This window comes from Microbacterium sp. NPDC058342 (assembly GCF_042723935.1).
Lineage (GTDB): Bacteria > Actinomycetota > Actinomycetes > Actinomycetales > Microbacteriaceae > Microbacterium.
Genome location: NZ_JBHXID010000002.1, coordinates 244,261 through 300,361, shown reverse-complemented (window position 1 = coordinate 300,361; position 56,101 = coordinate 244,261). Strand labels below are relative to the sequence as shown.

The 56,101-nt window shown below is 70.7% G+C and carries 53 protein-coding genes and 1 riboswitch (2 of these 54 running past the window's edge); of the genes, 20 read left to right on the top strand and 33 right to left on the bottom strand.

Translation table 11 applies throughout. The features are described from left to right. Positions 1-292: the end of a LacI family DNA-binding transcriptional regulator gene (locus tag ACFWHT_RS11345; RefSeq protein ID WP_378828503.1), read on the top strand. It extends 614 nt beyond the left edge of the window; the window shows 292 of its 906 coding nt (coding positions 615-906); its start codon lies beyond the left edge, outside the window; it ends in the stop codon at positions 290-292. A gap of 26 nt (positions 293-318) precedes the next feature. Here ACFWHT_RS11345 and ACFWHT_RS11340 read toward each other — a convergent pair whose 3' ends face one another. After that, positions 319-1,149, bottom strand: coding sequence for a DeoR/GlpR family DNA-binding transcription regulator (locus ACFWHT_RS11340; RefSeq protein WP_378828501.1), 831 nt, complete (start codon positions 1,147-1,149; stop codon positions 319-321). A 47-nt stretch (positions 1,150-1,196) separates the two neighbouring features. Here ACFWHT_RS11340 and ACFWHT_RS11335 point away from each other — a divergent pair, with 47 nt between their 5' ends. Next, positions 1,197-2,168 carry an acetylxylan esterase gene (locus ACFWHT_RS11335; protein WP_378828499.1) on the top strand — a complete coding sequence of 324 codons (972 nt, stop codon included), beginning with the start codon at positions 1,197-1,199 and terminating at the stop codon, positions 2,166-2,168. Positions 2,169-2,216: 48 nt separating this feature from the next. Here the strand turns inward: ACFWHT_RS11335 and ACFWHT_RS11330 are convergent, their stop codons facing one another. The 3 genes from ACFWHT_RS11330 to ACFWHT_RS11320 form a co-directional block, all read right to left on the bottom strand. Then, a complete protein-coding gene (locus tag ACFWHT_RS11330; protein WP_378828497.1) occupies positions 2,217-2,636 on the bottom strand; it encodes an RbsD/FucU family protein in 420 nt (139 codons plus the stop codon). Between the two features lie 84 nt (positions 2,637-2,720). Beyond that, positions 2,721-3,686 carry an aldo/keto reductase gene (locus ACFWHT_RS11325; RefSeq protein WP_378828495.1) on the bottom strand — a complete coding sequence of 322 codons (966 nt, stop codon included), beginning with the start codon at positions 3,684-3,686 and terminating at the stop codon, positions 2,721-2,723. After that, entirely contained in the window at positions 3,673-4,968 is a 1,296-nt protein-coding gene (locus ACFWHT_RS11320; protein WP_378828493.1) for an L-fuconate dehydratase, read from the bottom strand. The genes ACFWHT_RS11325 and ACFWHT_RS11320 overlap by 14 nt, the downstream gene beginning before the upstream one ends. 123 nt (positions 4,969-5,091) lie before the next feature. On the opposite strand from ACFWHT_RS11320, the gene ACFWHT_RS11315 reads away from it, so the two are divergent. From ACFWHT_RS11315 to ACFWHT_RS11305, 3 genes are all read left to right on the top strand, one after another. Further along, positions 5,092-5,952 (top strand): fumarylacetoacetate hydrolase family protein, encoded by an 861-nt coding sequence (locus ACFWHT_RS11315; protein ID WP_378828491.1) that lies wholly within the window; start codon positions 5,092-5,094, stop codon positions 5,950-5,952. Next, on the top strand, positions 5,949-6,701 hold the full coding sequence (locus ACFWHT_RS11310) for an SDR family NAD(P)-dependent oxidoreductase (RefSeq protein ID WP_378828489.1): 753 nt from the start codon (positions 5,949-5,951) through the stop codon (positions 6,699-6,701). The genes ACFWHT_RS11315 and ACFWHT_RS11310 overlap by 4 nt, the downstream gene beginning before the upstream one ends. Before the next feature lie 567 nt (positions 6,702-7,268). After that, on the top strand, positions 7,269-8,240 hold the full coding sequence (locus ACFWHT_RS11305) for a DUF559 domain-containing protein (protein ID WP_378828487.1): 972 nt from the start codon (positions 7,269-7,271) through the stop codon (positions 8,238-8,240). A 589-nt stretch (positions 8,241-8,829) separates the two neighbouring features. Here the strand turns inward: ACFWHT_RS11305 and ACFWHT_RS11300 are convergent. After that, complete coding sequence (locus ACFWHT_RS11300; protein ID WP_378828485.1) at positions 8,830-9,699, bottom strand: amidohydrolase family protein; 870 nt, start codon at positions 9,697-9,699, stop codon at positions 8,830-8,832. A 56-nt stretch (positions 9,700-9,755) separates the two neighbouring features. Between ACFWHT_RS11300 and ACFWHT_RS11295 the strand changes: the two genes are divergently transcribed. The 4 genes from ACFWHT_RS11295 to ACFWHT_RS11280 all read left to right on the top strand — a co-directional run bounded on the left by ACFWHT_RS11295 (position 9,756) and on the right by ACFWHT_RS11280 (position 13,491). Beyond that, complete coding sequence (locus ACFWHT_RS11295; RefSeq protein ID WP_378828484.1) at positions 9,756-10,436, top strand: FadR/GntR family transcriptional regulator; 681 nt, start codon at positions 9,756-9,758, stop codon at positions 10,434-10,436. Between the two features lie 79 nt (positions 10,437-10,515). Next, entirely contained in the window at positions 10,516-11,568 is a 1,053-nt protein-coding gene (locus ACFWHT_RS11290; protein ID WP_378828483.1) for a PLP-dependent cysteine synthase family protein, read from the top strand. A 16-nt stretch (positions 11,569-11,584) separates the two neighbouring features. Continuing rightward, a complete protein-coding gene (locus ACFWHT_RS11285) occupies positions 11,585-12,091 on the top strand; it encodes a glycine cleavage system protein R (RefSeq protein ID WP_378828481.1) in 507 nt (168 codons plus the stop codon). A gap of 11 nt (positions 12,092-12,102) precedes the next feature. Next, positions 12,103-13,491, top strand: coding sequence for an FAD-binding oxidoreductase (locus ACFWHT_RS11280; RefSeq protein WP_378828479.1), 1,389 nt, complete (start codon positions 12,103-12,105; stop codon positions 13,489-13,491). Positions 13,492-13,549: 58 nt separating this feature from the next. On the opposite strand, the gene ACFWHT_RS11275 is transcribed toward ACFWHT_RS11280, so the two are convergent. The 4 genes from ACFWHT_RS11275 to ACFWHT_RS11260 form a co-directional block, all read right to left on the bottom strand. Continuing rightward, entirely contained in the window at positions 13,550-14,563 is a 1,014-nt protein-coding gene (locus ACFWHT_RS11275) for an aldo/keto reductase family protein (protein ID WP_378828477.1), read from the bottom strand. A gap of 57 nt (positions 14,564-14,620) precedes the next feature. Then, positions 14,621-16,087 (bottom strand): DUF4407 domain-containing protein, encoded by a 1,467-nt coding sequence (locus ACFWHT_RS11270; protein WP_378828476.1) that lies wholly within the window; start codon positions 16,085-16,087, stop codon positions 14,621-14,623. A 93-nt stretch (positions 16,088-16,180) separates the two neighbouring features. Next, positions 16,181-17,794, bottom strand: coding sequence for a GMC family oxidoreductase (locus ACFWHT_RS11265; RefSeq protein ID WP_378828473.1), 1,614 nt, complete (start codon positions 17,792-17,794; stop codon positions 16,181-16,183). Beyond that, the gene (locus ACFWHT_RS11260) at positions 17,791-19,320 is read right to left on the bottom strand and encodes an aldehyde dehydrogenase family protein (RefSeq protein WP_378828471.1); all 1,530 of its coding nucleotides are present in this window, start codon (positions 19,318-19,320) and stop codon (positions 17,791-17,793) included. The genes ACFWHT_RS11265 and ACFWHT_RS11260 overlap by 4 nt, the downstream gene beginning before the upstream one ends. A 146-nt stretch (positions 19,321-19,466) precedes the next feature. Here ACFWHT_RS11260 and ACFWHT_RS11255 point away from each other — a divergent pair, with 146 nt between their 5' ends. Next, on the top strand, positions 19,467-19,943 hold the full coding sequence (locus ACFWHT_RS11255) for a SixA phosphatase family protein (protein WP_378828470.1): 477 nt from the start codon (positions 19,467-19,469) through the stop codon (positions 19,941-19,943). A gap of 3 nt (positions 19,944-19,946) precedes the next feature. On the opposite strand, the gene rlmN is transcribed toward ACFWHT_RS11255, so the two are convergent. The 3 genes from rlmN to ACFWHT_RS11240 form a co-directional block, all read right to left on the bottom strand. After that, entirely contained in the window at positions 19,947-21,218 is a 1,272-nt protein-coding gene (rlmN, locus tag ACFWHT_RS11250) for a 23S rRNA (adenine(2503)-C(2))-methyltransferase RlmN (RefSeq protein ID WP_378828468.1), read from the bottom strand. A gap of 360 nt (positions 21,219-21,578) precedes the next feature. Further along, on the bottom strand, positions 21,579-22,409 hold the full coding sequence (locus ACFWHT_RS11245) for an SDR family oxidoreductase (protein WP_378828466.1): 831 nt from the start codon (positions 22,407-22,409) through the stop codon (positions 21,579-21,581). A 22-nt stretch (positions 22,410-22,431) separates the two neighbouring features. Beyond that, positions 22,432-23,193 (bottom strand): SDR family NAD(P)-dependent oxidoreductase, encoded by a 762-nt coding sequence (locus ACFWHT_RS11240; protein WP_378828464.1) that lies wholly within the window; start codon positions 23,191-23,193, stop codon positions 22,432-22,434. A gap of 121 nt (positions 23,194-23,314) precedes the next feature. Here ACFWHT_RS11240 and ACFWHT_RS11235 point away from each other — a divergent pair, with 121 nt between their 5' ends. Then, positions 23,315-23,674 (top strand): DUF488 domain-containing protein, encoded by a 360-nt coding sequence (locus ACFWHT_RS11235; RefSeq protein WP_378828462.1) that lies wholly within the window; start codon positions 23,315-23,317, stop codon positions 23,672-23,674. Positions 23,675-23,683: 9 nt separating this feature from the next. Here the strand turns inward: ACFWHT_RS11235 and ACFWHT_RS11230 are convergent, their stop codons facing one another. The 3 genes from ACFWHT_RS11230 to ACFWHT_RS11220 all read right to left on the bottom strand — a co-directional run bounded on the left by ACFWHT_RS11230 (position 23,684) and on the right by ACFWHT_RS11220 (position 26,575). After that, complete coding sequence (locus ACFWHT_RS11230) at positions 23,684-24,472, bottom strand: energy-coupling factor transporter transmembrane component T family protein (RefSeq protein WP_378828460.1); 789 nt, start codon at positions 24,470-24,472, stop codon at positions 23,684-23,686. Beyond that, a complete protein-coding gene (locus tag ACFWHT_RS11225) occupies positions 24,469-25,929 on the bottom strand; it encodes an ABC transporter ATP-binding protein (RefSeq protein WP_378828459.1) in 1,461 nt (486 codons plus the stop codon). The genes ACFWHT_RS11230 and ACFWHT_RS11225 overlap by 4 nt, the downstream gene beginning before the upstream one ends. 1 nt (position 25,930) lies before the next feature. Then, entirely contained in the window at positions 25,931-26,575 is a 645-nt protein-coding gene (locus ACFWHT_RS11220; protein WP_378828457.1) for an ECF transporter S component, read from the bottom strand. Beyond that, a riboswitch (TPP riboswitch) is annotated at positions 26,568-26,677 on the bottom strand. (Overlaps the previous gene by 8 nt.) A 39-nt stretch (positions 26,678-26,716) precedes the next feature. On the opposite strand from ACFWHT_RS11220, the gene ACFWHT_RS11215 reads away from it, so the two are divergent. Then, a complete protein-coding gene (locus ACFWHT_RS11215; RefSeq protein WP_378828455.1) occupies positions 26,717-28,438 on the top strand; it encodes a D-alanyl-D-alanine carboxypeptidase family protein in 1,722 nt (573 codons plus the stop codon). 109 nt (positions 28,439-28,547) lie between these two features. Here ACFWHT_RS11215 and ACFWHT_RS11210 read toward each other — a convergent pair whose 3' ends face one another. After that, entirely contained in the window at positions 28,548-30,728 is a 2,181-nt protein-coding gene (locus ACFWHT_RS11210) for an ABC transporter ATP-binding protein (RefSeq protein WP_378829478.1), read from the bottom strand. Positions 30,729-30,787: 59 nt separating this feature from the next. After that, positions 30,788-32,515 (bottom strand): ABC transporter ATP-binding protein, encoded by a 1,728-nt coding sequence (locus tag ACFWHT_RS11205; protein WP_378828452.1) that lies wholly within the window; start codon positions 32,513-32,515, stop codon positions 30,788-30,790. A gap of 183 nt (positions 32,516-32,698) precedes the next feature. Between ACFWHT_RS11205 and ACFWHT_RS11200 the strand changes: the two genes are divergently transcribed. Then, a complete protein-coding gene (locus tag ACFWHT_RS11200) occupies positions 32,699-33,874 on the top strand; it encodes a glycosyltransferase family 4 protein (protein WP_378828450.1) in 1,176 nt (391 codons plus the stop codon). A 219-nt stretch (positions 33,875-34,093) separates the two neighbouring features. On the opposite strand, the gene ACFWHT_RS11195 is transcribed toward ACFWHT_RS11200, so the two are convergent. Further along, positions 34,094-35,149: an enoyl-CoA hydratase/isomerase family protein gene (locus ACFWHT_RS11195; RefSeq protein WP_378828448.1), complete on the bottom strand. Its 1,056-nt coding sequence runs from the start codon at positions 35,147-35,149 to the stop codon at positions 34,094-34,096. Between the two features lie 121 nt (positions 35,150-35,270). Between ACFWHT_RS11195 and ACFWHT_RS11190 the strand changes: the two genes are divergently transcribed. Next, positions 35,271-37,295, top strand: coding sequence for an ATP-binding cassette domain-containing protein (locus tag ACFWHT_RS11190; RefSeq protein WP_378828446.1), 2,025 nt, complete (start codon positions 35,271-35,273; stop codon positions 37,293-37,295). A gap of 24 nt (positions 37,296-37,319) precedes the next feature. Here ACFWHT_RS11190 and ACFWHT_RS11185 read toward each other — a convergent pair whose 3' ends face one another. The 11 genes from ACFWHT_RS11185 to hemE form a co-directional block, all read right to left on the bottom strand. Beyond that, positions 37,320-37,769, bottom strand: coding sequence for a hypothetical protein (locus tag ACFWHT_RS11185; protein WP_378828444.1), 450 nt, complete (start codon positions 37,767-37,769; stop codon positions 37,320-37,322). A 95-nt stretch (positions 37,770-37,864) separates the two neighbouring features. Beyond that, entirely contained in the window at positions 37,865-39,196 is a 1,332-nt protein-coding gene (locus ACFWHT_RS11180) for a glutamate-1-semialdehyde 2,1-aminomutase (RefSeq protein WP_378828442.1), read from the bottom strand. 64 nt (positions 39,197-39,260) lie between these two features. Beyond that, a complete protein-coding gene (gene hemB / locus ACFWHT_RS11175) occupies positions 39,261-40,244 on the bottom strand; it encodes a porphobilinogen synthase (RefSeq protein WP_378828440.1) in 984 nt (327 codons plus the stop codon). Beyond that, positions 40,241-41,038 carry a uroporphyrinogen-III synthase gene (locus ACFWHT_RS11170; RefSeq protein ID WP_378828438.1) on the bottom strand — a complete coding sequence of 266 codons (798 nt, stop codon included), beginning with the start codon at positions 41,036-41,038 and terminating at the stop codon, positions 40,241-40,243. Before ACFWHT_RS11170 ends, hemB begins: the two co-directional genes overlap by 4 nt. Positions 41,039-41,043: 5 nt before the next feature. Beyond that, positions 41,044-42,036: a hydroxymethylbilane synthase gene (gene hemC / locus ACFWHT_RS11165; protein WP_378828435.1), complete on the bottom strand. Its 993-nt coding sequence runs from the start codon at positions 42,034-42,036 to the stop codon at positions 41,044-41,046. After that, complete coding sequence (gene hemQ / locus ACFWHT_RS11160) at positions 42,033-42,725, bottom strand: hydrogen peroxide-dependent heme synthase (protein WP_378828433.1); 693 nt, start codon at positions 42,723-42,725, stop codon at positions 42,033-42,035. The genes hemC and hemQ overlap by 4 nt, the downstream gene beginning before the upstream one ends. 47 nt (positions 42,726-42,772) lie before the next feature. Beyond that, complete coding sequence (locus ACFWHT_RS11155) at positions 42,773-43,084, bottom strand: hypothetical protein (RefSeq protein ID WP_378828431.1); 312 nt, start codon at positions 43,082-43,084, stop codon at positions 42,773-42,775. Then, positions 43,071-43,475, bottom strand: coding sequence for a phage holin family protein (locus tag ACFWHT_RS11150; RefSeq protein ID WP_378828429.1), 405 nt, complete (start codon positions 43,473-43,475; stop codon positions 43,071-43,073). Before ACFWHT_RS11150 ends, ACFWHT_RS11155 begins: the two co-directional genes overlap by 14 nt. Before the next feature lies 1 nt (position 43,476). Continuing rightward, positions 43,477-43,929: a hypothetical protein gene (locus tag ACFWHT_RS11145; protein WP_378828427.1), complete on the bottom strand. Its 453-nt coding sequence runs from the start codon at positions 43,927-43,929 to the stop codon at positions 43,477-43,479. Between the two features lie 146 nt (positions 43,930-44,075). Continuing rightward, complete coding sequence (locus tag ACFWHT_RS11140) at positions 44,076-45,644, bottom strand: protoporphyrinogen/coproporphyrinogen oxidase (protein ID WP_378828425.1); 1,569 nt, start codon at positions 45,642-45,644, stop codon at positions 44,076-44,078. A gap of 238 nt (positions 45,645-45,882) precedes the next feature. Further along, positions 45,883-46,896, bottom strand: coding sequence for a uroporphyrinogen decarboxylase (gene hemE / locus ACFWHT_RS11135; protein ID WP_378828423.1), 1,014 nt, complete (start codon positions 46,894-46,896; stop codon positions 45,883-45,885). Positions 46,897-46,984: 88 nt separating this feature from the next. Between hemE and ACFWHT_RS11130 the strand changes: the two genes are divergently transcribed. Together ACFWHT_RS11130 and arr are read left to right on the top strand one after the other, a co-directional pair. Next, positions 46,985-48,265 (top strand): glutamyl-tRNA reductase, encoded by a 1,281-nt coding sequence (locus ACFWHT_RS11130; RefSeq protein ID WP_378828421.1) that lies wholly within the window; start codon positions 46,985-46,987, stop codon positions 48,263-48,265. Between the two features lie 180 nt (positions 48,266-48,445). After that, positions 48,446-48,865, top strand: coding sequence for an NAD(+)--rifampin ADP-ribosyltransferase (gene arr / locus ACFWHT_RS11125; RefSeq protein ID WP_378828419.1), 420 nt, complete (start codon positions 48,446-48,448; stop codon positions 48,863-48,865). 50 nt (positions 48,866-48,915) lie between these two features. Here arr and ACFWHT_RS11120 read toward each other — a convergent pair whose 3' ends face one another. Then, entirely contained in the window at positions 48,916-49,065 is a 150-nt protein-coding gene (locus ACFWHT_RS11120; RefSeq protein ID WP_378829477.1) for an Imm1 family immunity protein, read from the bottom strand. A gap of 6 nt (positions 49,066-49,071) precedes the next feature. Next, entirely contained in the window at positions 49,072-49,335 is a 264-nt protein-coding gene (locus tag ACFWHT_RS11115; protein ID WP_378828418.1) for a hypothetical protein, read from the bottom strand. A gap of 91 nt (positions 49,336-49,426) precedes the next feature. Here ACFWHT_RS11115 and ACFWHT_RS11110 point away from each other — a divergent pair, with 91 nt between their 5' ends. Further along, on the top strand, positions 49,427-49,999 hold the full coding sequence (locus ACFWHT_RS11110) for an HhH-GPD-type base excision DNA repair protein (protein ID WP_378828417.1): 573 nt from the start codon (positions 49,427-49,429) through the stop codon (positions 49,997-49,999). Positions 50,000-50,003: 4 nt separating this feature from the next. Here the strand turns inward: ACFWHT_RS11110 and ACFWHT_RS11105 are convergent, their stop codons facing one another. Further along, positions 50,004-50,660, bottom strand: coding sequence for a hypothetical protein (locus ACFWHT_RS11105; RefSeq protein WP_378828416.1), 657 nt, complete (start codon positions 50,658-50,660; stop codon positions 50,004-50,006). A gap of 37 nt (positions 50,661-50,697) precedes the next feature. Beyond that, positions 50,698-51,174 carry an adenylyltransferase/cytidyltransferase family protein gene (locus ACFWHT_RS11100; protein WP_378828415.1) on the bottom strand — a complete coding sequence of 159 codons (477 nt, stop codon included), beginning with the start codon at positions 51,172-51,174 and terminating at the stop codon, positions 50,698-50,700. A 70-nt stretch (positions 51,175-51,244) separates the two neighbouring features. Between ACFWHT_RS11100 and ACFWHT_RS11095 the strand changes: the two genes are divergently transcribed. From ACFWHT_RS11095 to ACFWHT_RS11085, 3 genes are all read left to right on the top strand, one after another. After that, on the top strand, positions 51,245-52,546 hold the full coding sequence (locus ACFWHT_RS11095; RefSeq protein WP_378828413.1) for a glycosyl hydrolase: 1,302 nt from the start codon (positions 51,245-51,247) through the stop codon (positions 52,544-52,546). Between the two features lie 73 nt (positions 52,547-52,619). Beyond that, entirely contained in the window at positions 52,620-55,610 is a 2,991-nt protein-coding gene (locus ACFWHT_RS11090; protein ID WP_378828410.1) for an alpha-mannosidase, read from the top strand. A gap of 397 nt (positions 55,611-56,007) precedes the next feature. Then, positions 56,008-56,101: the beginning of a transposase gene (locus tag ACFWHT_RS11085; RefSeq protein WP_378829475.1), read on the top strand. 242 nt of this gene lie beyond the right edge of the window; 94 of the gene's 336 nt are visible here — the first part of the coding sequence; it begins with the start codon at positions 56,008-56,010; its stop codon lies beyond the right edge, outside the window.

Below are 56,101 nucleotides of genomic sequence, written 5' to 3'. Positions count from 1 at the left end.
CGATGGGATCCTCTGCTCGAACGACTCGGTCGCGCTCGGCGCGCTCGCCGCGCTCGCGGAGCGGGGCCGCCGGGTGCCGCACGACGTCGCGGTGATCGGCATCGACGACATCCGGGCTGCGCGCTTCTCCGTCCCCGCGCTGAGCTCGGTCGCCCCCGACCACGATCAGCTCGTGGATGCGACCTTCACCGAGCTCGAGCGGCAGCTCACGGCCCCTCTGGGCGCGAACCTGCCCGTCCGTCACGTCACGATCCCTGCCCGCCTGGTGAAGCGGGCGAGCACGGCCCGCTGATGGGCGGATGCTCCGGTGAAGACGCCTCAGGCGCCTTCACCGCTGCGGGTGACCACGTCGACCCGGGCGATGTGCGCAGCCAGCTGCTCCCCGGCATCCGCCGCGATGCCGTCGTCGGTGATCAGCCGATCGATGTCACTGAGATCGGCGATGGTCGTCAGCCCCACCACCTGCCAGCGGGTGTGCTCGGCCAGGACCACGACCTCGCGGGCCGCGGCCATGAAGGCACGGGAGGTCTCCGCCTCGAGCAGGTTCATGGTCGTGAGACCTGCCTGCACGTCGAGGCCGTGCGCGTCGAGGAACACCAGATCGCAGTGCAGCTGCTCCAGCGCCCGCACGGCGACCGGTCCGACGAGCGACTGCGCGGGCGTGCGCACGCCGCCCGTGAGCACGACGGTCTGCGTGTAGGGGGCGTCGGCGCGCTCGGGAGGCGAGAAGAGGTCCGACACGGGCAGCGAGTTCGTGACGATCGTGAGGTCGGCAAGCCGGGTGAGCTCGCGCGCGAGGGCGAGCCCGGCGGCGCCTCCGGCGATGCCGACGGCCATGCCGGGTTCCACGAGGGCGGCTGCCGCGGCCGCGATCGCGCGGCGCTCGGGCGTCACAGCGGGCGCGGCGCCGGGCCGGATGCCCGCGGATGCGGTGGCGCGGACGCCACCGCGCACCTTCTGCACCTCGCCGTCCTCGGCGAGCAGGTCGATGTCCCGGCGCACCGTCATGTCGCTCACGCCCAGCGTCGCAGCCAGCTCCGAGAGCGGGACCGTGCCGCGCTCGCGCACCAGGGCGAGAATGCGCTCGCGTCGCTCGGTGACCAGCATCCGCTCTCCTTGTCGTGCCGTGACCAGTCTGCCATGCGGCATCCGCTCCCCCTCGAAACCGCTCCCCCGACGCCCGACAGGACCCGCGCATGACGTACGCCGCGCCCTTCGACACCTGGTTCCCGGATGCCGCCTTCGACGGCAGCTACGGCTACACCCTCGATGCGCTGCGAGCGGTGACGCCGATCGCCCCGGACGCCGGCTTCGTACCCCGGTGGCGGGCGTGGCGCAACCGGGCGCGCGAGGTCCCCGCCGCGCCGGTCGTGCTCTCCGCGCGGATGGTCGAGGGCCGCAGCGTGTCGCTGATCGAGCTGTCGGGCGTCGACGGGGTGCGGCTGCGCGCATGGTTCGCAGGGCCCGCGACGGGCATCGCCCGGGTCGGCGTGGTCCACGGCCACGGCTACGGCGGGCGCGACGAGGTCGACCTGCGCCGCGTGCCGGCGGACGCCGCGGCGATCTTCCCGGTGGCGAGGGGGCTCGGAGCGCTGAACGCGGGCGTCGGCGCGCCGGAGGATCGCGAAGCGCACGTGCTGACCGGCCTCGACGATCCCGACGCGTACGTGATCGGCCTGTGCGCCCGCGATCTCTGGCTGGCCGCTGACGCCCTCACCGCGCTCGCGGGCGAGCTGCCCCTCTACTACGTGGGCGAGAGCTTCGGCGGCGGACTCGGCGCCCTGGCGGTGCCGTGGGACGAGCGCTACGTGGGGGCGACTCTGGTGGTGCCCACCTTCGGGCAGTACGACGAGCGCCTCGCCGTGCCGTGCCTGGGCAGCGGCGAGTTCCAGCGGTCGTGGGTGCGGCGGCATCCGGATGCCCGGGAGCGGCTGCGCCTGTTCGACGCGTCGACCTCGGCCCTGTCCTTCCGCATCCCGGTGCGCGTCGAGGCCGCGCTGTGGGACCAGCACGTGCCGCCGCAGGGCCAGTTCTCGGTCGCGAACGCCGTGGCCGATCTCGACCTGCACGTGCTCCCCGCCGGCCACGCCGAATACCCCGGCCTCGACGCCGTCACCGCCGAGGCGATCGCCGGTGGCCTCGCGCACCTGGAGCGCGCGCGGGGCTGAGACACCTGCGGATGACCAGCGGCCCGGTGCCGCGCCGCGCGCCGGGCGTCAGGCCGACGGGTGCCCCACCACGCCCTTGCGAAGCAGCGCGTTGCCGTACTTGCGCGTCTCGCCGGTGCGCACCATCAGGTAGGCGCTCTTCGCGACCTCGTAGTACGCGAAGCGCTCCACGAAGCGCGTCGTCTCGAACGCCGTGCCGGCCGCCGCCATCAGCTCGCGCTGCACGTCCAGCACCGAGGCATCCGCCGACTCCATGAGGTCCATGCCGGGAGCGTCGTCCAGCGGCAGCACGGAGCGGAGCGCGGCGACCACCTCGGGTGTCGTCGTGCCGGGCAGGTCGACGACGCGCTCGCCCAGCGCCCAGGCGGGGAAGTGCGCGTCGGCCACGACGACCGCATCCGAATGCCCCATCCGGTCGAGATGCAGCAGCAGCTCGCCGGTCAGCAGCGGGTTGATCCCCTCAAGCATCGATCAGTCCTCTCTCAGATTTCGAATCGCGCAAGTTGCTGTATTTCGGCGCCGAATGCAGCAATTCAAGCGATTCGAAACGTATCAAGCCGGGATCAGCCCTTCCTCGGCCAGCTCCGCCCACAGATCCCCGGGGATCTGCAGGGCGGCGTACTCGGCATTCTGCCGCAGCTGAGCGGGGCGGCTGCCGCCGACCACGACCGAGCGCACCAGATCCGACTGCAGCGGGTACTGGATCGCCGCGGCCGGAAGAGGCACATCGTGCGCCCGGCACACGGCGGCGATGCGCACCAGCCGGTTCCACAGCTCCTCCGGCAGCTGCCCGTACTCGTAGCGGCCGTCGCGCTTCGGCTCGCTCTGCGCGAGCAGGCCGGAGTTGAAGACCGAGGCGGCGACGATCCCCGTGCCGCGCCGGGCGCACGCGGGCAGCACGTCGGCTGCGGCCGGCTGCTCGAGCAGCGTGTAGCGGCCGGCGACCATGATCAGGTCGAGGTCGGCCTCGCGCACGGCGCGCGCCAGGGCATCCGACACCATCGAGCCGATGCCGACGGCGGCGACGACACCCTCGGCGCGCAGCTTCTCGAGTGCCGGGAACGCCTCGGCCAGGGCCAGGTCGAGGTCATGGCGCTCGGGGTCGTGCAGGTAGAGCAGGTCGATGCGGTCGAGCCCCAGCCGCTCCTGCGATTCGGCGAGGCTGGCGCGGATGCCGGCCTCGCTGAAGTCCCATTCGCGGCGCAGATCGTCGGGCACGAAGAAGTCGTTGTCGGTGTCCAGACCGCCCGGCTGATGCGCCGGGTTCGGCCGCAGCAGGCGACCCGCCTTGGTCGAGACGACGAACTCGTCGCGCGGCTTGGTCTGCAGGAACGCCCCCAGACGGTGCTCGCTCATCCCGAGCCCGTAGTGCGGGGCCGTGTCGAAGTAGCGGATGCCGGCATCCCAGGCGGCCTCGAGCACCGCCCACGCCTCGTCGTCGCTCAGCGCGCGGAAGAGATTGCCGACGTTCGCGGCGCCGTAGCCCAGTTCCGGCAGGGCGAGCTCAGTCGATGACATGCTGACCGGTCCAGGTGTACTTGGCGATGCTGTCGGCCTTCATCTCCATGCTCGTGCCCGGCGCCGTGGGCGCCATGTACGAGCCGCCCCGGATGTCGGTCGGCACGACGAAGTGCTCGTGCAGGTGATCGACGTACTCGATCAGGCGGCCGTCGCGCGAGCCGCTGACGGCGACGAAGTCGAACATCGACAGGTGCTGCACCGCCTCGCACAGCCCGACGCCTCCGGCGTGCGGGCACACCGGCACGCCGAACTTGGCGGCCAGCAGCAGGTTGGCGATGTTCTCGTTGACACCGGCGACGCGCACCGCGTCGATCTGCATGACCTCGATGGCCTCGGCCTGCAGCAGCTGCTTGAAGATCATCCGGTTCTGCGCGTGCTCGCCGGTGGCGACGCGGATCGGGGCGACGCCGCGGGCGATCTCGGCGTGACCGAGGATGTCGTCGGGGCTGGTGGGCTCCTCGATCCAGGCGGGGCGGAACTCGGCGAGCGCGTTCACCCACTCGATCGCCTCGGACACCTCCCAGCGCTGGTTGGCGTCGATCGCGATCGGGAAGTCGGGGCCGCACACCTCGCGCGCCTTGCGGAAGCGGCGGATGTCGTCTTCGAGGTCGGCGCCGACCTTGAGCTTGATCTGCGTGAAGCCCTCGGCCATGGCCTCGCGGGCCAGGCGCTCGAGCTTCTCGTCGGAGTAGCCCAGCCAGCCGGGGCTGGTGGTGTAGCCGGCGTATCCCGTGGCGAGCAGCTCGGCCTCGCGCTCCTCACGCCCCGGCACCGCGGCTCGGAGGATGTCGAGGGCCTCCTCGCGGGTGAGGGCGTTGCTGAGGTAGCGGAAGTCGACGAGGTCGACGATCTGCTCGGGTGTCATGCGGGCCAGCAGCTGCCACAGCGGGAGTCCGGCGCGCTTGGCCTTGATGTCCCACAGCGCGTTGATCACCGCGCCGATGGCCATGTGCATGACGCCCTTCTCGGGGCCCAGCCAACGCAGCTGCGAGTCGCCGATGATGTCACGGAACGTGCCGCCCATGTCGTCGAGCAGCGGCTCGAGCTCCCGGCCGACGAGGTGGCCGGCGAGCGCGTCGATCGCGGCGACCTGCACGTCGTTGCCGCGGCCGATCGTGAAGACGAAGGAGTGGCCCTCGATCCCGTCCCCCGCGTCGGTGCGCACGATCACGTAGGCCGCCGAGTAGTCGGGGTCGGGATTCATGGCATCCGAGCCGTCCAGGCTCAAAGACGTGGGAAAGCGGATGTCGCTGGTATCCAGCGCGACGATACGGCTCACGGGGCTCCTTCAGTCGGCGTCGGCGAAAGTGACGCAGACAGGTGGAGTTTAAACATCCGATGTCTATACTGTCAACGACGGGAGCCGCGACGACTCCCACCTCGAACGAGAAGAAGGAGAACCATGAAGTTCGCGCGACTCGGCGAGCCAGGAAGCGAGATCCCCGTCGTCATCGACGCCGACCGCACCTTCGATCTGCGCCCCGTGACATCGGATGTGGACGGCGACTTCCTCGCCGCCGACCCGGTCGGCCGCACCCGCGCCGCCCTGGATGCGGGCGAGCTGGCCGAGCTGGCCGACGCGGATGCGCTGCGCATCGGGGCCCCCATCGCGCGCCCGAGCGCCGTGATCTGCATCGGCATGAACTACGCCGCGCACGCCGCGGAGTCCGGCTCCGAGCCGCCGAGCATCCCGATCCTCTTCCTGAAGACCCCGAACACCGTCGTGGGGCCCGACGACGCCGTCACCATCCCGCGCGGCAGCGAGAAGACCGACTGGGAGGTCGAGCTCGGCATCGTCATCGGCACCCGCACCGCCTATCTGGATTCGCCGGAGGAGGCGGATGCCCGCATCGCCGGGTACGTGCTCGCGAACGACGTCTCGGAGCGTGACTTCCAGATGACCGTGTCGGGCGGGCAGTGGTCCAAGGGCAAGATCGCCGCCGGCTTCAACCCGACGGGCCCCTGGCTGGTGCCCGCCTCCGAGATCGATTCGACGAACCTGCGCCTTCGCAGCTGGGTCAACGGCGAGCCGCGTCAGGACTCGAACACGAGCGACATGATCTTCGACGTGCGCACGATCGTGCACCACCTGTCGCAGTACGTCACGCTGGAGCCGGGCGACCTGATCCTCACCGGCACCCCGCAGGGCGTGGCGCTGTCGGGCAAGTACCCCTATCTGAAGGCCGGCGACGTGGTCGAGGTCGAGATCGACGGCCTGGGCCGTCAGAAGCAGGAGTTCGTGGCATGGGAGGCCGGCAGATGAGCGGGCAGGTGCAGGGTCTCGTCGCGATCGTCACCGGCGGAGCATCCGGAATCGGCGCGGCGATCGCCCGCCGCCTCCACGCCGAGGGCGCGCAGATCGCCGTCCTCGACCGGGACACGTCGGGGGCGGATGCCGAATTCGCGGCGTTCACGGCCGACGTCTCCGACCGCTCCTCGGTCGATGCCGCCGTCGCAGCCGTCGCCGAGCGGTTCGGCCGCATCGACATCGTGATCAACAATGCCGGCATCGGCGCGCAGGGCGACATCGCCGCGAACGACGACGACGAGTGGGCGCGCGTGCTCTCCATCAACGTCACCGGCGTCGCGCGCGTCACCTCGGCCGCCCTCCCCTGGCTGCGGAAGTCGCCTTCGGCGGCGGTGTGCAACACGGCATCCATCGCCTCGACGACCGGCCTCCCCCAGCGCGCGCTGTACTCGGCCTCGAAGGGCGCCGTCTCGGCGCTCACGCGCGCCATGGCCGCCGACCACCTGCGCGAGGGCATCCGGGTCAACGCGGTCAACCCGGGCACCGCCGACACCCCGTGGGTCGGGCGCCTGCTGGATTCCGCCGCCGACCCCGACGCCGAGCGCGCCGCCCTCAACGCCCGCCAGCCGCACGGCCGGCTCGTCTCGCCGGACGAGGTCGCGGGTGCGGTGCTGTACCTGGTCAGTCCCGCCTCCGGTTCGACGACCGGCACCTTCATCGAGGTGGACGGCGGCATGGCGCAGCTTCGCCTGCGCTCCGAGTGAGCTGACGCCCCGTCGGACGAAGGCCGCCACGCCCGCGCGTGGCGGCCTTCGCCGTTGCTGGGCTTCGCCGTTGCTGGGCTTCGCCGTCCCCCATCCAAGTCGCAGATCGTCCCGGAAAGACGCCGCCCTCCCCATCCAAGTCGCAGTTCGCCCCGGAAAGACGCCGCCCTCCCCGCCCAGGTCGCAGTTCACCCCGGAAAGACGGCGCCAGAGCGGGACGAATCGCGACCTGGACGACGAGCGGATGCCGATAACCAGACGAACTGCGACCCGAACACCGGCCTTCACCTGTGGATAACTCCGGCAGACTCCGTCTCCGCCGCTTCGCCCCTTCCGCCACGTCCGGCCCAGCGCCGCCCTCCCCGCCCAGGTCGCAGTTCACCCCGGAAAGACGGCGCCCTCCCCACCCAGGTCGCAGTTCGTCCCGGAATGACGCCGCCAGAGCGGGACGAATCGCGACCTGGACGACGAGCGGATGCCGATAACCAGACGAACTGCGACCCGAACACCGGCGTTCACCTGTGGATAACTCCCGCGGGCGTTCGTGCGGACTGTCACCGTGGAGCGATGCGAACCCCTGTACCCCTGCCCGCTTCGCTCGGCAGCCGCTTCACCGTGAGCCAAGGGCTGGATGCCGGCGTCAGCCGTAGTCGACTGCATCGGGCCGACCTGGAGATCCCCTTTCGCGGCGTGCGCGCGAAGATCACGCCGGCGCAGCTGGAAGAGGACATGGACCCCTATCAGCGGCAGGCCGCGGAGCGTCGCATCCGGGCTCGGGAGTACGCTCCGCGGCTGAGGCCCGGCCAGTTCCTCAGCCACGAGACCGCCGTCGCGCTGCGTGGCGGACCACTGCCGCTCACCACCCGCGATGGCAGACCCGTCGACGGACGCGCCCTCCCCGTGCATGTCAGCACCCTCGGCAGCGGGCCTCTGGTGCGCGCGCAGGGAGTCCGTGGTCACCGCGCCGACCCGCGCAGCGCTCGAGCCGTCGCGACTCAGGGTCTGGTGCTGGCGAGTCCCGCCACGACGTTCGCCCAGCTGGGTCGTTGGAGCCTCCTCGATCTCGTCGCCCTCGGCGACTTCCTCTGCCGCGTCTGGCGACCCGGTGCCGGGCGCAGGGATGCCGGGCGACCGCCGTTCACGACCATCGATGCGCTGCGCGCGACTCTGAGCTCCACGCGGTGGCGCGGAATCACCCGGTTGCGCGAGGCGCTCGAGCTGACGCGCGAGGACTCCTGGTCGCCGCGGGAGTCGGCTCTGCGCGTGCACATCGTCCTGGCCGGCCTGCCGGAACCGCTGCTCAATCACGACGTCTACGACGATCACGGCCGTTTCCTCGGATGCGTGGACCTCGCGTATCCGCATCTGAAGGTCGCGATCGAGTATCAGGGCGTCCTGCACCATTCGCGCTACTCCGCCGATGTCGAGCGGATCGCCCTGCTGCGCGCGGCCGGCTGGACGGTGATCGAAGTCACCAGCGCCCTGCTGTCCCAACCCGAGGAGCTGATCGAGCGGGTCAGTCGTGCCCTGCGCCGCTGACCCGCGCATGATCCGCCCCGGGCGGCGCCGCTCCTGACGTTCAGGTCGCAGTTGGTCCCGGAAAGCCGGCGATTCGCGCATCCAGGTCGCAGTTGATCCTGGAAAGACGGCCGCGGAGCGGGACGAAGTGCGACCCTGGACGGCAAGGGGATGCCCGTAACCGGACGAACTGCGACCTGACGCCGCTCGTGCATCCAGGTCGCAGTTCGTCTCGGAAAGCGCGCGATTCGCGCATCCAGGTCGCAGTTGATCCTGGAAAGACGGCCGCGAAGCGGGACGAAGTGCGACCTAGACGGCAAGGGGATGCCCGTAACGGGACGAACTGCGACCTGACGCCGCTCATGCATCCAGGTCGCAGTTGGTCTCGGAAAGCGCGCGATTCGCGCATCCAGGTCGCAGTTGGTCTCGGAAAGACGGCCGCGGAGCAGGACGAAGTGCGACCTGGACGGCAAGGGGATGCCCGTAACGGGACGAAGTGCGACCTAGACGGCGAGAGGATGCCCATAACCAGACGAAGTGCGACCTGGACACCGTCGACACCCCGCCGAACCCCCGCCGAACCACCACCACCCCGCCCGCGGGCTCCGGGTCAGCGGATGCCGTAGAACGCCAGCGCGTTCGACCAGAACAACGCGTCCGCGTCGACGCCTCGGGTGGCGGCCCAGTCCGCCACCGTGCGGAACCAGCGCTGGCGGGATCCGACTGCATAGGCGCCGCGCCCCGCGTCGATGGCCGAGACCGGCCAGTCGCTGCCCCACATCAGCCGCTCGGGGCCGAAGGCCTCGAGCGCGGCATCCAGGAAGGGCGTGATCTGGGCATCCGTCCACACCCCGCCGGTCTCGGCGGGCAGGCCCGACACCTTGCAGAAGACCTGCGTATGCTGCGCCAGCTCGGCGAGATCACGCATCCACGCCCCACCGGGTGCCGCCGGCGCCGAGGACGTGCCGACGGCCGGTTTGCCCAGGTGATCGAGCACGATGGGCAGGTCGGGGACGGATGCCGCGAGAGCCACGACGTCCGGAAGCTGGCGCTCGTGAACACAGGCATCGAAGGTCCAGCCCCGGCGGGCCACCTGCCTGGCACCCCGGCGGAAGGATTCGGTCTGCGCGAACCCGTCGGGCTCTCCCTGCAGCAGGTGCCGCACACCGACGACCCGCTCGGACGCGGCGAGTCGCTCGAGATGCGCGTCGGTCTCTGCGCCCCGGTCCAACCGAGCACCGGCGACGATCGCGACCACGCCTGCGGCGAGAGCGATCGAATCCACCCATCGGACCTCGTCGGCGGCCTGGCCTTCGACGGGGTCGGCCTGCACGAAGATCGCCGCCTCCTCGTCGACGTCGTCGAGCCGCTCCTCGTAGAGCTCCTCCTCGGCGAACCGCCAGGCCAGCGGTCCCTCCAGCCACTCGTACCTGAGGACTTCGGGATCCCAGAGGTGCAGATGAGAGTCCATGACGCGCATGCGTCCATCGTCACACACTCCCCGAAGACATCCGATCAATGTGCCATGATGTGCGCATGGCTGTCACCGACGAGGCGATCGAGAAGATCAAGGCGATGATCGTCAGCGGCGAGCTGAGCCCCGGCGACCGGCTTCCGCCCGAGAAGGAGCTCGCCGAGCGGCTCGGTCTCTCGCGCAGCTCCATGCGCGAGGCGGTGAAGGCGCTCGAGGTCATTCGCGTGCTCGACGTGCGCCGCGGCGACGGCACATACGTGACGAGCCTCGAACCGCACCTGCTGCTGGAGGCGATCAGTTTCGTCGTCGACATGCACGACGACGACTCGCTGCTCGAGCTGTTCGCGGTGCGCCGGATGCTGGAGTCGCAGGCGACCGGCCTCGCCGCGGGCAGCGCCACATCCGAGGACGCCGAGGGCCTGCTCGCCGAGGTGTCGTCGGTCGACTCGACCGCGGTCACCATCGACGACCTCGTCGAGCATGACATCCGCTTCCACCGCGAGGTCGTGCGCCTGGCGGGCAACGACTACCTGGCCAGCCTGCTCGACGGACTGAGCAGCCAGACCATCCGGGCGCGGGTGTGGCGCGGTCTGACCGAGCAGGGCGCCGTGGAGCGCACGCTCTCGGAGCATCTCGCGATCGCCGAGGCGATCGGGCGGCACGACTCGGCCCTGGCGACCTCGCTCGCCACGGCGCACGTCGCCGGCGTGGAGCGCTGGCTGCGTCAGGCGGCGTCGGCCTGACGTCGCGGTTCGCGTGCCGGCTCGGCCCGGACGCCTCGCTCGCGGGCCCGCCTGAACGGACCCCGCTACGCTCGATCCCATGAGCGCATGGGTCAGTTCCGCCATCCAGGTTCTCGAGGCGGATGCCAACCGCTCGGCCGACACGCATCTGCACCTGTTCCCCCTCCCCGCGGAATGGGGCATCGATCTGTACCTCAAGGACGAATCGGTGCACCCGACCGGTTCGCTCAAGCACCGCCTGGCGCGCTCGCTGATCCTGTACGGCCTGGTGAACGGGCTGATCGACGCGGGCACGACGCTCGTGGAGTCCTCGAGCGGGTCGACGGCGGTGTCGGAGGCGTACTTCGCCCGGATGCTGGGGCTGGAGTTCGTGACGGTCGTGCCGCGGTCGACCAGCCGGGAGAAGATCGACCTCATCGAGTTCTACGGCGGCAGCTGCCACTTCGTCGAGCACGCCTCCGAGATCTCGGCCGAGGCGCGGCGGCTCGCGTCCGAGTGCGGCGGGCACTATCTCGACCAGTTCACGTTCGCCGAGCGTGCGACCGACTGGCGCGGCAACAACAACATCGCCGAGAGCGTGTTCAGTCAGCTGTCGCAGGAGCGGCATCCGATCCCCCGCTGGATCGTCGTGGGCGCCGGGACTGGCGGCACCAGCGCGACCTTCGGCCGCTACGTGCGCTACCGCAGGCACGCCACGCAGCTGGCGGTCGTCGACCCGGAGGGGTCGGCGTTCTACGCCGGCTGGCGGGGTGACGCGGATGCCGGCGGCGCGCCGTCGCGCATCGAGGGCATCGGCAGGCCGCGCGTCGAGCCGTCGTTCGTGCCGAGCGTGATCGACGAGATGATCCAGGTGCCCGATGCCGCATCCGTGGCCGCGATCCGGCTGCTGCGCGATCGCACGCTGCACTGGGCGGGCGGCTCGACCGGGACGAACCTGTACGGCGCGTTCGAGCTGATCGGGCGGATGCGGGATGCCGGCGAGACCGGGAGCGTGGTCACCCTCATCTGCGACGGCGGCATGCGATACGCGAACACGTACTACTCCGACGACTGGGTCGCCGAGCAGGGCTGGGACCTCGCCCCGCATCGCGAGCGGATGGAGCGATTCCTCGCCGGTTCCGCGTGGGCGTGAGCGCTACGCTGGCACCATGACCACGCTCATCCTCACGGTCGCGGGAGCGGATCGCCCCGGACTCGTCTCGGCCGTCGCCGACGTCGTCGATGCCCACGGCGGCAACTGGGAGAACAGCCGTCTCGCCGAGCTCGCGGGCACGTTCGCGGGCGTCATCGAGATCACCGTCGCCGACGATCGCGTCGACGCGCTGCAGGCGGCGCTGCACGACCTCGACGGCCTCCTCGCGGTCACGGTGAGCACGGGCGCGGCCCCGGCCACGGCCGGCGATCGGCGCATCGCCGTCACGGTGCTGGGTGACGACCGCCCCGGCATCGTGCGGGAGGTGTCGGGCGTGCTCAGCGCGCACGCGCTGAGCATCGAGAGCATGACCACCGAGACGCGTGACGCCGCGATGGCCGGCGGACGCCTGTTCGAGTCGTCGGTGACGGCGGCGGTGCCGGCATCCGCCGATCTCGATGCGCTGCGCGCCGACATCGAGCGCCTGACCCACGACCTGCAGGTCGACATCGCCCCTCTCTGACCGGAGCCCTCATGACCCCCTCCGCGCGTGAGCGCGCCGTCGACGCGCTCCTCGACGAACTCGGCGCCGACCTGGTGCTCACCGACCCCGACTCGCTGCAGGCGTATCGCCGGGACCGGGCGGAGGATCCGGATGCCGGCACGCCGATCGCCGTGGTGCGAGCCACCTCGACGGAGCATGTGCAGTCGACCATGCGCATCGCGGCACGAGAGGGTGTCGGGGTCGTCCCGCGCGGCGCGGGGTCCGGCCTGTCGGGCGGATCATCGGCCGTGGAGGGCGCGATCATGATCTCGCTGGAGCGGATGCGGGAGATCACCGTGGACCCCGCGCTGCAGATGGCCGTCGTGCAGCCCGGCGCCTTCAACACGGAGGTCAAGGCGGCCGCCGCCGAGCACGGCCTCTGGTATCCGCCCGACCCGTCGTCGCAGGCGTTCTGCTCGATCGGCGGGAACATCGCGACGAACGCCGGCGGCCTGTGCTGCGTGAAGTACGGCGTGACCGGCGATTACGTGCTGGGCCTCACTGTCGTGCTGGCCGACGGGCGGGCGGTGAAGCTCGGCGGGCCGCGCCTGAAGGATGTCGCGGGCCTATCGCTGACCAAGCTGTTCGTGGGCAGCGAGGGCACGCTGGGCGTCGTCACCGAGGCGGTCCTGCGACTGGTGCCCGCGCAGCGCACCCCGACGACACTGGTCGCGATGTTCCCCACCGTCGAGGGCGCCGTCCGCGCGGTCGTCGACATCAAGGCCGCGATGCGTCCGTCGATGCTGGAGTTCATGGACCGCGTGACCATCAACGCCGTCGAGGACATGATGCGCATGGAGCTGGACCGCACGGCGGCCGCCATGCTGATCGTGCAGTCCGACGAGCCCACCGAGGTCGCCGCCGCCCAGATCGAGGACATCGAGCGGACGTGCGGGCTGCACGGGGCATCCGAGGTCTACGCGACCAGCGATCCCGACGAGAGCGAGGCGCTCATCGAAGCGCGACGGCAGGCCGTCCCCGCCATCGAGAGACGCGGCGCGCTGCTCCTGGAAGACGTCGGCGTGCCGCTGACCCGGCTCGGCGACCTGATCGACGGCATGCGCGCGATCGCCGAGAGCCGGGGCGTGGAGATCGCCGTGGTCGCGCACGCGGGTGACGGCAACACGCATCCGCTGATCGTGCTCGATCGGACGGATGCCCAGCAGCGCGCGAACGCCGACCTGGCCTTCGGGGAGGTGATGGCGCTGGCCATCGAGCTGGGCGGCACGATCACCGGCGAGCACGGCGTGGGGCGGCTGAAGCAGCCGTGGCTGGCCGACTATCTCGGAGACGACGTGCTCGAGCTGAATCAGCGCATCAAGCAGGCGCTCGACCCGCAGGGCATCCTCAACCCCGGCGCGGTGTTCGGTCCGCTCTGACTCGGCCTCTGAGCCGCTCGTCTGCCGGTCCCCTCCACCGACACCCCGCGCTCCCGCGTCAGACCAGGCGGGCCTTCGGCGACACCGAGTAGGTGTCCTCGGGGTCGCCGTTGACGACGCCGGCGAGCGCGGTGTCGATGGCGGCCATCGCGTCGGCATCCAGCTTCACCCCGGACGCCTTGACGGTCTCGGCAAGCTGCTCGGGACGGGATGCCCCGACGAGCGCCGCCGCCACGTTCTTGTTCTGCAGCACCCACGCGATGGCGAGCTGAGGCATGCTCAGACCCGCCTCGGCGGCGATCGGCTTGAGGTTCTGCACGGCGGTGAGGATGTCGTCCTTCAGCAGGCGCTCGATGAAATGCGCGCCGGAATGCGGGTCGGTGGCGCGCGAGCCCTCGGGCACGGGCTGCCCGGGCAGGTACTTGCCGCTGAGCACGCCCTGCGCCATCGGCGACCACACGATCTGCGAGATGCCCAGCTCTTCGGACGCCGGCACGACCTTGCCCTCGATCACCCGGTGCAGCATGGAGTACTGCGGCTGGTTCGAGATGAGCTGGAAGCCCAGCTGCTTCGAGAGGGCGTGTCCCGCGCGCAGCTGCTCGGCTGTCCACTCCGAGACCCCGATGTACAGCGCCTTGCCGGCACGCACGACGTCGGCGAAGGCCTGCATCGTCTCCTCGAGGGGAGTCTCGTGGTCGTAGCGGTGCGCCTGGTACAGGTCGACGTAGTCGGTGCCGAGGCGCTCGAGCGAGCCGTCGATCGACTCCATGATGTGCTTGCGGCTCAGACCGGTGTCGTTCGGGCCCTTCGGCCCGGTCGGGAAGTACACCTTCGTGAAGATCTCCAGGCCCGCCCGGCGCTGCCCGGCGAGCGCCTTGCCGAGCACGACCTCGGCGGCGGTGTTCGCGTAGGTGTCCGCGGTGTCGAACGTGGTGATGCCGGCATCCAGCGCGGCGTGGACGGTGGCGACCGCCGCATCGTCGTCGACCTGAGACGCGTGCGTGACCCAGTTTCCGTAGGTGATCTCCGAGACCTTGAGACCGCTGTTGCCGAGATAGCGATAGTTGACCATGCTCCAACGCTAGTCGCGTCGGGATGCGCCGGCATCACCGCGCGGAACTCCTGACGGTCAGGTGGAGACGATGGCCGCCCGGTCGCGGAAGCCGTCGGCGGTCACCCGGTCGAGCTCGACCTGCTTGCGGATCGCGACCGTGCGCTCGTACAGCGTCGGGTCGCCGAAGCTGGTGAGCACCTTCACGATCACCGGCAGCAGCTCGATCATGAAGAACAGCGCCGCGATCAGCCAGTGCGCCCAGAAGATCGCCGGCTCCTTGTCCGCCAGGCGGTTCAGGCCCGTGATCTGGCTGAGCAGCCCGATCGCGCCGGCGTTGCCCTGCGCGACCGAGTCGGCGCGGGCGTTGTACGCGGCCAGCGCGTTCTCGTACGTCTGCTTCGCGGCCGGAAGCTGATCCTTCGCCTGCTGGCGGTTCGATGCCTCCGCCGACGTGGTGTTCTCCTTGGCGGCGGTCTCGGCCGCCGACAGGTCGTCGTTGGCCGAGCGCAGCTGGGCGGCGAGCGCGTCGTAGGTCTGCTGGGCCTGCGCGAGCTGCGCCTTCGCGGCATCCGAGCTGGATCCCTGGCCGTTGACGCCGGTGCAGCCGGGCACGGTCCCGGCGCCCTCTCCGGTGAGCTCGCACTGGTACAGCGCCCGCGCCGAGTCGATGACCTTCTGCTGCTCGGCCATCTTGCCGGTGATCTCGTCGACGGTCGATGCGGCCGCGGTCGTCGACGCCGAGCCCGAGTCCGTGCCGGCGACGATGCCCGTCGCCGCCTGGTTCTCGAGCGCCGCGACGCGTTCGGTCGCGGCGTCCAGTGCCTGCTTCTCCGGACCCTTCTCGAGGGCGTCCTGATCGGACTGCGACTGGGTGATGTTGGTGGATGCCACTTCGCGGGCGATGTCGTTGTGGAACACCTGCAGCACGAGCGGCTCCGCGACGAGGAAGCCGATCACGGCGGCCATCGCCACGCGCGGCAGCGCCAGGGCGATGAGCTTGCCGATGCTGCGCGTCGAGGTCATCGTCGAGGTGAGGAAGCGGTCGAGGTTGAAGATGATCGCCGCCCACACGATCGCGAGCGGCACGGCCAGCCAGATCGCGACCTGCACGCCCGTGGTGAGGGCGAAGAGCATGGAGACGGCCGACACGAGAGCGGTGCCGAGCAGCACGAAGAACATCTGCACGAAGCGCGGCGTCTCACCGGGCACGCGGTCGAGGATGGGCCCGTCCGCCCCGCCGAGGACGGCGAGGGTGCGCAGCCGGGAGCCGGGCATGCGCGGGCGCCGGGTGCGCGGGACGCGCTCCCTCTTCGGACGCGGCGCGGTCACGGGTGGCAGCGGCCGCGTGGCATCCGTCTCGGTCGTCTGCGTCGGGTGCGTGTCGGCGTCCGAGACATCCGGTCGAGTGGAGGAGCCGGTCGGCTCGAAACGTCGGAGGAAGTCGAGGTCTTCGTCGCTGACCGTGCCGTCGGGGCCGTCGGTGTCGAGCGAGATCCGCCCCTGAGAATCCATCCGTCCAGGGCGATGCGCGGAGTAGGACATCCCTCGAGAGTAGGAACACGCACCTGTGCGCGAGCCCGGCAACCCCTGCGAACCGTTCTCAGGAAGCCTTGCTGCAGGGGTCGCCGGCGAGCGTCAGCGCGGCGCGATCTCCGCGACGGGCACGCCGAGCCGATCGGCCCTCACGAGATCGGCGCAGCGCTCGCCGATGAGCATCACCGTGATGTTCGGGTTGACCGTGACGATCTCGGGCATCACCGAGGCATCCGCGACCCGCAGGCCGGTGACCCCCTTCACCCGCAGCTGCGGATCCAGGGGCGAGGAGTCGTCGTCCGCCGCACCCATGCGCACCGATCCGGTCGGGTGGTAGACCGTGTTGTGCGTCTTCGCCACGTAGTCGGCGATCTCCTCGTCGGTCTGCACGTCGGGGCCGGGGAAGAGCTCACGCCCCGTCCACTCGCGCATCGCGGGCTGCGCGGCGATGCGGCGCGCCAGCTTGATCCCCTCGACCATCACCCGCATGTCGTGCGGGTCGGAGAAGTAGCGCGGGTCGACCCTCGGCTTGTCGCGGAAGTCGCGCGAGCGCAGTCGCACGGTGCCCCGGCTGCGCGCGTGGGTGACGTTCGGGGTGAGCACGAACACGTTCTCGGCCGTCGGGTACCCCTGGCGCACGGTGTGCATGTCGAACGGCGCCGTCCCGTAGTGGAACATCAGGTCGGGCCTGTCGTCATCACGTTCGGCCGCGTCGGGCGTGCGGGCGAAGATGCCGATCTCCCACCACTGCGTCGACGTGGCCACCATCGGCCGCTTCGCCTCCCATGAGATCACGCCCTCCGGGTGGTCCTGGGTGTGCTCGCCGACGCCGGGGGCGTCCACGAGCACCTCCACGCCCACCTCGGCCAGGTGCTCGGCGGGGCCGATGCCGGAGAGCATCAGCAGCTTGGGCGAGTCGATCGCACCTGCGGAGAGGATCACCTCGCGGCGCGCGCCGATGTGCACGGTGCCGGCCAGGTCACCGGCACGCACGTCCGCGCCGGTGGCGCGCAGGTCCTCGTCGAAGGTGATCCGCTTCACCCGGTGCTCCGTGAGGATCGCCAGGTTCGGGCGGTCCAGGATCGGATGCAGGTAGCTCACCGACGACGACGACCGCACACCGTCCTCGCGGGCGTTGATCTGGAAGAAGGCCGCTCCTTCGACGACCGTCGTGCCGTCGTTGAACTGCACACGCGGAATGCCCAGCGCCGAGCACGCCTCGAGCACCGCGACGCCGCACGGGTCGGCATCCGGCACCTGTCGCAGCACCACCGGACCGTCATGACCGTGGTGGTCGCCGGGCTGATCGTTGCTCTCCAGGCGCCGAAGATACGGCAGCAGGTTCTCGGCCTGCCATCCCTCGGCGCCCATGGCCGCCCACTGGTCCAGATCCTCGGCGGGAGTGTGGAAGGCGATGCACGAGTTATGCGACGAGCATCCGCCGAGCACCCGTGCGCGCGCCTGGCGCATGAACGAGTTGCCGTGCTCCTGCTCCTCGATGGGGTAGTCCCAGTCGTAGCCCGACTCCAGCAGCGCGGGCCATCGATCCAGCCGCAGCACGGCGTCGACGCCGACGTCGGTCGGACCCGCCTCGAGCAGGGCGACGGTCACATCGGGGTCCTCCGAGAGCCGGGCCGCGACGGCGGCGCCGGCGGATCCGCCGCCGATCACGACGTAGTCGTACTCGCCGGGCTGGGGGCTGTCGCCGGTCGTCATGCGTCCTCCGCCGCTTCGCCCGCCGGTTCTGCTGAGCCGCCGCGCCGGTCCGCGAACCAGCCGGTCACCGCGGGACGCAGATTCTGATAGACGTGCTTGGCCTCGACGTACTCCGCGAGCCCGGTCGGTCCGAGCTCGCGGCCGAAGCCGGACTGCTTGAAGCCGCCCCACTCGGCCTGCGGCAGGTACGGGTGGTAGTCGTTGATCCAGACGGTGCCGTGCCGCAGACGGTTCGCGACGCGCTGCGCGCGACCGGCGTCCTGCGTCCACACCGCCCCGGCGAGGCCGTAGATCGTGTCGTTCGCGATCTCGATCGCCTCATCCTCGGTGCGGAACGATTCGACGGTGACGACGGGACCGAACGCCTCGTCGGACACGGCCGACGAGCCCCGCGCGACGCGGTCGAGCACGGTGGGCAGGTAGTACCAGCCGCCGCTCAGACCCTCCCGGTCGTCGTCGGTCGCCTCGCGCCCGCCGCAGCGCACGACGGCGCCGTCCTCGACGGCCCGCCGGACGTAGCCGTCCACCTTCTGCCGGTGCGCTTCGGAGATGAGGGGGCCGGTCTCGGCCTCGGGATCGTAGGGCCCGCCGAGCCGGATGCCCTGAGCCCGCTCGACCAGCGCGTCGACGAAGCGGTCGCGGATCGACTCCTCGACGATCAGACGTGCGCCGGCCGAGCACACCTGTCCGGAGTGCACGAAAGCGCCGTTCAGCGCGTTGTCGAGGGCGGCGTCGAAGTCCGCGTCGGCGAAGATCACGTTCGGGTTCTTGCCACCGAGCTCCAGCGCGACCTTCTTCACGGTCGCCGCGGCGTTCGCCATGATGTGCCGGCCTGTGACCAGGCCCCCGGTGAACGAGACCAGATCGATGTCCGGATGCGAGCTCAGCGGCTCGCCCGCCGTCGCGCCCGCGCCCGTGATCAGATTGGCGACGCCGGCGGGAACGCCGGCCTCGGCGAGGACGTGCATCATCAGGATCGCCGTGTGCGGGGTGAGCTCGGCCGGCTTGAGCACGAACGTGTCGCCTGCGGCGAGCGCCGGTGCGATCTTCCAGGCGGCCTGCAGCAGCGGATAGTTCCAGGGCGAGATGAGCGCGCAGACGCCGACCGGCTCGTACTGGATGCGCGAGAGCACGTCGGCCGATCCGGCGTCGACCAGGCGGCCCGCCTCGTTCGCGGCCAGCTTGCCGAAGTACCGGAAGCAGGCCGCGATGTCGCCCATGTCGATGCGCGCCTCGACGATGCGCTTGCCGGTGTCGTCGGCCTCGGCGCGCGCGAACTCCTCCTGACGCTCGTCGAGCAGATCGGCCACGCGCAACAGCAGGTCGCCGCGCTCCGCAGCCGTCGTCGCACGCCAAGGTCCCGAATCGAACGCGCGGCGCGCCGCGGCGATCGCCTGCTCCGTGTCGCCGGCGCCGGCCTCGGACACGGAGCCCACGAGCCGCCCGTCGGCGGGGCAGCGGATGTCGCGGACGGCGCCGTCGGCGGCTCCCCGCCACTCGCCGTCGACGTACAGGGTCGTCGTCATGGTGGTCGTCTCCTCGTCCGGTCCACCACCGCGGCGTCCAAGGAGGTGTGGTGGTCTTCCACCGTAACGAACGCTCAGCGATCCCGCAGGGTCGCGAGGGCTGAGCCCGGGGTGCGCGACCACCGAACCGGTGCCAGGCTGGTGTCATGAAGACGCTGCTGCTCGCACGCCACGCGAAGTCGGATTGGGGCATCCACGGCCTCTCGGACCACGACCGCCCGCTCAACGGACGCGGCCGTCGCGACGCCCCCGACATGGCCGGGCGCCTGGCCCAGGAGGCCGTCGCCGTCGAGCGGATCGTATCGAGCACGGCGAAGCGGGCAGCTGCCACGGCCGACGAGTACGCCGCCGCGTTCGGGCTCACGGTGGTCGAGGAGCCGGCGCTCTACGGGGCATCCGCACGCACCGTCCTGGAGGTCGCCGCGGCCCTGCCCGACGACGTCGCCGTGGCGATGCTGGTGGGGCACAATCCGGGGATGCGCGACGCGGTCGTCGAGCTCACCGGCGCCTTCGTGGAGTTCCCCACGTGCACCGTCGCGGAATGCGCGGTCGACGTCGGCTCCTGGGCCGAGCTCGTCGAGGGTTCGGGCCGGATGCTGCGCCTGCGCACCCCGCACGACTGAGGCTCAGCCGAGCGACGCGGCGGCCGCCTCGTCTTCGGTGGTGGCGACGAGCTGGCCGCAGGCGCCGTCGATCTCCTTGCCGCGGGTGTCGCGCAGCGTGGTCGGGATGCCGGCGTCGTTCAGCCGGCGCACGAACTCGTTCTGCACGTCGACATCCGATGAGGTCCAGATGGAGCCGGGCGTGGGGTTCAGCGGGATCGGGTTCACGTGCACCCAGCCGCGGCCCCGGGCGTTCAGCTTCTCGGCCAGCAGGTCGGCGCGCCAGGCGTGGTCGTTCATGTCCTTGATCAGCGCGTACTCGATCGAGACCCGGCGGCCGGTCTTCTCGAAGTACTCGCGCGCGGCATCCAGCGCCTCATCGACCTTCCAGCGCGAGTTCACGGGGATCAGCTCGTCGCGCAGCTGGTCGTCGGGAGCGTGCAACGACAGGGCGAAGGTCACCGGGATGTTCTCGTCGGCGAGTTTGCGGATCGCCGGCACCAGTCCGACGGTCGACACCGTGATGCCGCGAGCGCTCATGCCGAGACCCTCCGGCTGCGGGGCGACCATGACGCGCACGGCGTCCATCACGCGCTTGTAGTTGGCGAGCGGCTCGCCCATTCCCATGAAGACGATGTTCGAGACGCGCTCCATCGAGTGATCGTCGGCCTTCTTGCCGCCGAGCTCACCGTTCGCGATGAGCCGGTTCGCCCGCACGATCTGCTCGATGATCTCGGCGGTGGACATGTTGCGGGTCAGACCCGCCTGGCCGGTGGCGCAGAACGGGCAGTTCATGCCGCAGCCCGCCTGCGACGAGACGCAGAGCGTGATGCGGCCCGGATAGCGCATGAGCACCGACTCGACCAGCGCGCCGTCGTGCAGCCGCCAGAGGAACTTGATCGTGTCGCCGCGGTCGGTCTCGAGCCTGCGCACCTCGGTGAGCAGCGGCGGCAGCATGCCCGCGACGAGCTCATCCCGCTGCGCGGCGGGGAGGTCGGTCATGTGCGCCGGGTCGGACGTGTAGTGCGTGAAGTAGTGGGTCGCGAGCTGCTTGGCGCGGAAGCCGGGCAGTCCCAGCTCCTTGACCTTCTCGATCCGCTCCGGGGGAGTCATGTCGGCCAGGTGCACGGGAGGCTTTCCGCGCTTCGGGCTGGCGAACTGCAGCAGCGGCCGGCCCTCGGCATCCTTCTTCTGCGTCCAGCCCTCCGTGGCCGGGCGCACCTGCGCACCGCGAGCGGGGCCGGTGGCGCGCACGGGCGTGCTGCGGGCAGGTGGAATCTGATCGGATGCGGGCATGCATCCAAGCGTACGGGGAGCGACCCGCGAGAGCCCTGGATGCGCGCCTTGGAGCCCGGCCCGGCTCGGACTCGGCGTCCGCCGGGTTCGGGTCGCGGCTCGGGTCGCGGCCTCGGGAGCACCGCGTGCTGGGGTCTCGGGAGCACCGCGTGCCGCCCAGGTTGCAGTTCGTCCCGGAAACCGGCGCCGCCACCCGCCCGGGTCGCAGTTCGTCCCGGAATACGACGGGGAAAGCGTGACGAACTGCGACCGGGACAGGGATCAGCGACTCAGACCAGGTCGAACTGCGACGTGAACCCCGACCGCGCCGGACCCGGCCGCGCCGAACTCCGGCCGCGCCGAACCCGGCCGCGCGAACGCTCAGTCCAGGAAGATGTCCGGGTACAGCCGGTCGTCGGGGGTGCCGGGCACGGCCGCGTACTTCGAGAAGTCGGTGACACCGTCGGCCTCGAGCACGTCTTCGACGATGAGCGTCTGCCCGGTGTACGAGGCGGCCGGCTTGGTGAGCACCGCATAGGCGGCATCCGCATAGATGTCGGCCGTGCGGCTGGCCGCCATCACCCGGTCGCCGCCCAGCAGGTTCTGCACCGCGGCCGTCGCGATCGTCGTGCGGGGCCACAGCGTGTTGGCGGCGATGCCGTCGTCGGCGAACTCGGCGGCGATGCCGAGCGTCGCCATGGTCATGCCGTACTTCGCCAGCGTGTACCCGGTGTGCGCGCCGAGCCATTTCGGCGAGAGGTTCAGTGGCGGGGAGAGCGACAGGATGTGCGGGTTGGGCGCCTGCCTCAGCACCGGCACGGCTGCCCGCGAGAGCATGAACGTGCCGCGCACGTTCACGTCCTGCATGAGGTCGTACTTCTTCGCGGCGAGGTCGGTCGAGCGGGACAGGTCGATCACACTGGCGTTGTTGACGACGATGTCGATGCCGCCGAACTCGCCCTGCGCCTTCAGCACGGCCTCGGTGATGTGGTCGTCGTCGCGCACATCGCCCACGATGGGCAGCGCCTGACCACCGGCCGCGCGGATCGCGTCGGCGGCGGTGTGCACGGTCCCCTCGAGCCGGGGATGCGGGGTGTCGGTCTTGGCGAGCATGGCGATGTTCGCTCCGTCCGCGGCCGCGCGCAGTGCGATGGCGAGGCCGATGCCGCGGCTGCCGCCCGACATGAGGATGGTCTTTCCGGCGAGGGACATGGTTTCTCCTTCGGGCGTGCGTTTATTTCGGTGCCATGCGGATGGCGCCGTCGAGACGGATCGTCTCGCCGTTGAGGTAGCCGTTGGCGACGATGTGCTCCACCAGGGCGGCGTACTCGTCGGGCCGGCCCAGGCGCGACGGGTACGGGACCTGCTGACCGAGGGAGTCCTGCGCGGCCTGCGGAAGACCGGCCAGCATGGGGGTCTCCATGATGCCGGGTGCGATCGTGCACACCCGGATGCCGTGGCGGGCCAGCTCGCGCGCGATCGGAAGCGTCATCGCGTGCACGCCGCCCTTCGACGCCGAGTACGCGGCCTGTCCGATCTGGCCGTCGAAGGCGGCGACGCTCGCGGTGTTCACGATCACGCCGCGGTCGCCGGCGTCGGTGGGCTCGTTCTGCGCGATCACGGCGGATGCCTGCGAGATGACGTTGAACGTGCCGACGAGGTTGATGCGGATGACCCGCTCGAACCCGGCGAGGTCGGCGGGGCTTCCGTCGCGGTCGAGGACCTTCGCGGGCGGAGCGATGCCGGCGCAGTTGACGACGACGCGCAGGGGTGCGGTCGCCTGCGCGGATGCCACCGCCGCCGCGACCTGGTCGGGGCTGGTGACGTCGGCAGGGGCGAAGATGCCGCCGAGCTCCGCGGCGATCTCGGCGCCCGGCGAGCTCGGCAGGTCGACGATCGTCACCTGCGCGCCGCCAGCGGCGAGCCGTCGTGCGCTGGCGAGTCCGAGCCCGCTGGCGCCGCCTGTGATGAGCGCGCCCTGCCCCGTGATCTGCATGTGTTCTCCTTCGAACGGCTGCGCGGACGGCGGATCGCGCCGTCACTGCGACTGAGTCTCAGCATACGTGGTCCTGAGTCTCCCTGTGGCGGGATCTTCGAGACGAGGGGATGCTGAGCACATGGAACTTCGTCGCAAACGAGCCTACGACAGCGCCTCCCCCGACGACGGGTTCCGTGTTCTCGTCGATCGGCTGTGGCCGCGCGGCGTCTCGAAGGAGCGCGCGGCGATCGACCTCTGGGCCAAGGACGTCGCCCCCACCGCCGAGCTGCGGCGCGCGTGGCACGCCCCAGGCGCCGAGTTCGAGACGAACGCCGAACGCTACCGGGCACAGCTCGCGGGCCCGAGCGCGGACGCGCTGCAGGAACTGGTGGGCGAGCTCCGAGGGCGCCCGGTCGTCACCCTGGTCTACGCCGTCCACGACACCGAGCACAATCACGTCGTGGTGCTGGAAGGCGTGCTGAAGCCGCTGCTCGGTTGAGTGCTGCGCTCAGGAGGGCCCGAGGATGAAGTTCCAGGTGCCCGCGGCCACCGCGATCGCGATCGCCGCCCCCGAGATGGCGGCACCGATCGACAGGAGCATCCACTCCGGCCGGCCGAAGCGTGCGGGACGCGCCCACGTGCGTCGCACCGGCGAGCCGAAGCCGCGAGCCTCCATCGCCGTCGACAGTTTGGCGCCGCGTCGGATCGACAGCACGAGCAGGGCGAACGCCATCCCGAGGAACCGGCGCACCCGTCCCCGGTCCGCCACCCCGCGAGCGCGTCGCGCGAGCTGCAGCGCTCGCCAGTCGTCGATGAACAGCCCCACCATGCGCAGCCCGGCCAGCGCGCCGAGCACGAACCGTGCAGGCAGCCGCCACGTCTGCGCCAGCCCGTCGGCGAGATCGGTCGGGTCGACCGTGATGAACAGCACGACCGAGGGCAGGGCGATCGCGAGAACGCGCAGCACGGTGGCCCCGGCGAGCAGCAGCGACCCGTCGCTGATGCGCACGAGGAACCATTCCAGGTGCACGGTGCCGCTCGCCTCGCCGTAGAGCGCGATCGTCAGACCGGTGAGGGGGGCGGCAAGCCACACCGGCCACGTGCGCAGCCAGAACTCGCGCCAGCCGATTCCCGCGAACAGGAACAGCACGCATTCCAGCACGAGCGCCACCGCGGCCGAGACCATGTCGAGGGTGAGGATCAGCGGCAGGGCCACCAGCGCGCTCGCCCCCAGCTTCGCGACCGGGTTGATCCGCGCGATGGTCCCCGTTCTCGCCCTGGTCTCGAGCAGCGTCACGACACAGCTCCCATCTCGAAGCGGACGGCGTGCAGCGCGGTGACGACATCCGGATCGTGCGTCACCGTGATCACCGCGGAACCCTCGTCGTCGCGCAGCGATGCGAGCATGGCGACGAGCTCCTGCCAGGTGCGCGCGTCCTGACCGAAGGTGGGCTCGTCGAGCATCAGCACCTGCGGGCGGGTCGCGAGGGATGCCGCGACCGTGAGACGTCTCTTCTCACCGCCCGACAGCGTGTACGGGTTCGCTCGGGCGAGCCGGTCCAGTCGCAGGCGCTGGAGCAGTTCGTCCGTGCGCGCAGCGATCTCGGCATCCGCGAGGCCGAGCGAACGGGGCCCGACCTCGAGCTCGTCCTGCACGGTCTTCGACAGCAGCTGGTGCTCGGGCTCCTGGAAGACGGTGCCGATGCGGGTGAGCAGCTGCCGTGACGCCCAGCGGATCGGCTCCGGCCCCGCGCCGGCGGCGAGATGATCGGATGCCGTGACCCCGCCGGCCGCGGGTGGCAGGAGTCCCGCGAGGGTCAGCCCGAGCGTCGACTTGCCCGCACCGTTCGGGCCGGTGATCGCCAGCACCGACCCCGACCGCACCTCGAGATCGATGCCGTGCGCGACGGTCGCGCCGCGCACGCGAGCGACCGACAGCTCCGCGGCGTGCAGCAGCTGCGGCCCGGGCGCGGACGCCGGAGCGGGTGGGAAGCGGGGCGGATGCCCTGGCACCCACACCCCGGCCTCGGCCAGCCGGGCGCCCTCGTCGACGAGCACGCGATCGGGATGCCCGTCCGCGATCACACCGCCCCCTCCGATCACGATGACGCGATCGATCAGCGGGAGCCACACGTCGAGACGGTGCTCGACGACGACCAGCGTGGTGTGCTGCGTGCGCAGCATCCGCTCCACCGCTTCCCTGACCTCGACCACCCCGTCGGTGTCGAGATTCGCGGTCGGTTCGTCGAGCAGCAGCAGTCCCGGCTGCATCGCCAGCGAGCCGGCGAGCGCGAGGCGCTGCTTCTGCCCGCCGGACAGCGCCTTGGTGGGCCGATCCAGGGGAACGTCGAGACCGACCGCGTCCAGTGCCGACCCGACCCGGCGCCAGATCTCCGCACGCGGGACGCCCAGGTTCTCACAGCCGAAGGCCACGTCATCGCCGACGCGGGCGAGGATGACCTGCGAATCAGGATCCTGCAGCACGAGCCCGACGCGGCCGCGCGCCGAGGCCGCAGGCATCCCTCCGATCAGCAGCTCCCCTTCGGCCTCGCCCTCCTCGTCGCCGCCGAGCACGCCGGCGAGTCCGTGCAGCAGGGTCGACTTGCCGGCGCCGGAGGCGCCGAGCAGCAGCACGCGCTCGCCCTCCTCGATCCGCAGCGACACGTCCCGCAGCGCCCACGCGAGCCGGCTGGAATGCCGCCATCCCCAGCCGCGCGCCTCGACCGCGAGCGGCCGGTTCCCGGCGGATGCCATGTCAGACGCGCGCCCGGACCTCACGGCCCGACCCGAAGCGGTCCAACGCGCCCGTCGCCGCGAGACCCCGGGTCAGGAGCCAGCCGAGCAGTCCCGCGAGCACGGCGCCGGAGAGCACGGTGCAGATCATGTAGACGGTGGTGAACGTCGCATCCGATCCGGCGAACCAGAGGATCATGTTGTTGATCCCGCCCGCGAGAGCGGCGCCGGCTCCGGCGAGCACCGCGACGGGCAGCGTCCATACCCGGTAGGCGAAGAGCAGGAAGATCAGTTCGGCGCCGAGTCCCTGCACGAGGCCGGCCTCGATCGTGAGGAACCCTCCCCACTGCGCGCCCGCGAGCGCAGAGACCACGGCGGCGATCGTCTCGACGTAGATCGCGGCGCCGGCCTTGCGGATCACCAGGCCGCCGAGCACGCCGGCGATCAGCCACGGGCCGTCGAGCAGTCCCTGGACGCCGGGCATCAAGGGTTCGAGCAGGGCCTTCGGCCCGAGGTACCCGAAGTTCCAGGCGTAGAACAGGAATCCGCAGGCGACTCCGAGGACGCTGGCGACGACGATGTCGACGACGCGCCAGCGGAGGGCGCCGGGGCGGAGGAATCCGGCGCGGACGGGCGCGGATGTGGACGTGGGTGCGGACGTGTTCATAGGAACTCCTCCCTGCGCCGGCATGATCCGGATCAGGTTCGACGGTCGAAGCGCGGTTCGCTTCCTCTCAGCCCGGCACGCCGGACTCCCGTGGTGATGACCTCGATCATAGTCCGGTGAGTGCTTGGTAGCGTAGGTCGGGTGACTGTCTCCCCCGAGTCCACGCGTGCTCTCACGCGCCGATCGCTGCGCGAGCGGTCTCGCGCGCACGGCGAGCAGGCAGACGACGGGCAGGAGACGTCCGTCGCCGACGGGTCGCAGGACACGTCGGCGGCCCCGGACGGCGCGGTTCCCGTCGCCCCGGCGCGGGACGACGATACTGACCTTGTGGATGTCGACGACGAGACCACGGTCCCCGAGACCGGTCCGCCCCGCGGACGCGCCGCCGACCCCGCCGACGCGGCCCCGATCGCCGCGACCGCCCTCTTCGGCCCCGACGAGGGCGAAGCCCCGCCCGAGTCCCTCTCCGAGCCGCACTCCGACGGCGACTCGAATCCCGAGGTGCACGACGAGCGCGAGCCCGTCCGGGCCTGGGCCGACGAGACGCATCCGACGACGGCACTGACCTGGCTCGACCCGCGACGGGTGGCCGTCGCGGACGCGGCGGATGCCGAGGCGTCGGATCTCTTCGCGGGAGCCCGCCTGACACCCGGCTGGCGGCGCCCCCGGGTGCTCTTCCCCGTCGGCATCGTCGCGGCGCTCTGCGCTTCGTACGTCGCCACGACGCTGCTGTGGCCGCTGCACGAGGTCCCGCCGACCATCACGGCCACGCAGGTGGAGATCGATCCCGCTCCCGCCGCGACCGCAACAGCTCCCGCGCAGGGCAGCGCGGCGGTCGCCGTGGAGGGCATCGCGCCGCTGGCGTCGACCACCTCGCAGGACGAGATCGCGAGCATCACCAAGGTCGCAAGCGTCCTGATGGTGCTCGACGAGCTGCCGCTCGAGGTCGGCGAGCAGGGCCCGAGCTTCGCGTTCACCTACGCCGACTCCCGTGACTACTGGAGCTACCGTCGCGCGAACCAGTCCTCGCTCGACGTGCCCGTTGGCGCGAGCCTGACCGAGTACCAGATGCTGCAGGGCATTCTGCTCGGCTCCGCGAACAACTACATCGACCGGCTTTCCGACGAGCTCTGGGGCTCCGACCGCGCGTTCGCCGCAGCGTCGGCCACGTGGCTGAGGGACCACGGCATCTCCGGCGTCACGCTCGTGACGCCGTCCGGATTCGACAGCGGCAACGTCGCCACACCCGCGGGCCTGGTCCAGCTCGGCGAGCTGGCGATGAAGAACCCCGTCTTCGCCGAGATCGTCGGCACGAGATCGGCGGAGATCCCCGGCGTGGGCACGGTCACCAACACGAACGGGATGCTGAAGGACGCCGGCGTCGTCGGTGTGAAGACCGGCACGCTGTCGCACTGGAACCTGCTCACCGCCAAGGAGGTGCAGGTCGGCGAGAACACGGTGCGGCTCTTCGCCGCCGTGCTCGGCCAGGACAGCAACAAGGCGCGCCTCGCCGTCACCCGCTCGCTGTTCGCCGAGGTGGAGGAATCCCTCGCCGAGCAGCCCGTGTCGGTGCCGGCTGGAACCGTCGTGGGTCAGGTCACGACCGAGTGGGGAGCCGAGGTGGACGTCGTGACGGACGCCGATGCCCGCGTGGTGCTGTGGAACGGCGCCTCCGCGACGGCGACCGCCTCGCTCGATCTCGGCGCCAGGACGACCGCAGGCGCGGAGGCGGGCACGCTCACGGCCGAGGGCCCGATCGACTCCGCAGAGACGTCGGTGTCGCTCGCCGACGACGTGCCCGCGCCCAGCCTCTGGTGGCGCCTCACCCATCCGCTCGAGCTGTTCGGTCTCGACAAGGACTGAGTCGGCCTCGGCGATGACCGGGCCGGGCATCGACGTGGACGGCGCGCCGACCTCGCCCGCCGAAAGACGCCCGCCCCCGAGCGGGGACGGGCGTCTCTGGGACAGCGGGTCAGGCCCGGCCGGTGTCGGATGCCGTCGACTCGACGGAATCGGCGGCCACCGTCTCGTTCGTGGGCTCGGCATCCTCGTCGGATGCGCCGTCCTCGGCGTCTCCCGTCACCACGACCGGCATCGAGCCGGTGAGGGCCTCCTCCGCGTCGATGTCGGTGGCGGCCTGTTCGAACTGCGACTGGTACAGCCGCCAGTACGCGCCCTGGGCGGCGATCAGCGAGTCGTGATCGCCCTGTTCGACGATGTCGCCGTGCTCCATCACCAGGATGAGGTCGGCATCACGGATCGTCGACAGACGGTGCGCGATCACGAACGAGGTGCGTCCCTTCCGCAGGGCCGCCATCGCGTGCTGCAGCAGCAGCTCGGTGCGGGTGTCGACCGCGCTGGTGGCCTCGTCGAGGATGAGGATCGACGGCTGCGCCACGAAGGCACGGGCGATCGTGATCAGCTGACGCTCGCCGGCCGAGACGTTCGAGGCGTCCTCGTCGAGGACGGTGTCGTACCCCTCGGGCAGCGCGTGCACGAAGCGGTCCACGTACGTCGCCTTGGCCGCTTCGATGACCTCGTCATCGGTCGCGGTCGCCTTGCCGTAGCGGATGTTCTCGCGGATGGAGCCGGCGAACAGCCAGGGATCCTGCAGGACCATGCCGGTGCGCGAGCGCAGCTCGTCGCGGTCGACGTCGGCGATGTCCTGCCCGTCGAGCAGGATGCGCCCCGAGCTCAGCTCGTAGAACCGCATGATCAGGTTCACGAGCGTGGTCTTGCCCGCGCCCGTCGGACCGACGATCGCGACTGTCTGCCCCGGCTCGACCCGGAAGGACAGGTCCTTGATGAGCGGTCGGTCCTCGCTGTACGAGAAGGCGACGTGCTCGAACTCGATGACGCCCTTGCCCTCGGGCACCTTCGGGGCGTCCTCGGCATCCGGATCCTGTTCGTCGGCATCCAGGAAGTCGAAGACGCGCTCGGCCGAAGCCGTGCCCGACTGCACCACCGCGGCCATGCCGCCCAGCTCGCTGAGCGGCTGACTGAACTGCTGCGAGTACTGGATGAAGGCCTGCACGTCGCCGAGGCGCAGGTTTCCGCCTGCCACCATCAGGCCGCCCAGCACCGCGATGCCCACGTAGGTGAGGTTCCCGACGAAGGTCATGGCGGGCATGATGATGCCCGACAGGAACTGCGCCTTGAAGCTCGCCTGGTACAGCTCCTCGTTCTCGGACTGGAAGCGGTCGAGGGCGTCCTGCTCACGGCCGAAGACCTTGACGAGCGCGTGGCCGGAGAAGGCCTCCTCGACGCGGGCGTTGAGACGGCCGACCTTGCGCCACTGCGTGCCGAAGGCCTTCTGCGACCGCGGCCCGATGACGCCGAAGATGACGCCCATCAGCGGCAGGGACACCAGTGCGACGAGAGCGAGCTGCCACGAGATCGAGAACATCATGATCAGCACGCCCACGACCGTGAGCACCGACGTCAGCGCGCCCGAGAGGGACTGCTGCATCGTCTGGGTGATGTTGTCGATGTCGTTCGTGACGCGCGAGATCAGCTCGCCGCGCTGCACCTTGTCGAAGTACGACAGTGGCAGGCGGTTGATCTTCGCCTCGACCGCCTCGCGCAGGCGCCACATGGTGCGCACCATGATCACGTTGATGACGTAACCCTGGATCCAGCTGAGCAGGGCCGAGACGATGTAGATCGCCATCACCGCCATGATGATCCAGCGCAGCGCCTCGAAGTCGACGCCGTCGCCCACCGCGAAGTCGGCCATCGCGCCGACCATGTTCGCGTAGTCGTCCTGGCCCGCGCCGCGCAGGATCTCGACGACCTCGCTCTTGGGCGTGCCCGCGGGCAGGCCGGGGAAGTCGCCGTTGGGCAGCCCGAGCTGGATCGAGATGAAGCCCTCGTAGACGACGTTGGTCGCTTCGGCGAGCACCTTGGGCGCGGCCACCGCGAGCACGACGCCGATCGCGCCGAGGACGGAGACGAGCACGAACCACAGCGCCGACGGCTTCAGCAGCCCGATCATGCGCAGGAAGCTGGGGCCGAAGTGATCGGCCTTGCCCGGGGCGGGGCCGTCGAACCCTCCGCCGTCGAGACGCGCCTTCTCGGCGAGCTCGGCCTCCTCCTTCTCCGCCTCGGTCATCTCGACCTGCGGACCGACGGCCGCGGCGCGCGCGGCAGCCATGCGCTCACGGCGCACGGACGTCCGACCGTTCTTCTCGGCCTGTCCCGTGTTCTCGGCGCTCATGCGTCCACCCCCAGCTGCGACTCGACGATCTCCCGGTAGGTGGCACTGCTGGCGAGCAGCTCGTCGTGCGTGCCGACGCCCACCATGACGCCGCCCTCCAGGACGACGATCCGGTCGGCATCCGTGATCGTCGACACGCGCTGCGCGACGACGATCTTCGTGACCTCGGGAAGCTCACGCCACAGCGCCTGACGCAGCCGGGCATCCGTGGTGAGGTCGAGGGCCGAGAACGAATCGTCGAACACGAGGATCTGCGGCTGGTGCACCAGGGCTCGCGCGATCGCGAGACGCTGGCGCTGTCCGCCCGAGACGTTGGTCCCTCCCTGTGCGATCCGCGAGTTCAGACCCTCGGGCATCTCCTCGACGAAGTCGCGGCCCTGAGCGATCTCCAGCGCCTTCCAGAGCTCCTCGTCGGTGGCCTCCTCACGGCCGTAGCGCAGGTTCGACGCCACCGTCCCGGTGAACAGGAACGGGCGCTGGGGCACGAGTCCGATGCTCTTCCACAGCGCATCCACGTCGGCCTCTCGCACATCGGCGCCGCCGACGAACGCAGCGCCGCCGGTCACGTCGAACAGCCGCGGGATCAGCGAGATCAGGGTCGTCTTGCCCGCCCCCGTCGAGCCGACGATCGCCACCGTCTCGCCCGGCTCGGCGCGGAAGCTGATGCCTCTCAGCACCGGCGATTCTGCGCCGGGATAGGTGAACTCGACATCCTCGAACGCCACAGCGCCCGGGTTCGGGAACTCCTTCACGCCGTTCACCGGACGATCCATGGAGGAGTCCGCGTCGAGCACCTCGCTCACACGCTCGGCCGAGACCGCGGCGCGCGGAATCATCATCGCCATGAAGCTCGACATGATCACGCCCATCATGATCTGCCCGATGTACTGCATGAAGGCGAACAGCTGCCCCACTTCGACGGTGCCCTCGTTGACCTCGACGCCCCCGAACCAGATCACGCCGACGACGGTCACGTTCAGGATCAGCATGAACAGCGGGAAGAGCAGGACGAAGAGCGAGCCGATCTTGCGCCCGAGGATCATCAGGTCCGTGTTCGCGCCCCGGAACCTCTCCTCCTCGATGCGCTCGCGCACGAACGCGCGCACGACGCGCACGCCGGTGAGCTGTTCGCGCATGATGCGGTTGACGCTGTCGATCCGCTGCTGGTTGGCACGGAACAGCGGCACCATCCGGCCGATGATCAGCACGGCGACGATGAGCAGCACCGGCACCGAGACGGCGATCAGCCAGCTCAGGCCGACATTGGTCTGCACGGCCATGATGATGCCGCCGATGGCGAGCAGCGGAGCGGTGACGAACATCGTCGCGCCCATCATCGCCAGCATCTGCACCTGCTGCACGTCGTTGGTGTTGCGGGTGATCAGCGAGCCGGCGCCGAACTGCGAGACCTCGCGCTCGGAGAAGCCGCTCACGCGCGCGAACACGTCGGCGCGGATGTCACGGCCCACCTGCATCGCCGCGCGGGCGGCGAAGAACGTCGCGACGATGGATGCGACGATCTGGCTCAGCGAGACCAGCAGCATGAACGCGCCGTGCGACCAGATGTAGCCGATGTCGGCGTTCGCGACGCCCTTGTCGATGATGTCGGCGTTGAGACGGGGCAGGTACAGCGAGGCCATGGCGCTGGCGAACTGGAACACCAGCACGCCGACCAGGAGCCATCGATATTTGGAGAGATAGCGGAAGAGGAGCTTTCCCAGCACAGGCGGACTTCCTTAGGAGATCGGGACCGAGAATCGGCCACATGACAGGGTGCCACGAAGTTCCGACATCCGTATCCCCCGGAAGGATGACCTTCGCTCAGAGCGAAACGAGCGCCGGATCGGCGGCGTTTTCCTGGATCAGGTCGAAGAACCGCGTGCACGCCGCGGAATAGACTCGCAGGCATGCCGGAAGAGGATGCCGCGGGGTCGGCGGCGGTGCTGTTGGTCTGCGACTACTCGCTGAAGTACCTGGGCGGCGCGCAGACGGCATTCGTCCGGCAGGCGGAGGCGCTCGCCGGCGAGGGCGTGCCAGTGGTCGTGCTGGCCCCGGATGCGGAAGCGCTCTCGGCGGACGATGAGCATCCGATCACGACCATCGCCCCGCCGCGGCGGGGCAGCATCCCCGTGCTCGACCTGCCCCTGCTCGGCCGCGCGCGCGACCTCGAACCGCTCGTCGCCGCCACGGTGCGCCGGCACGGCGTGGGCGCCATCGTCATCCACTCCGAGTTCGCGCTGGCGTCGGCCGCGATCGCCGTGGGCAAGCGCTTGGGCGTTCCCGTGCTGCACACGGTGCACACCTTCTTCTGGCGCGCTCCCGCGGTGCTCGCACCGTTCGCGCCGCTGGTCTCCCGCGTGCACAGCGCGCTGACGGGCATCCGCGGCGGCGACCGCTGCTCCGGCAGTCACCCGCTGAACAACGCCCTGCGCACCATGACGCTGCGCATCGCCCAGCGCGCCGACATCGTGCTCTCGCCGTCGCGCCATCAGGCGCAGGCGCTGCGCGACGCGGGCGCCGGCCGGGTCGAGGCGTTCTCGAACGTCGCGCAGCCGCTGCGCGTGACCGAGCCGTCGGACGGCGGCCCGCTGCGGCTTCTCTGGGTGGCCCGATTCGCACCCGAGAAGCGGGTCGAGGTCGCCCTCGACGCGATGCGCCGCGTGGTCGAGCGCATCGGAGACACGCGCGTGCACCTGGACGTCGCCGGCGGCACGCACCGGCCGGCGCCGGGGGTGAGCTTCCATGGGACCGTGTCCGGCGAGCGCGTCGGCGAGCTGATGGATGCCGCGGATGCCGCCCTGATCACCTCGCTGGGCTTCGACAACCAGCCGATGGTGGCCCTCGAGGCCTTCGCCCACGGTCGCCCCGTGATCGTGAGCGATCCGGTGCTGGCGACCGAGTTCGGCGACGCCGCGATCGGCACCCCGACCTCCGATGCCGAGGGGCTGGCCGAGTCGATCATCCGCCTCGAGGCGGATCGCTCGCTGCTGGATGCACCGCGACAGGGCGCCCTCGTCTACGCCCGCGATCGCGTGGCCGCCGCGCACGTCGCGCGCCTGCAGGAGCTCATCGCCTCGGTCTGACGATCGGCGACGGCGCCGTGCCCGTCGGCTCAGGTCGCAGTTCGTCCCGGAATGCGCGTCGCTCGGCGGCTCAGGTCGCAGTTCGTCCCGGAATGCGCGTCGCTTTCCGGGACGAAGTGCGACCCGGATGCGGCTCGGGCGTCGATACCGGGACATATCGCGACCCGGATGCCCGGGCACCGGGGCCGCTCGTCGCGCGAGCCGCCCGGCGGGACCGGGTCAGAACAGCGGCTCGTCCGGCGTGAAGGCGCGGACGGGGGCGCCGGCGTCCTCGGGAAGCCCGGCGATCGTGGCGGGCTTCCACTTCGGCCGGCGGTCCTTGTCGATCAGCTGCGCCCGGATGCCCTCGACCATGTCCGGATGGGTGCCGAACCACATCACGCGGCGGTACTCGCCCTCGAGCGCCTCGCGCACGCTGCCCATCGCGCGCGCCTCGCGCACGGCGTCGAGCGTCACCGCCAGCCCCGTGGGCGCCAGTTCCTCGAGCACGGCGAGTGTCGCCGCGGCATCCGGGGCGTCGGATGCCCGGAGCCGGTCGGCGATCTCGCCGATCGTCTCGGCGGAGAAGACCTCGTCGATCCAGGCACGTGCCTGGATCAGCGGCGACGGGTCGGGCGTCTCGTCGAACAGCAGCACCATCTCGTTCGGGGTGCCGGGATCGGCACGGTAGGCGAGCGCCTCGCGCAGCGCGTCCAGGCGCTCGGCGGGGACGAAATGGTCGGCGAAGCCGAGGTGCACGGCGTCCGCGCCGGTCATGCTCTGTCCGGTGAGCCCGAAGTACTCGCCCATCCGGCCGGGAGCCCGACCGAGGAGCCACGTGCCGCCGACATCCGGGGTGAAGCCGATGCGCGTCTCGGGCATGGCCAGCCGGGAGCGCTCGGTGACGATCCGCACCGCCGCGTGGCCGGCCAGACCGATCCCGCCGCCCATCGTGATGCCGTCGGCGAACGCGACGATCGGCTTGGGGTACTCGGCGATCAGCGCGTTCATGGCGTACTCCTCCCGGAAGAACGACGCCATCTGCTCGCGGTGACCCTCGATGAGCTGCTCGTAGAGTGCGCGCACGTCTCCGCCGGCGCAGAGCCCGCGCTCGCCTTCCCCGTCGATGAGCACGGTCTCGATGTCGGGGTCGTCGACCCACGCGGTGAGCGCCGCCGTGATCAGGCGGATCATGTCCAGATCGAGCGCGTTGATCGCACGGGGGCGGTTCAGGGTGATCCGCCCGAGCGAGTTCTCGGTGCGGACGAGGACGGTGGCGGCTTCGGCATCGGTCACGCTCGTCAGGCTACCCCCTCGCCGCGAGCCGTCCGAGTTGGCGGTTTACGGCAGGTGAAACGGCGAAACCAGCGGATTTCCGCAAAGATGGGAGGTACTGCCCAGGGAGGAGGGGCCCCGCATGCCCGAAGGACAGGTGCTCGAGTTCGACCGCGTCACGAAGCGCTTCGGCGCCGTGACCGCCGTCGCCGACCTCTCCGTGCGTGTCGAGCCCGGTGTCGTCACAGGTTTCCTGGGCCCCAACGGGGCCGGCAAGACCACGACGCTGCGCATCCTGCTCGGCCAGATCCGCCCCACATCGGGCAGCGCCACCGTCGGAGGTGTGAGCTACTCCGAGTTGCGCAACCCGCTGCGCACCGTCGGCGCCGTGCTCGAAGAGGCCGCGTACCGTCCGCGTCGCACGGCGGCCCGACAGCTGCTGATCGCCGCCAAGGCGAACGGCATCCCCGCCGCACGCGTGGACGAGGTGCTGCGACTGGTGGGCCTGCAGGAGGACGCCGACACCCGTCTGGGCAGCTATTCGCTCGGTATGCGACAGCGTCTCGCCGTGGCATCCGCTCTTCTCGGAGACCCGGGGGTGCTCGTCCTGGACGAGCCCGCGAACGGCCTGGACCCCGAGGGCATCCGGTGGATGCGCCTGCTCATGCGCCGCCTCGCCGACGAGGGCCGCACGGTGCTCGTCTCCTCGCACGTGCTCAGTGAGATCGAGCAGGTCGCCGACAACGTCGTGGTGCTGTCCAAGGGGCGCTCGGTCTATTCCGGTGGGATCGACGAGCTCGCGGATCCGAGCGGCGGAGCGGTCATCGTGGATGCCGAGAATCGCGCACCGCTGATCACGGCGCTGTCATCGGCGAAGCTGACCTTCGACGTGCTGCGCTCCGGCGTGACCGTGCGCGGCTCGGACGCTGCCACGGTCGGCGCGGTGACCGCCGCCGCGGGCATCCCGCTGACGGTGCTGCAGCAGCGCGGGCCGAGCCTGGAGGACGTCTTCCTCGACCTCGTGTACGGCCGCCGCGCCGACAGCCCGCGACTCGACAAGGTCGCCAATCCCGTCGCCCATGCCCCGCTCTCCGCCGAGGACGCGGCCGAGGACAGTGCTCTGCTCGCGGGCGGCGTGGCGGCTTCGGGCGCCGCGGCCGCCGTCGCCGACGGGGGGATGGTCGCTGCTGCGGGAGTCGGCTACGGCACCACCCCGGCCGACGCCGCCCCGGATGCCGAGGGCGATGACGCGACCGTCGCGACCGTCGCCGCTGCGCCCGCCGCGGAGCCGTCGGGCGACACAGACCTTCCCGCGGGGGCGGAGGCGCCGTCGGACGACGAGCGCCACGACGCGGATGAGGCGTCGCCGGCAGGCGAGGCGGAAGGCGCCGGAACGGCCGCGGACGACGTCGCGCTGGAGCACCCCGACGAGCCGAGCGACGCCGACGCCGAGCGGCCCACCGAAGCCGAGACCGACCAGACGGACGAGAGCGACGAACACGCCGATGCCGGCTCCGAGCCGACCACCGCGACAGCGGCGATCAGGAGCCTCTGGGCACCCCGTGCCGAGGAGCCCGCGGCGACGGAGGAGAGCCCTGCGAGCGAGTCCACCGAAGGCGAGACGCACGAGACGCGGCCGAGCGCTGCGGCGTCGTCCGAGGGCGAGAGCCCGGCAGACGCCGAGCACGACGCCGGGAACGACGCCGAGCAGGTGCCTGCCGAGGGCGTCCTCCCGCTCGCGACCCAGGCGGTCTCGATCCCGTCGATGTCGGAGTCGTCGACCTTCACCGAGCTGATCACCGGCATCCCGTCCAACGCATCCGAGGATCAGGCCGCGCCGGCCACCGAGGCGATCTCGGTGTTCAACCCGCTGGTGTCGAGTGACGACGATGACGACTCCACGGTCGACGACGCCGAGGATGACCCGCGCCTGTCCGCGATGCGCACGTCGCTTTCGAGCGCGGCCAGCCGCTTCTTCGAAGGCCCCGCGCCCGATTATCCGTACGGCCCGGTGTCCGCGGCTCCCGCCGCCGCGGCCAGCACGGACGAGCCCGGGCAGAGCGACGAGCAGGGCGCCGACCGGCCGGCCGACGACAGCGAGGCGAACCCGGACACCGAGGCGACGCAGACCGGCGACGACGACAGCGGCGAGCAGTTGCGGGACTGACGCGGGGCCGCCGCTCGTGCGGGCTCAGGCCGGTCGGGGTCTGATCACCGGTCGCTGACGCGGCCTGTTCACCGGGACGGGCGCGGTGGAGGCGATGTCGACGACATCGGCGGGCTCGTCGCTGACCTTCAGGCGCAGCGCCTGCGTCAGTGCGAGGCCGTGGCGGGTCGTGAGGATCAGCCGCTGGTACTGCTCATCGCCCTCCAGGTCGATCACGACACTGGGACGGCGTTTGCGGATCAGCACGAAGTCGGTCGTCCCCGCCGCCTTCCACGTTCCGCCGGCGAGAATCCCCGGAATGTACGTGCCGGGCCCCGGCACTCCGCGCAGCCACGTCCACGCGTCGTCGGTGAGCTGCACGCGCGTGATGTGCTCGCGGGCGATGTGCAGGTTCTCGCGGTGGAAGGTCGACGCGCGCTCGATCGGGGACAGGACGATCTCGAGCCTCGTCTGATCCAGCAGGAGCGTCACCATGGCTCCAGTCTGCCAGCGCGGTGCCGCAAGATGCCTGCGACTTGCTCACAAGCGGGCAACGATCCGTTGTGCGGATCGACAGGTGCGGCGGTCCGTCAGGCGGTCGCGGATGCCGCTGCGACGGCCGCTGCAGGCAGCGCCGCCTCGACGGCGGCGAGCTCCTCCTCGCCGTGCGCGGCGGTGAGGAACCACGCCTCGAACACGCTCGGCGGCAAGGCGACGCCCTGCTCGCGCATGGCGTGGAAGAACGGCGCATAGCGGAACGACTCCTGAGCCTGTGCCTGCGCGTAGTCCTTCGGCGCCCGGGCACGGAAGGCGACGCCGAACAGGTTCCCGGCGCGCGGCACGGCGTGCTCGACGCCGGCATCGGTCAGCGCCGACTGCAGCGCGTCGGCGAGGCGGGACGCCGAAGCGTCCACGGTCGCGTACGCCTCGGGCGTCGCGAGTCGCAGCGTCGCGAGACCGGCGGCGACCGAGAGCGGGTTCCCCGACAGCGTGCCCGCCTGGTACACCGGGCCGACGGGCGCCAGCAGGTCCATGATCTCGGCGCGTCCGCCGAGAGCGGCGAGCGGCATCCCCCCGCCGACGACCTTGCCGAAGGTGATGATGTCGGGCAGGTAGCTCTCACCCTCCTGCTGCTGCAGACCCCAGAAGCCGGCGGGGTGCACGCGGAAGCCGGTGAGCACCTCGTCCAGGATCATCAGTGCGCCGTGCGCGTGCGCGGTGTCGGCGATGAGGGTGTTGAAGCCGGGAAGGGGCGCGACGACGCCCATGTTCGCCGACGCCGCCTCGACGATCACCGCGGCGATCCGGTCGCCGTGCTCGGCGAAGACGGCGGCCAGGGCATCCAGGTCGTTGTAGTCGATCACCAGCGTCTGGGCCGCGATCGGCGCCGGCACACCCGCGGATCCGGGCAGCGCGAGCGTCGCGACGCCGGAGCCTGCGGCCGCGAGCAGCCCGTCGGAGTGACCGTGGTAGTGGCCGGCGAACTTCACGAGCAGGTCGCGCCCGGTGGCGCCGCGGGCCAGACGGATGGCGGTCATCGTGGCCTCGGTGCCGGTGGAGACCAGCCGCACGTGCTCGACCGGGCGCGCGTCGCCGACGCGGACGCGGTCAGCGATCAGCCGGGCAAGCTCCACCTCGCCCTCGGTGGGCGCGCCGAACGACAGACCGCGCGTCGCGGCGTCCTGAACCGCCGCCACGACCTCGGGATGCGCGTGACCGAGCAGCGCCGGTCCCCAGGAGGCCACGAGATCGACGTACTCGCGCCCGGCGGCATCCGTCACCCGGGCGCCCTTCGCAGATGCCAGGAAGCGCGGCGTCCCGCCGACCGATCCGTACGCGCGCACCGGCGAGTTCACACCGCCCGGGATCACCGCACGGGCAGCATCGAACAGGGTGTCATTGCGATCGGTCATGCACTCCACCCTACGGACGTCGGCTATGCGCGCGTCCCAGGCTCCGACGCGATGCGGCGCGGGTCCGGGCCGCTCAGAGACTCCTCAGCCACCGGGCCGCTTCGCCGGCCCAGTAGGTGAGCACCGCATCCGCACCGGCCCGGCGGATCGACATCAGCGATTCCAGGATCGCCGCACGGCGGTCGATCCAGCCGTTCGCCGACGCGGCCTCGATCATCGCGTACTCACCCGACACCTGGTACGCCCACACCGGCACGTCCACCGTGTCGCGCACCTCGCGCAGCACGTCGAGGAAGGACATCGCCGGCTTCACCATCACGATGTCGGCGCCCTCGTCGACGTCGAAGAGCGCTTCGCGCACGCCCTCGCGGCGGTTGCCGGGATCCATCTGATACGTGCGTCGATCACCCTTCAGCTGGGAGTCGACCGCTTCGCGGAAAGGCCCGTAGAACGCGCTCGCGTACTTGGCCGAGTAGGCCAGCAGGAGGGCGTCGTCGAAGCCCTCCGCGTCGAGCACCTCGCGGATGGCGGCCACCTGACCGTCCATCATGCCGCTGAGCCCCAGCAGCCGCGAGCCGGAACGAGCCTGTGCGAGTGCCATCGAGCGGTAGCGCTCGAGGGTGGCGTCGTTGTCGACGGCGCCGGATGCCGTGAGCACCCCGCAGTGCCCGTGATCGGTGAACTCGTCCAGACACAGGTCGGTCTGCACCACCAGCGCATCGCCGACCTCGGCGGCGACGGCCGAGGTCGCGACGTTCAGGATGCCATCGGGGTCGTCGGCACCCGAGCCCTCGGCATCGCGCACCTCGGGGATGCCGAACAGCATCACCCCACCGATGCCGGCCTCAGCGGCGTCCACGGCGGCGGCGCGCAGCGAGTCCAGCGAGTGCTGGACGACGCCGGGCATCGAGGCGATCGGGGACGGCTCGGAGAGGCCCTCTCGCACGAACATCGGCAGCACGAGCTGCCGGGCCTCGAGAGAGGTCTCGCGGACCAGGCTGCGCACAGCCGGCGACTGACGCAGGCGGCGCAGGCGGGTCGCGGGAAAACGGCTCACGGCGCGAACTCGTCCGACGCGTGCGGAAGGGTGAAGTGCGACACCGTCTCGATCAGCGCATCCACGGTCTGGCGGTCGGCGACGGCCGAAATGGGAAGACCCGCCTTGCGGGCATCCTTCGCCGTGCGCGGACCGATGGCGGCGAGCAGAGTGGAATCGGGGATCTCGGGGAACTGCTCGCGCACCTGAGCGGCGACCGACCCGCTGGTGATGAGGATCGCGTTGATGCGTCCGTTCTCGACGTCGCGGCGGATCCGGTCGGTCACGGGAACGCCCACCGTGCGGTAGGCGACGACACTGTCGACGTCATGACCCGCATCGTCGAGCATGACCGACAGCACGGGCTTGGCGATCTCACTGCGCAGCGAGAGGATGCGACGCGGTTCGGGCTCGAGCGCGATCATCTGCTCGGCCATCCCGGCGGCGGAGTTGTCGAGTTCCGGCACGAGTGCCACGTCGTAGCCGACAGCCTGAAGAGCCGCGGCCGTGGTCTCGCCGACGGCGGCGATGCGGGTGCGCTTGGGCACCCCGACACGGTGTGCGAACAGGACGTCGACCGTCGTCGCGCTGGTGACGGTGAGCCAGTCGTAGTGGCCGTCCTGCAGGCGCTGGAGCGCCGCGTCGAGCGCATCCTGATCGGTGGTGGGAGCGAAGTTGATCAGCGGTGCCACCACGGGCACTGCCCCCTGAGCGCGCAGGCTCGCCGCGACGCTGTCGCCCCAGGGGCCGCCTCGGGGCACCAGGACTCGCCAGCCGTCGAGCGGCTTTGCCGTTTTCGTTTCGGAAGCAGTCATCAAGATCACTCTCGCGGGAGAAGTTCGGCCGCTCCCTGTTCGAGCAGCCGATGGGCCGCAGACATGCCGATATCACGGATCGCGCGCATCGGGTCTGCACCATCGGCAGCATTCGCTCCGTTGCCACTGCCGTTCCGACGAATATACCCCCGGTTCAGCGGCTCCGTGACGTCGAGGCCGATCCGACGGTCGCCGTCGGGCTGGTAGACCACCGCGCGAATGCGGATGCTGTCGCCCTCGACCTCGGCGTGCGCCGCCATCGGCGCCTGGCATCCGGCCTCGAGTCCCGCGAGTATCGCGCGCTCCACCGTCACGGCGATGCGCGTGTCCTCGTCGTCGAGCTCGGCGAGAGCCGCGAGCAGCTCGGCCGGCGCGTCCGCGAGGGTCTCCACGGCCAGCGATCCCTGACCGGGCGCGGTCGGCCATTCGGCCAGGCCCAGCGCCTCCCGCTGCAGGGTCGACTCCGAGCCCAGTCGCGAGAGCCCGGCCGCGGCGAGGATCACGGCGTCCAGCTCGGCGGACGCGACGCGCTGCAGCCGGGAGTCGACGTTCCCGCGGATGTCCACGACCTCGACGCGCGGCGCCCGCCGTCGCACCTGCGCGATGCGCCGCGGAGCGCCCGTGCCGACCCGGGCGCCGCGTCCCAGCTCGTGCAGAGGAGTGCCGTCGCGGGTGATCACGACGTCCCGCGCGTCCTCGCGCACGGGGGTGGCGGCGATGACCAGCTCGGGGGGCACGGCGGTGGGCAAGTCCTTCAGGGAGTGCACGAGGATGTCGCACTCGCCCGCGATCAGCGCTTCGCGCAGCCTGTTGGCGAAGACCCCGGTCCCGCCGATCTCGGAGAGGGAGGCCCGATTCGTGTCACCCTCCGAGACGATCGGCACGAGCTCGACGGACCGGCCGGCGACCTTCGCGAGTGCATCGGCGACATGACCCGACTGCGCCTGTGCGAGCGCGCTACGCCGGGTCCCGAGGCGGATGGGCGAGACGGCGGTCACTGCAGCACGTCGGCGATCTCGTCGAAGCGCAGGCGGCGCCCCGTGTAGAAGGGCACCTCCTCCTTCACGAACCGTCGCGCGTCGGTGTAGCGCAGATCGCGCATCAGATCGACGAGCTCGGTCGGATCGTCGGCCTCGAGCGGCAGCAGCCATTCGTAGTCGCCGAGCGCGAAGGCCGCGACCGTGTTGGCGATGACACCCGTGAACGCGGCGCCCTTGCGGCCGTGATCGGCCAGCATCTTCCGGCGCTCGCCCTCCTCGATCAGGTACCACTCCGGCGTGCGCACGAAGGGGTACAGGCACAGCCAGCCCTTCGGCTCGACGCCGCGCAGGAACCCGGGCACGTGCGCGCGGTTGAACTCGGCATCGCGATGCACACCCATGACGTTCCACACCGGCAGCAGCGAACGCAGCATGTCGGTGCGGCGCAGCCGGCGCAGGGCTCGCTGCAGCTCCTCTGCGGTGTCGCCGTGCAGCCACACCATCAGGTCGGCGTCGGCCTTCAGCCCGCTGACGTCGTAGAACCCGCGCACGGCGACGCCGGAATCCTCGATGTAGCCCGCGATCGTCTCGAGCTCCGTGCCGTCGGTCTCGACGACGGGGGCGTCGGGGTTGCGCCGCCACACGGCCCAGAGAGTGAATCCGGACGGCGAGGATGCGGACGAGTGGTCTTCACGAGCTTCCGACATGCTTCCAGTCTGCCCCTTCTGCGAGAACAGGGCGAAACGGGCCGGGTTCAGCGCGAGACCGCCCGCGCGATCACCCAGACCAGTCCGCCGACCGTCGCGGCGACCCCGGCCACCGCCGCGGCGGCGCCGACCGGGTTGCGGCGCGCGAATGCCCGCACCCGCACGATGCCGCGCTGCGACGCCTGCTCGAGGCGCCGAGGCAGGTTGCCCTTGATCTCGATCGCGGCGAGCGCCGCCTTGAGCTCGGCGCGTGCGGACAGCACCGGGTCGACGATGCCGTCCGGAACGGCCGTGCGCGGCACGAGAACGGGCACCCCGTCGCGTTCGACGGGCGCGCCGCCGGATTCAGAGAGCGTCATGACCGGCCTCCTTCACGAGTCGTACATCCGTGGCGATCGCCTGGCCCGGATTCTTGCGTCGGACCACCTTGCGGAAGCGCAGCACGCCCAGCAGCGCGAAGATCGCTGTCGCCACGATCAGAAAGCCGAACACCGCCAGCGCGGCGACCCAGGCCGGCCACCACGAGGACAGCCCGATGATCGCGAACGCCAGCAGGACGGGGATGGCCCAGAACAGCAGGAAGAGGACGACGACGAACCACAGACTGCCGATCCCGGCATCCTTCGCGGTGCGCGACACCCACGCCTTCGCCGCGTCGATCTCGGCGGTGACGAGGTTGCGCACCAGCTCGGGCAGGTCGCCCAGCAGGGTCAGCAGACTGTCGTCGGCCCGGTCGCGGTATCCGCGCATGTCACTCCGCCTCTGAGGTCTTCTTCTTCGCGGCGGGCTTCGCGGTGCTCTTCGAGGTGGTGTCCTTCGCGCCGGTGCTCTCCCCGTCGCGCTCGGATCCCCACTTCGCGTCGGTCTCGCGCTTGGCGTCGGCCGCCGCATCCTGAGCCGCGTCGGCCACGTCGTCCGCGGCCTCCTTGGCCGCGTCGACGCCGGAGTGCAGGCGCTGCTCGGGCGTTCCGCTGCTGGAGACCGCCTTGACGACCTTCACCGCACCGGTCCAGAGGGCACCGGGCACGGCTGCCGCCTGCGCCTTGGCGAAGTCCTGAACGCGGCTCACCTGGCGCTGCACCGGGTCGCGGTTCCAGACCTTGAGCCACTGCGTCTTGATCTGCTCGTAGCGCTCGCGTCCTGCGCGCGTGCCGAGCACGTAGCCCACGCCGAGCCCGACGACGAGTCCGATCTTCCCCTTCATGGGAGCCTCCTGACGTTTGTTGCGGCGTTTCCCCGAGGAGCGATCATGCGGCCCCCGAGCGATGGGTTTCCAGGGTAGCCGCATATTCCCGTTTCGGCATCAACCCTTGCGCGCAGCCGTCAGACGGCGTAAAGGGGCATCAGCGCTCAGGCCCAGAGCAGCGCACTGCGCAGGCGGTCGGCTTCGCCGGCGGCATCCGGCACCACCTGCGCGAGTCCCGTCCCCGCCAGCCAGGCGCCGACCACGGCCAGCCGCGGAACCGCGCGGACGGCTTGGCGTACGGCGGAGCGCCGCTCGCCCGCGCCGAGCAACGAGGCGGGCTGCGACTGCGTGAAGCGGGCACGATGCGAACCGAGCAGTCGGCCTTCGTCCAGGCGGACCCCGAGCAGGGCCGATGCCTCCGACAGGGCGAGACGCGCGGCGCCGTCGTCATCCAGCGACGCCGTCGCGGCCGGCTCCCCCTGCGCGCCGAACGAGACGCGCACCACGTGACGGGAGTCGGCCGCGCGGCGAAGCCAGCCCCACTTCGCCGTGGAATGAGTCAGCGCCTTGGCCGTGTGGCTGCCGGGAACCGTGAGCACGCCGCTGCCGCGCGGGGCCGCATCGAGCTCGGGTGCGTCGAGCAGGAGGGTGACGATCTCGATCTCGGGGGCGTCGCCCGCTTCGCCCAGGTCGGCGACGTGCCCGCGCATCAGCTCTCGCGCGACCGGCTCGGAGGTGGCGATCACGACGCCGGTCGCGCGGAGCGGCTCAGCGGGATCGGCGGCCTCGCGGGTCACGGCGGCGTCCCCGGTCACGGCGGCGTCGGTCACGACCTCGTCGGTCGTGGCGGCCTGGTCGGTCGTGGCGGCCTCGTCGGTCGTGGCGGCCTCGTCGTCGGGGTCGTTCGCCTCGGTGCTGACCCTCCATGCGGCGTCCTCGCGGTCCAGACGCGTCGCCCGCGTGCAGGTGCGCACCTGCACGTCGTACTTCTCGAGGTCGGCGCGCAGGGCATCCACCAGGCGCCCCATGCCCCCATCCAGACCGAGCACGGCCGAGCCGGGCGCCTTGCCCTTCCGCTCGGCGGCGAGCGCGGCGACCGCGCCGCTGAGCGAGCCGACGCGGGTGAGCGCGGCGCTCAGGCCGGGGGCTGCGACCTCGACATCCACGTCCTCGGGCATCGCCGAGTAGACACCAGCGGTGACCGGGGCGACCAGACGATCGCGCACCCTCGCGCCCATCCGTGCGGTGACGAGCCTGCCGAGGCTGCGCTCGTGGCCGATCGTCAGCGGTGGGCGCAGCCGATCCACATAGGCGCGCCAGGCACCGCGCCAGCCGATGATCGCCCGCACGTCGTCCTGGAACGGGTTGGCGGGGATCCCGAGCAGGCCGCCGGCGGGCAGGGGTGCGTCGGGGGCATCCGGGATGCCGCTGAGCCAGGCGCCGCCTCCCTCGGGAGTCACGATGGCATCCGTCAGCCCGAGCTCGTCGACGAGGGCGCGCACGTGACCGCCGCGGGTGGCGAAGCTCTCGGCTCCGGCATCGACGACGGTCCCGTCGATCTCCGCGGATCGGATGCTGCCGCCCAGGGACTCGGCGGCTTCGAGCAGCGTCACCCGCATCCCGACCTTCGCGCACTCCCGGGCTGCGACCAGCCCCCCGATCCCGCCGCCGATCACGACGACGTGCTGCTCAGCGGCGCGGGCGGCGAGGTCCGCCGGATGCTCGGTGGTCATGCCCCCGATTCTCCCATCCGCGACTTATGACGTCGCCGGACGATCACCGCCGCGCCAGGTCCAGGTCGCGATTCGTCTCGGTATGCGAGGCCGCCGCCCCTCCAGGTCGCAGCTGGTCCCGCTCTTCGCCTGTCTTTCCGGGACGAAGTGCGACCTGGCGGGCACGAGCACGCGCGAAACGGGACGAAGTGCGACCTGAACCGCGAGAGCACGCGTGCGGTCCTCCGAACGCGGATGCCTAGAGCTCGCCGTGGGCCAGGCGCACGATCCGGGTGAGCTGATCCGGATCGGTCTCGGGCGGGACGCCGTGACCGAGGTTGAGGATGTGGACCTTCGCGCCTCGTCCCCGCTCGATCACATCGCGCACGTGCGCCTCGAGCACCGCCCAGGGCGCCTGCAGCAGGGCCGGGTCGATGTTGCCCTGCACGGCGACATCCGGGCCGACGACCCGGATCGCCTCGTCGAGCGGCATCCGCCAGTCGACGCCGACCGCGTCGGCGACGCCGTCGAGCCTCATGTCCGCCAGGAAGGGGCCGGTCCCGACGCCGAAGTGGATGCTCGGCAGCCCGATGCCCTCCAGCGCCGCCCGCGAATGCGGCGCGATGTGCGCGCGGTAGTCGGCGGGACTGAGCGATCCGGCCCACGAGTCGAACAGCTGCACGACCGACGCCCCGGCATCGCGCTGGATCTCCAGGAAGCGGCGCGAGATGCGCGACAGCCAGCCGGCCAGGCGGTCCCACGACTCGGGGTCGGCGTGCATCATGGCGCGGGCGCGCAGGTGCTCCTTGGACGGTCCGCCCTCGATCAGGTAGGCGGCGAGGGTGAAGGGCGCCCCGGCGAAGCCGATCAGCGGGGTGGCGCCGAGTTCGGCCGTGGTGATCCGGACGGCGTCGGCGATGGCCGTGCCGTCGAGGTCGGCGGGGTCGATCGCCGTGATGCGATCGACGTCGGCGGCGGTGCGCACGGGATCCGCGAACACCGGTCCGCGGCCGGGCTCGATCTCCACCTCCACGCCGGCCAGGCGCAACGGGATCACGATGTCGCTGAAGAACACCGCGGCGTCGACGCCGTGACGGCGCACGGGCTGCAGGGTGATCTCGGCCGCGAGGTCAGGGGTGAGGCAGGCATCGAGCATCCGCGTGCCCACGCGCAGCTCCCGATACTCGGGCAGGGACCGGCCTGCCTGACGCATGAACCAGACGGGGGTGCGCTCGGGCTTCTCGCCCGCGAGCGCGCGCAGCAGATCACTCATGCCCCGATCCTGTCACCGCCGGCTATGCGGATGCTCGGTTAGGCACCCCTCAGATGCCGATCACGGATACGAGGCGTACCCTGGAGGGGTGCTGCTCTGCGTCACGGCGAGTCACAAGACCGCCTCCTTCGACCTGCTCGAACGCCTCAGCCGCCACCCCGATACCGTCGCCCCGACCCTCGTCGAAGCCGGTGCGCAGGGAGCCGTCGTGCTCGCCACCTGCAACCGCTTCGAGGCCTACGTCGAGACCGAGGAGCTCGGTACGGAGGCGGTGGTGGATGCGCTCGCGCAGGCCACCGGCATCCCCTCGGACGACCTCGACGGGTCGTACCGCATCATCGACGACCGTCGCGTGGCCGAGCATCTGTTCGCCGTGGCGTCCGGCCTGGAGTCCGTCGTGTCGGGTGAGGGCGAGATCGCGGGCCAGGTGCGCCGCGCACTGACCGGCGCGCGCGAGCAGGGCACCACCTCCCCTGCGCTCGAACGCCTGTTCCAGCGGGCGAGCCAAGCACAGCGCAAGGTCAAGAACGTCACGGCGCTGCAGCGGGCCGGCCGCTCGCTCGTGCGGCTCTCGCTGGAACTCGCCGACAGCCGCATCGCCGACTGGTCCGCCGAGCGGGTGCTCCTCGTGGGCACCGGCGCGTACGCCGCCGTCACCCTCGCGACCCTGCGCGAGCGCGGTGCCGTGGACATCTCGGTGTACTCGCCTTCGGGCCGCGCCGAGCTGTTCGCCAAGAAGCACGGCATCCGTCCCGTTCCGGCCGCCGAGTACGCCGCGGTCGCACGCCGCTCCTCCCTGCTGATCACCTGCACCACGGCCGTCGAGCCGGTGCTGGGACCCGCGCAGCTGCAGCACGCACCGGTGGCCGCCGGGGCGACGGAAGCCCGCTGCCCCGTCGCGCACGGCGGCTCACAGCTCGTCATCGACCTGGGGATGCCCCGCAACGTCGACCCCGCCATCGCTCAGCTCGAGGGCGTCGCGCTGCTGGATCTGGAGACGATCCGTCTGCACGCGCCACTCGAAGAGCTGCAGGCGACGGATGCCGCGCGCACTGTCGTGCGCGAAGCGGCCGAGGACTTTCACGTCGCCACCTCGCGCGAGAGCGTGACGCCGGCGGTGGTGGCTCTGCGCACCCACATCTTCGGGCTCCTCGAGGCGGAGATCGAACGCGCCCGTCGTCGTGGTGACGAGCACGGCCTCGTCGAGCAGGCCATGCGGCACCTGGCCGGCGTGCTGCTGCACACGCCGACCACACGCGCGCACCAGCTGGCCGCAGAGGGGCGCAGCGCGGAGTTCCTCACCGCCCTCGAGACGCTGTACGGGCTTGCCCCGGATGCCGGTGACGCGACGGCAGCCGAGATCGCCTGATCCACAGCATCCGCCGACCTGGCACCCGTGCACTTCCGAACCGTCCGCGCGCGGACCGGACCCGCGCACCTCCCGCGGACATGTACGCCTCACGCGGACGACTTCCCGGGTTCTCTCCGCAGGAGGTGCGCTTCTCCGCGGGAGGTGCGCTTCGCGCGGGCCGTAGGCGAGACTGGATGCATGATCGACGCACTTGATGACGGTCCGTTCTTTCACGGCACGACGGCGGCGCTGCCTCCCGGCTCGCTGCTCTCGCCCGGGTTCCCGTCGAACTATCGGCCGGAGATCCTGATGAATCACATCTATTTCACGGCGCTGCGCGACGGCGCGGGACTTGCGGCTGAGCTGGCCGCGGAACTGGCATCCGGCCCCGCGTCGCCGCACGTGTACCGGGTGGAGCCGACCGGCGAGTTCGAGAACGACCCCAACGTCACCGACAAGAGGTTCCCCGGTAACCCCACCCGTTCCTACCGCAGCAGCTCCCCCCTGCGCATCGTCGCCGAGGTCGACGATTGGACCAGGCTGACCCCCGAGGCGCTGCAGACCTGGCGCGAACAGCTGGCGAAGATCCGCGAGGACCGCGGCGAGATCATCAACTGACCCGTGGAAGACGCCCGAACGGCTGGCTGATGTTCGTCCTCGACAAGCGCTCAGTCGAACGGATCGCTGAGCTCTGAGCCTCGGATCCAGGTGATCGAGGGCTCACGCGTGAGCGGGTCCTCGTGGAACGCGCGAATCGCTTTCGCCGCCCTGTCGAGCGGGACGAGAGACCCCTTCGGAACGTAGCTCTCGTCGCCGATGTCGATTCAGTCATCGAGGTCGCCCGCATCGCCGACGCTGAACCAGGCATCCTGATCCTGACCGTCGTTGACGTCGTAGCGCACGGCCGCAGAGGGTCCCTGACGCTGAACAAGCAGGAACCGGTCCTTCCCGTCCGCCTCGTACCGGAGGCCGACCTCCGCGATGGCGTCGACCGCGGGATCCAGCCATGCGGCGATGAGCGCTGCGGCGCCGGGGCTCACCCCGTTGCCGTCTGCCGACAGGGCTGTCACCGTCATCCGACCCGTCATCGCATCTCTCCTCGTCCTCGGCAGATCAGTCCGACTCTACCGACGCCGAGAATCCGTCGTGTCTCCTCCGGCACGGTGCGAGACTGGTCGCATGGCCCTTCACATCACCGGAGACACCGCCGCCGACGACCTGCTCACGAACAATCCGCTGGCCCTGTTGGTCGGGATGCTGCTGGACCAGCAGGTGCCGATGGAAACGGCGTTCGCAGGACCGCTGAAGATCGAGCAGCGCACCGGCGCCGCGGATGCCGCCACGATCGCGGGCATGGAACCGGCCGCGTTCCTCGAAGCGTTCAAGCAGACCCCGGCCGTGCACCGCTTTCCCGGATCGATGGCCACCCGCGTGCAGACGCTGTGCCGGACGATCGTCGACGAGTGGGGCGGCGACGCGTCGGCCCTCTGGAGCGACGGCGACCCCGATGGACCCGAGGTGCTCAGACGCCTGAAGAAGCTCCCCGGGTTCGGCGAGCAGAAGGCGAAGATCTTCCTGGCGCTGCTGGGCAAGCAGTACGGGTTCACTGGCACGGGCTGGCGCGAGGCATCGGCCCCCTACGGAGAAGAAGGCGCGTACCGCAGCGTCGCCGACATCGTCTCGCCCGAATCGCTCAGCAAGGTCCGGGAGCACAAGAAGGCGATGAAGGCCGCGGCCAAGGCCGGCGTCTGAGCGCTCACGCCCCTGAGCTGTAGACCGTCGTCGACCCCGGTGCGGCACGTGCCGCGAGGATCATCGCGATCACGCCGAGGAATCCGACGGCGACCGCCTCGAGCAGCACGCCGAGGCCGTCCAGCGTCACCAGCATCTCCTGATCGAGGCCGTGCTGGCCGAACAGGAATCCCGAGCGCAGGACGTGCACTCCGGCGACCACGAGCAGGGCCCACAGGGGCGCCCACCGCCAGGGCCGCGGTACGACCGCGACCCGACCGACCCGTGTGACGCCGATCAGCGCCAGGATCAGCGCGACCACCTCGGAGGTGACGCTCACCATCGCCGAGAAGAGAATGTCATCGGAAGCGTCAGGCGGCACCGTCGGCAGGAGCGTGAGAAGCAGCGCCGGGACCAGCAGCAGCCAGACCGCCAGGCCCACGATCGCGGTGGTGCCCAGGCGCTCCCGAGCGACGACGCTGCCCGCGCGCCCGAGTCCGAACGCGAAGACCACGGCGCCGGCCGCGAAGAGCAGGTCGGGCGGGGAGACGACGCCGAAGACGAACGGCAGGTTGCGCAGGGCCAGCATCAGCAGGGCGGACGCCGCCAGCAGCGCCCCACCGAGCATCCAGGTGCGTCGACGCTCCCGCGCCGCCGCTGCGGTCGCATCCACGTCGATCACGCGACCACCCTATCGCCACGGCCCCCGCTGTCGAAGATCAGACCCGTGCGTTGCGCTCTGCCTCTTTGGCGGCGACGATCTTGCGCAGCCCGGAGCTGGAGAAGCGGTGGTTGCGGCTGTTGAAGTACAGCTCGATGCCGGCCTGCTCGCAGTACGAGCGGCCAGTGAAGTCACGGTTCTCGTACTCGTCGCCGACGATGCGCACGTCGAGCTTGAAGGAGCGCAGGATGTCTTCGAGGTCCTGCTCGGTGGAGTACGGCACGATCTCGTCGACGTACTCGCAGCCGCGCAGCTGGATGTAGCGCTCCACGACGGTCTGCGTCGGGGCGTTCTTCTCCGGACGGTCGAGCGTCGGGTCCATCTGCAGGCCGCAGATCAGGTAGTCGCACTGGCGCTTGGCCTCGGCGAGCATCATGATGTGGCCGGCGTGCAGCAGGTCGAAGGTCGAGAAGGTGATGCCCACTCGAGGACCCGGGTTGTAGTCCTGGTGCTTCTTCGTCGTCTCGTCCGTCATCGTGTCTCCCCTTGGACATCCGTCATGCACACGGGGAAAGTCTAGTCGGGGGTCGCAGTAGCCTCAGAGGATGCCTGCATCCCCCGCATCCGCTGCGCCCCTCCGCTTCGGCGCGAACTACACTCCCTCGAAGAACTGGATGCACTCCTGGCTGTCTCTGGACCTCGATGACGTGCGGCGCGACTTCGCGGGTTTGGCCGAGCTCGGGCTCGATCATGTGCGCATCTTCCCCCTGTGGACGGTCCTGCAGCCGAACCGCACGCTGATCCGCGACGAGGCGGTCGCCGACGTGCGCGCTGTGGTCGATGTGGCCGCGGAGTTCGGGTTGGACGCCGGGGTGGACGTCATCCAGGGTCACTTGTCGAGCTTCGACTTCGTCCCGTCGTGGCTGTTCACCTGGCACGACAAGAACATGTTCACGCACCCGGACGCGCTCAGCGGCCAGGTCGCCCTGGTGGAGCGGCTCGGCGAAGCGCTTCGCGACGCCGGAAACTTCCTCGGCTTCACCCTGGGCAACGAGACCAACCAGTTCTCGGCCCAGACTCACCCGCATCCGTGGCCGGTGACCGAGACCGAGGCTGCGAACTGGATCACCACGCTGCTCGACGCCGCCGAGCGCACCGCACCGGGCCTCGATCACGTGCACAGCGAGTACGACGCGGCCTGGTACATGGACGGGCACGGCTTCACGCCGGCTCTGGCCTCGAGGCTCGGGACGATGACGACCGTGCACTCCTGGATCTTCAACGGCACGGCGCAGCGCTATGGCGGGCGCTCGGCGGCATCCGATCGCCATGCCGAGTACATGATCGAACTCTCCCGGGCATTCGCCGACGACCCGCGGCGGCCGATCTGGCTGCAGGAGGTCGGTGCCCCGTCCAACTGCCTGACGCCCGACGAGATGCCGGGCTTCCTCGAGGCGACGGTGCGCTCGGCCGCCCGCACCGAGAACCTCTGGGGCGTCACGTGGTGGTGCTCGCACGACGTGAGCCGCTCTCTGGCCGACTACCCGGAGCTGGAGTACTCGCTGGGCCTGATCGAGAACGGCGGCGCGACCAAGCCGATCGGCCGGCGCTTCGCCGAGATCATCCCCGAGCTTCGCGCGCGCGCCGTCGCACCCCGCCGGGCGCTCGGCATCGTCGTCGAGGTCGATGAGCACGATGTGCCCGTCAGCCGGGCCGCGATGAGCCCGGGTGGCGCGATCTTCCAGGCCTGGGTGGACGCCTGCGAGTCGGGGATCGACGCGGCCTTCGTCACGTCGGCGGATGCCGCGGATGCCGCGAAGCCGGCCGCGCGCGGCATCACCGAACTGGTGCGCCGCGACCTGTCGACCGGTGTCGGCGTCTACTCGTCGAACAACACGGTCGTCTGAGGGCGCACCGCCGGCCGCGCATCCTGCTGACCGTGCCGGATGCCGCACCGCCGGCCGCGCATAGACTCGCACCGTGCACGAAGAGACCTCCCTCACCGTCGGCCGCGTGAACCGCGTGCTCACCGAGCGCGTGCGCCCCGCGATCCATTCCTCCCGGGTGCCGCTCGAGATCGCCGCGCACCAGCTGCCCGGCGAGCCGATCGCCCCGGCCGAGGGACTCGCGCTGGAGTTCGCGCCGTTCACCGCCGGCAGCATGTGGGGACCCGCCTGGAGCACCACCTGGTTCCGCGTGCGCGGGTCGGTTCCTGCGGAGTGGTCCGGCCGCCGGATCGAAGCGCTGATCGACCTGGGCTTCGACGTCAACATGACCGGTTTCCAGTGCGAGGCGCTCGCCTACCGTCCCGACGGCACGCCGCTGAAGAGCATCAACCCGCGCAACCAGTGGGTGGCGGTCGAAGCCGAACCCGACGGTGCCGTCGAGTTCTATCTGGAGGGCGCCGCCAACCCGGTGCTGCTGGACTACCACCCGTTCCTGCCGACGCAGGAGGGAGACGTCCAGACCTCCTCCCCCGAGCCGCTGTACCGTGTGCGGCACATGGACCTCGCCGTCTTCGAGCCGGAAGTGTTCGAGCTTTCTCTCGACCTCGAGGTGCTGATCGAGCTGCAGGCCGAGCTGCCCGAGACCAGCCCGCGCCGCATGCGCATCCTGCAGGCCCTCGACGACGCGCTCGATGTGCTCGACCTGCAGCACATCGTCGAGACGGCGCCGGATGCCCGCGCCCGGCTGGCCGACGTGCTCGCCTCACCGGCGGATGCCAGTGCGCACCGCATCGCCGCGATCGGTCACGCGCACATCGACTCGGCGTGGCTCTGGCCGGTGCGCGAGACCATCCGCAAGGTCGCCCGCACCACCTCGTCGATGACGACGCTGATCGACGAGCAGCCCGACTTCCTCTACGGCATGTCCAGTGCGCAGCAGTACGCCTGGATCAAGGAGCACCGCCCCGAGGTGTTCGCCCGCGTGAAGGACGCGGTCGAGGCCGGCCGCTTCCTGCCGCTGGGCGGCATGTGGGTGGAGTCCGACACGGTCATGCCCACGGGCGAGTCGCTGGTGCGCCAGTTCTCGCACGGCCAGCGCTTCTTCGAGTGCGAGTTCGGCATCCGCTCCAAAGGCGTGTGGCTGCCCGACAGCTTCGGCTACTCCCCCGCCCTTCCCCAGCTGATGCGCCGGGCCGGGTTCGAGTGGTTCTTCACGCAGAAGATCTCGTGGAACCAGCGCAACGTCTTCCCTCATCACTCGTTCCTGTGGGAGGGCATCGACGGCTCGCGGATGTTCACGCACTTCCCGCCGATGGACACCTACAACTCGCAGTTGAGCGGCTCGGAGGTCGCGAAGGCCAGCCGGCAGTTCAAGGAGAACCGGGTCGCCACGATGTCGATCGCCCCGGTCGGCTGGGGCGACGGCGGCGGCGGGACCACGCGCGAGATGACCGGGAAGGCTGCCCGCATCGCCGACCTCGAGGGCTCGGCGAAGGTGGAGTGGAAGCATCCGGATGCCTTCTTCGCCGATGCCAGGGCCGAGCTGACCGACCCTGCGGTGTGGGTCGGCGAGCTGTACCTCGAGCTGCACCGCGGCACGCTCACCAGCCAGCACGCCACCAAGGCGCTGCACCGCTGGGCGGAGCAGGCGCTGATCGAGGCCGAGCTGTGGGCCGCGACCGCGACCGTGCAGCTCGGTGCCGAGTACCCGCACGACGAGCTCGACCGGCTGTGGCAGACCGTGCTGCTGCACGAGTTCCACGACATCCTGCCCGGCACCTCGATCGCCTGGGTGCACCGCGAGGCCGTCGAGGCGCTCACGGAGGTGCTGTCGGATGCCGAGGACCTGTCGGTCGTGGCACGCAGGGCGCTCGCGGGCGAGGGCGAGCGCGAGCTCGTCTTCACGCCGACCTCCGTGGGCGGAGGACGCGCGCTCGGCGCCGTCGAAGCCGTGGGGTCGGACGCATCCGTCACGCTCACGGAGGAGAACGGAGGGCACCGTCTCGAGAACGACCTCGTCTCGGTGCTGATCTCGGCGGACGGATTGATCGTGTCGGCGGTGGATCGGGCATCCGGTCGCGACGCGATCCCGCCCGGCAAGCCGGCCAACCTCTTCCAGCTACACCAGGACTTCCCGAACATGTGGGACGCGTGGGACATCGACCGGTACTACCGGAACCGGGTCGGGGACCTGACGGCCGCGACGGCTGTCACGGCGTCGCTCATCGGCGGCACGGCCGTCGTGACGGTCGAGCGTGAGTTCTCGCAGTCGCGCCTGACCCAGACGATCATCCTCGCTCCGGAAGCGCGCACGGTGCTGCTGCGCAACGAGATCGACTGGCACGAGACCGAGAAGCTGCTCAAGCTCGCCTTCCCGCTGGACGTCTTCGCCCGGGAGACCCTCGCCGAGACGCAGTTCGGCTTCCAACGCCGGGTCACGCACGTGAACACCAGCTGGGAGGCCGCGAAGTTCGAGACCTCGATGCATCGCTTCGTGCTCGCGCAGGAGGACGACGGCTTCGGCGTCGCCCTCGTGAACGACTCCATCTACGGCTACGACACCTCGCGCGACGTGGACGGCGACGATGCGACGACGACGATCCGGCTGTCGTTGCTGCGCGCTCCGCGCTTCCCCGACCCCGAGACCGACCACGGCCATCACGAGATCGAGGTGGGCCTGGTGATCGGTGCGGATGCCGCCGTCGCGACCGCTGAGGGCATCCGCCTGAATGCCCTGCCGACCGTCGTGCGCGGCGCGAACGAGGTGGAACCGCTGGTGACGGTGACCGGCACCGGCATCGTCGTCTCGTCGGTGAAGCTGGCCGACGACCGCTCGGGCGACGTGATCGTGCGCGTCTACGAGTCGCTGGGCCGCCGCACGACGGGCTCGGTATCGGTCGGGTTCGAGCACACCGGCATCCGCGAAGTGAGCCTGATCGAGGACGAGCTGGAGTCGCCGCGCACCGGCGGCGACCTCGCGCTCAAGCCGTTCGAGGTGCGCACGCTGCGCATCGCGCGGGGCTGAGGCTCGCCGGAGGGCCGCCGCAGACAGAAGATTCGACAGGCACCTCGGCCGCAGGCTCGTGACCGCACACACTTGCGAAACGTGAAGGATGCGCGCTTCTTTCGACCCGAATGGGCGGCAAGAGCGCGGATTTCCTTGCAAGGCTGAGGGAAAGACACCCCCGAGCGCAAGGAAGCCCCTCATGGAGAACCACGACGACGACCTCTTCGACAGCGACGCGCTGCTGCACATCGGCCGCCCCTACTGGTTCGACCGACACCCCTCGCAGGCCGAGGGCGAGGACTTCTGACCTGACGATCCACACCTGAATCGGCCTGGTGACAGGAGAAAAGCCGAGAACAGGACAGTTTTCGACTGGGGTGCTCCTGGTTTGGTGGAGTCTTGTCCTGTGGATGAGATGAGTGATAGTCAACGAGAGCGGTCGCCGGTCGTGCGGCAGCGGTTCACGCTTGCGGAGCGGGCGGAGGCGGTGCGGATCGTGCGGTCGTCGA

Coding starts and splice junctions, on each gene's coding strand:
- ACFWHT_RS11260 (WP_378828471.1), bottom strand. CDS start 19,320: ATGACGACGACCCTGTACGTCGACGGCGAGTGGCGGGGAGCCGCCGAC.
- ACFWHT_RS11275 (WP_378828477.1), bottom strand. CDS start 14,563: ATGGTCAACTATCGCTATCTCGGCAACAGCGGTCTCAAGGTCTCGGAG.
- ACFWHT_RS11200 (WP_378828450.1), top strand. CDS start 32,699: ATGCCGGAAGAGGATGCCGCGGGGTCGGCGGCGGTGCTGTTGGTCTGC.
- ACFWHT_RS11095 (WP_378828413.1), top strand. CDS start 51,245: ATGCCTGCATCCCCCGCATCCGCTGCGCCCCTCCGCTTCGGCGCGAAC.
- ACFWHT_RS11115 (WP_378828418.1), bottom strand. CDS start 49,335: ATGACGGGTCGGATGACGGTGACAGCCCTGTCGGCAGACGGCAACGGG.
- ACFWHT_RS11190 (WP_378828446.1), top strand. CDS start 35,271: ATGCCCGAAGGACAGGTGCTCGAGTTCGACCGCGTCACGAAGCGCTTC.
- ACFWHT_RS11270 (WP_378828476.1), bottom strand. CDS start 16,087: ATGTCCTACTCCGCGCATCGCCCTGGACGGATGGATTCTCAGGGGCGG.
- ACFWHT_RS11285 (WP_378828481.1), top strand. CDS start 11,585: ATGACCACGCTCATCCTCACGGTCGCGGGAGCGGATCGCCCCGGACTC.
- ACFWHT_RS11185 (WP_378828444.1), bottom strand. CDS start 37,769: ATGGTGACGCTCCTGCTGGATCAGACGAGGCTCGAGATCGTCCTGTCC.
- rlmN (WP_378828468.1), bottom strand. CDS start 21,218: ATGCCCGCATCCGATCAGATTCCACCTGCCCGCAGCACGCCCGTGCGC.
- ACFWHT_RS11325 (WP_378828495.1), bottom strand. CDS start 3,686: ATGTCATCGACTGAGCTCGCCCTGCCGGAACTGGGCTACGGCGCCGCG.
- ACFWHT_RS11265 (WP_378828473.1), bottom strand. CDS start 17,794: ATGACGACCGGCGACAGCCCCCAGCCCGGCGAGTACGACTACGTCGTG.
- ACFWHT_RS11280 (WP_378828479.1), top strand. CDS start 12,103: ATGACCCCCTCCGCGCGTGAGCGCGCCGTCGACGCGCTCCTCGACGAA.
- ACFWHT_RS11155 (WP_378828431.1), bottom strand. CDS start 43,084: ATGACGCTCTCTGAATCCGGCGGCGCGCCCGTCGAACGCGACGGGGTG.
- ACFWHT_RS11150 (WP_378828429.1), bottom strand. CDS start 43,475: ATGCGCGGATACCGCGACCGGGCCGACGACAGTCTGCTGACCCTGCTG.
- ACFWHT_RS11330 (WP_378828497.1), bottom strand. CDS start 2,636: ATGCTTGAGGGGATCAACCCGCTGCTGACCGGCGAGCTGCTGCTGCAT.
- ACFWHT_RS11145 (WP_378828427.1), bottom strand. CDS start 43,929: ATGAAGGGGAAGATCGGACTCGTCGTCGGGCTCGGCGTGGGCTACGTG.
- hemE (WP_378828423.1), bottom strand. CDS start 46,896: ATGAGTGATCTGCTGCGCGCGCTCGCGGGCGAGAAGCCCGAGCGCACC.
- ACFWHT_RS11315 (WP_378828491.1), top strand. CDS start 5,092: ATGAAGTTCGCGCGACTCGGCGAGCCAGGAAGCGAGATCCCCGTCGTC.
- ACFWHT_RS11240 (WP_378828464.1), bottom strand. CDS start 23,193: ATGCAGATCACGGGGCAGGGCGCGCTCATCACAGGCGGCGCCAGCGGG.
- ACFWHT_RS11335 (WP_378828499.1), top strand. CDS start 1,197: ATGACGTACGCCGCGCCCTTCGACACCTGGTTCCCGGATGCCGCCTTC.
- ACFWHT_RS11305 (WP_378828487.1), top strand. CDS start 7,269: ATGCGAACCCCTGTACCCCTGCCCGCTTCGCTCGGCAGCCGCTTCACC.
- ACFWHT_RS11110 (WP_378828417.1), top strand. CDS start 49,427: ATGGCCCTTCACATCACCGGAGACACCGCCGCCGACGACCTGCTCACG.
- ACFWHT_RS11300 (WP_378828485.1), bottom strand. CDS start 9,699: ATGCGCGTCATGGACTCTCATCTGCACCTCTGGGATCCCGAAGTCCTC.
- arr (WP_378828419.1), top strand. CDS start 48,446: ATGATCGACGCACTTGATGACGGTCCGTTCTTTCACGGCACGACGGCG.
- ACFWHT_RS11290 (WP_378828483.1), top strand. CDS start 10,516: ATGAGCGCATGGGTCAGTTCCGCCATCCAGGTTCTCGAGGCGGATGCC.
- ACFWHT_RS11340 (WP_378828501.1), bottom strand. CDS start 1,149: ATGCCGCATGGCAGACTGGTCACGGCACGACAAGGAGAGCGGATGCTG.
- ACFWHT_RS11170 (WP_378828438.1), bottom strand. CDS start 41,038: ATGACTGCTTCCGAAACGAAAACGGCAAAGCCGCTCGACGGCTGGCGA.
- ACFWHT_RS11310 (WP_378828489.1), top strand. CDS start 5,949: ATGAGCGGGCAGGTGCAGGGTCTCGTCGCGATCGTCACCGGCGGAGCA.
- ACFWHT_RS11220 (WP_378828457.1), bottom strand. CDS start 26,575: ATGAACACGTCCGCACCCACGTCCACATCCGCGCCCGTCCGCGCCGGA.
- ACFWHT_RS11100 (WP_378828415.1), bottom strand. CDS start 51,174: ATGACGGACGAGACGACGAAGAAGCACCAGGACTACAACCCGGGTCCT.
- ACFWHT_RS11140 (WP_378828425.1), bottom strand. CDS start 45,644: ATGACCACCGAGCATCCGGCGGACCTCGCCGCCCGCGCCGCTGAGCAG.
- ACFWHT_RS11255 (WP_378828470.1), top strand. CDS start 19,467: ATGAAGACGCTGCTGCTCGCACGCCACGCGAAGTCGGATTGGGGCATC.
- ACFWHT_RS11210 (WP_378829478.1), bottom strand. CDS start 30,728: ATGGCTGCCGCGCGCGCCGCGGCCGTCGGTCCGCAGGTCGAGATGACC.
- hemQ (WP_378828433.1), bottom strand. CDS start 42,725: ATGTCGGAAGCTCGTGAAGACCACTCGTCCGCATCCTCGCCGTCCGGA.
- ACFWHT_RS11225 (WP_378828459.1), bottom strand. CDS start 25,929: ATGGCATCCGCCGGGAACCGGCCGCTCGCGGTCGAGGCGCGCGGCTGG.
- ACFWHT_RS11235 (WP_378828462.1), top strand. CDS start 23,315: ATGGAACTTCGTCGCAAACGAGCCTACGACAGCGCCTCCCCCGACGAC.
- ACFWHT_RS11295 (WP_378828484.1), top strand. CDS start 9,756: ATGGCTGTCACCGACGAGGCGATCGAGAAGATCAAGGCGATGATCGTC.
- ACFWHT_RS11245 (WP_378828466.1), bottom strand. CDS start 22,409: ATGTCCCTCGCCGGAAAGACCATCCTCATGTCGGGCGGCAGCCGCGGC.